General features: G+C 64.6%; 44 protein-coding genes, 3 tRNA genes and 1 pseudogene (1 of these 48 running past the window's edge). 26 read left to right on the top strand and 22 right to left on the bottom strand.

The genetic code is table 11. The features are described 5' to 3' along the window. The 15 genes and pseudogenes from dnaA to R3P93_RS10635 form a co-directional block, all read left to right on the top strand. On the top strand, positions 1-1,152 hold the 3' portion of the coding sequence (gene dnaA, locus R3P93_RS10705; RefSeq protein ID WP_068047705.1) for a chromosomal replication initiator protein DnaA. The gene continues 381 nt to the left of window position 1, outside the view; the window shows 1,152 of its 1,533 coding nt (coding positions 382-1,533); its start codon lies beyond the left edge, outside the window; the stop codon is at positions 1,150-1,152. A gap of 584 nt (positions 1,153-1,736) precedes the next feature. Next, positions 1,737-2,921, top strand: a complete 1,185-nt coding sequence (gene dnaN, locus R3P93_RS10700) for a DNA polymerase III subunit beta (RefSeq protein WP_068047709.1) — start codon at positions 1,737-1,739, stop codon at positions 2,919-2,921. A gap of 65 nt (positions 2,922-2,986) precedes the next feature. Beyond that, positions 2,987-3,913 carry a phosphogluconate dehydrogenase (NAD(+)-dependent, decarboxylating) gene (gene gnd, locus R3P93_RS10695; RefSeq protein WP_068047712.1) on the top strand — a complete coding sequence of 309 codons (927 nt, stop codon included), beginning with the start codon at positions 2,987-2,989 and terminating at the stop codon, positions 3,911-3,913. Further along, the gene (gene recF / locus R3P93_RS10690) at positions 3,914-5,164 is read left to right on the top strand and encodes a DNA replication/repair protein RecF (protein WP_317532990.1); all 1,251 of its coding nucleotides are present in this window, start codon (positions 3,914-3,916) and stop codon (positions 5,162-5,164) included. Continuing rightward, complete coding sequence (locus tag R3P93_RS10685) at positions 5,161-5,724, top strand: DUF721 family protein (protein WP_068047719.1); 564 nt, start codon at positions 5,161-5,163, stop codon at positions 5,722-5,724. The genes recF and R3P93_RS10685 overlap by 4 nt, the downstream gene beginning before the upstream one ends. A 136-nt stretch (positions 5,725-5,860) precedes the next feature. Next, positions 5,861-6,812 (top strand): annotated as a pseudogene (locus R3P93_RS10680) (metal-dependent hydrolase). Positions 6,813-6,844: 32 nt separating this feature from the next. Then, positions 6,845-7,942: a PDR/VanB family oxidoreductase gene (locus R3P93_RS10675; protein WP_394855287.1), complete on the top strand. Its 1,098-nt coding sequence runs from the start codon at positions 6,845-6,847 to the stop codon at positions 7,940-7,942. A gap of 257 nt (positions 7,943-8,199) precedes the next feature. After that, entirely contained in the window at positions 8,200-10,242 is a 2,043-nt protein-coding gene (gyrB, locus tag R3P93_RS10670; RefSeq protein ID WP_094638409.1) for a DNA topoisomerase (ATP-hydrolyzing) subunit B, read from the top strand. 68 nt (positions 10,243-10,310) lie between these two features. Next, positions 10,311-12,854 carry a DNA gyrase subunit A gene (gene gyrA, locus R3P93_RS10665; RefSeq protein WP_068047539.1) on the top strand — a complete coding sequence of 848 codons (2,544 nt, stop codon included), beginning with the start codon at positions 10,311-10,313 and terminating at the stop codon, positions 12,852-12,854. Further along, positions 12,855-14,240 carry a DUF3566 domain-containing protein gene (locus R3P93_RS10660; RefSeq protein WP_317532988.1) on the top strand — a complete coding sequence of 462 codons (1,386 nt, stop codon included), beginning with the start codon at positions 12,855-12,857 and terminating at the stop codon, positions 14,238-14,240. It begins immediately after the preceding gene. 109 nt (positions 14,241-14,349) lie between these two features. Beyond that, positions 14,350-14,423, top strand: a tRNA-Ile gene (locus R3P93_RS10655). A gap of 191 nt (positions 14,424-14,614) precedes the next feature. Continuing rightward, positions 14,615-14,687 (top strand) — tRNA-Ala (locus R3P93_RS10650). A gap of 413 nt (positions 14,688-15,100) precedes the next feature. Next, on the top strand, positions 15,101-16,051 hold the full coding sequence (locus tag R3P93_RS10645) for an acyl-ACP desaturase (protein ID WP_317532987.1): 951 nt from the start codon (positions 15,101-15,103) through the stop codon (positions 16,049-16,051). 205 nt (positions 16,052-16,256) lie between these two features. Continuing rightward, positions 16,257-17,255 carry a GGDEF domain-containing protein gene (locus R3P93_RS10640; protein ID WP_256980792.1) on the top strand — a complete coding sequence of 333 codons (999 nt, stop codon included), beginning with the start codon at positions 16,257-16,259 and terminating at the stop codon, positions 17,253-17,255. 119 nt (positions 17,256-17,374) lie between these two features. Further along, on the top strand, positions 17,375-19,006 hold the full coding sequence (locus R3P93_RS10635) for an alpha/beta hydrolase (RefSeq protein ID WP_317532986.1): 1,632 nt from the start codon (positions 17,375-17,377) through the stop codon (positions 19,004-19,006). Here the strand turns inward: R3P93_RS10635 and R3P93_RS10630 are convergent. Then, the gene (locus tag R3P93_RS10630; RefSeq protein WP_269596384.1) at positions 19,001-19,381 is read right to left on the bottom strand and encodes a hypothetical protein; all 381 of its coding nucleotides are present in this window, start codon (positions 19,379-19,381) and stop codon (positions 19,001-19,003) included. The two genes, R3P93_RS10635 and R3P93_RS10630, sit on opposite strands and share 6 nt — an antisense overlap. A gap of 94 nt (positions 19,382-19,475) precedes the next feature. On the opposite strand from R3P93_RS10630, the gene R3P93_RS10625 reads away from it, so the two are divergent. Next, complete coding sequence (locus R3P93_RS10625) at positions 19,476-20,012, top strand: peptidylprolyl isomerase (protein ID WP_149408198.1); 537 nt, start codon at positions 19,476-19,478, stop codon at positions 20,010-20,012. A gap of 24 nt (positions 20,013-20,036) precedes the next feature. Next, positions 20,037-20,966, top strand: a complete 930-nt coding sequence (locus tag R3P93_RS10620) for a rhomboid family intramembrane serine protease (RefSeq protein ID WP_269596383.1) — start codon at positions 20,037-20,039, stop codon at positions 20,964-20,966. Positions 20,967-21,042: 76 nt separating this feature from the next. Here R3P93_RS10620 and R3P93_RS10615 read toward each other — a convergent pair whose 3' ends face one another. After that, complete coding sequence (locus R3P93_RS10615; protein WP_094638415.1) at positions 21,043-21,528, bottom strand: PH domain-containing protein; 486 nt, start codon at positions 21,526-21,528, stop codon at positions 21,043-21,045. A 36-nt stretch (positions 21,529-21,564) separates the two neighbouring features. Then, positions 21,565-21,828, bottom strand: coding sequence for a cell division protein CrgA (crgA, locus tag R3P93_RS10610; RefSeq protein ID WP_032396997.1), 264 nt, complete (start codon positions 21,826-21,828; stop codon positions 21,565-21,567). Positions 21,829-22,031: 203 nt separating this feature from the next. Here crgA and R3P93_RS10605 point away from each other — a divergent pair, with 203 nt between their 5' ends. Together R3P93_RS10605 and R3P93_RS10600 are read left to right on the top strand one after the other, a co-directional pair. After that, entirely contained in the window at positions 22,032-22,778 is a 747-nt protein-coding gene (locus tag R3P93_RS10605) for a DUF881 domain-containing protein (RefSeq protein ID WP_269596382.1), read from the top strand. Between the two features lie 13 nt (positions 22,779-22,791). After that, the gene (locus R3P93_RS10600; RefSeq protein WP_269596381.1) at positions 22,792-23,433 is read left to right on the top strand and encodes an aminodeoxychorismate/anthranilate synthase component II; all 642 of its coding nucleotides are present in this window, start codon (positions 22,792-22,794) and stop codon (positions 23,431-23,433) included. A gap of 16 nt (positions 23,434-23,449) precedes the next feature. Here R3P93_RS10600 and pknB read toward each other — a convergent pair whose 3' ends face one another. The 7 genes from pknB to R3P93_RS10565 all read right to left on the bottom strand — a co-directional run bounded on the left by pknB (position 23,450) and on the right by R3P93_RS10565 (position 33,190). After that, positions 23,450-25,390, bottom strand: a complete 1,941-nt coding sequence (gene pknB / locus R3P93_RS10595; protein ID WP_317532985.1) for a Stk1 family PASTA domain-containing Ser/Thr kinase — start codon at positions 25,388-25,390, stop codon at positions 23,450-23,452. After that, positions 25,387-26,751 (bottom strand): serine/threonine-protein kinase, encoded by a 1,365-nt coding sequence (locus tag R3P93_RS10590; RefSeq protein ID WP_269596379.1) that lies wholly within the window; start codon positions 26,749-26,751, stop codon positions 25,387-25,389. Before R3P93_RS10590 ends, pknB begins: the two co-directional genes overlap by 4 nt. A 6-nt stretch (positions 26,752-26,757) precedes the next feature. Beyond that, positions 26,758-28,242 (bottom strand): peptidoglycan D,D-transpeptidase FtsI family protein, encoded by a 1,485-nt coding sequence (locus tag R3P93_RS10585; RefSeq protein ID WP_068045550.1) that lies wholly within the window; start codon positions 28,240-28,242, stop codon positions 26,758-26,760. After that, positions 28,239-29,696: an FtsW/RodA/SpoVE family cell cycle protein gene (locus tag R3P93_RS10580; RefSeq protein WP_094638419.1), complete on the bottom strand. Its 1,458-nt coding sequence runs from the start codon at positions 29,694-29,696 to the stop codon at positions 28,239-28,241. Before R3P93_RS10580 ends, R3P93_RS10585 begins: the two co-directional genes overlap by 4 nt. After that, positions 29,693-31,132, bottom strand: coding sequence for a PP2C family protein-serine/threonine phosphatase (locus tag R3P93_RS10575; protein ID WP_094638420.1), 1,440 nt, complete (start codon positions 31,130-31,132; stop codon positions 29,693-29,695). Before R3P93_RS10575 ends, R3P93_RS10580 begins: the two co-directional genes overlap by 4 nt. Beyond that, positions 31,129-31,593, bottom strand: a complete 465-nt coding sequence (locus R3P93_RS10570; RefSeq protein WP_037195344.1) for an FHA domain-containing protein FhaB/FipA — start codon at positions 31,591-31,593, stop codon at positions 31,129-31,131. Before R3P93_RS10570 ends, R3P93_RS10575 begins: the two co-directional genes overlap by 4 nt. A 169-nt stretch (positions 31,594-31,762) precedes the next feature. Next, positions 31,763-33,190, bottom strand: a complete 1,428-nt coding sequence (locus R3P93_RS10565) for a DUF3662 and FHA domain-containing protein (protein ID WP_149408189.1) — start codon at positions 33,188-33,190, stop codon at positions 31,763-31,765. A 207-nt stretch (positions 33,191-33,397) separates the two neighbouring features. Between R3P93_RS10565 and R3P93_RS10560 the strand changes: the two genes are divergently transcribed. From R3P93_RS10560 to R3P93_RS10545, 4 genes are all read left to right on the top strand, one after another. Further along, a tRNA-Leu gene (locus R3P93_RS10560) sits at positions 33,398-33,483 on the top strand. 411 nt (positions 33,484-33,894) lie between these two features. Then, the gene (gene gltB, locus R3P93_RS10555; RefSeq protein ID WP_317532984.1) at positions 33,895-38,484 is read left to right on the top strand and encodes a glutamate synthase large subunit; all 4,590 of its coding nucleotides are present in this window, start codon (positions 33,895-33,897) and stop codon (positions 38,482-38,484) included. After that, positions 38,477-39,928: a glutamate synthase subunit beta gene (locus R3P93_RS10550; RefSeq protein ID WP_149408187.1), complete on the top strand. Its 1,452-nt coding sequence runs from the start codon at positions 38,477-38,479 to the stop codon at positions 39,926-39,928. Before gltB ends, R3P93_RS10550 begins: the two co-directional genes overlap by 8 nt. 215 nt (positions 39,929-40,143) lie before the next feature. Beyond that, positions 40,144-41,049 carry a cutinase family protein gene (locus R3P93_RS10545; protein ID WP_149408186.1) on the top strand — a complete coding sequence of 302 codons (906 nt, stop codon included), beginning with the start codon at positions 40,144-40,146 and terminating at the stop codon, positions 41,047-41,049. Here R3P93_RS10545 and R3P93_RS10540 read toward each other — a convergent pair. Continuing rightward, on the bottom strand, positions 41,028-42,554 hold the full coding sequence (locus R3P93_RS10540) for an MFS transporter (protein WP_317532983.1): 1,527 nt from the start codon (positions 42,552-42,554) through the stop codon (positions 41,028-41,030). The genes R3P93_RS10545 and R3P93_RS10540 overlap by 22 nt on opposite strands. Positions 42,555-42,652: 98 nt before the next feature. Here R3P93_RS10540 and R3P93_RS10535 point away from each other — a divergent pair, with 98 nt between their 5' ends. Further along, positions 42,653-42,949 (top strand): putative quinol monooxygenase, encoded by a 297-nt coding sequence (locus R3P93_RS10535; protein ID WP_068045525.1) that lies wholly within the window; start codon positions 42,653-42,655, stop codon positions 42,947-42,949. Here the strand turns inward: R3P93_RS10535 and R3P93_RS10530 are convergent. The 3 genes from R3P93_RS10530 to R3P93_RS10520 all read right to left on the bottom strand — a co-directional run bounded on the left by R3P93_RS10530 (position 42,884) and on the right by R3P93_RS10520 (position 46,010). Further along, positions 42,884-44,392, bottom strand: a complete 1,509-nt coding sequence (locus R3P93_RS10530; RefSeq protein WP_149408184.1) for a phage infection protein — start codon at positions 44,390-44,392, stop codon at positions 42,884-42,886. The two genes, R3P93_RS10535 and R3P93_RS10530, sit on opposite strands and share 66 nt — an antisense overlap. Before the next feature lie 87 nt (positions 44,393-44,479). Beyond that, positions 44,480-45,094 carry a histidine phosphatase family protein gene (locus tag R3P93_RS10525; RefSeq protein ID WP_068045517.1) on the bottom strand — a complete coding sequence of 205 codons (615 nt, stop codon included), beginning with the start codon at positions 45,092-45,094 and terminating at the stop codon, positions 44,480-44,482. A 4-nt stretch (positions 45,095-45,098) separates the two neighbouring features. Beyond that, positions 45,099-46,010: a LysR family transcriptional regulator gene (locus tag R3P93_RS10520; RefSeq protein ID WP_256980793.1), complete on the bottom strand. Its 912-nt coding sequence runs from the start codon at positions 46,008-46,010 to the stop codon at positions 45,099-45,101. 82 nt (positions 46,011-46,092) lie between these two features. On the opposite strand from R3P93_RS10520, the gene R3P93_RS10515 reads away from it, so the two are divergent. Beyond that, a complete protein-coding gene (locus R3P93_RS10515) occupies positions 46,093-47,319 on the top strand; it encodes an MFS transporter (protein WP_317532982.1) in 1,227 nt (408 codons plus the stop codon). Here R3P93_RS10515 and R3P93_RS10510 read toward each other — a convergent pair. The 5 genes from R3P93_RS10510 to lysX all read right to left on the bottom strand — a co-directional run bounded on the left by R3P93_RS10510 (position 47,308) and on the right by lysX (position 53,808). Then, complete coding sequence (locus R3P93_RS10510) at positions 47,308-47,541, bottom strand: DUF4190 domain-containing protein (RefSeq protein ID WP_179272053.1); 234 nt, start codon at positions 47,539-47,541, stop codon at positions 47,308-47,310. The genes R3P93_RS10515 and R3P93_RS10510 overlap by 12 nt on opposite strands. A gap of 312 nt (positions 47,542-47,853) precedes the next feature. Continuing rightward, a complete protein-coding gene (locus R3P93_RS10505; protein ID WP_094638429.1) occupies positions 47,854-48,255 on the bottom strand; it encodes a PPOX class F420-dependent oxidoreductase in 402 nt (133 codons plus the stop codon). Between the two features lie 169 nt (positions 48,256-48,424). Next, entirely contained in the window at positions 48,425-49,429 is a 1,005-nt protein-coding gene (locus R3P93_RS10500) for a beta-ketoacyl-ACP synthase III (protein WP_068045498.1), read from the bottom strand. Between the two features lie 100 nt (positions 49,430-49,529). Continuing rightward, positions 49,530-50,426, bottom strand: coding sequence for an alpha/beta fold hydrolase (locus R3P93_RS10495; RefSeq protein WP_197477888.1), 897 nt, complete (start codon positions 50,424-50,426; stop codon positions 49,530-49,532). Positions 50,427-50,535: 109 nt separating this feature from the next. Continuing rightward, positions 50,536-53,808, bottom strand: a complete 3,273-nt coding sequence (gene lysX / locus R3P93_RS10490; RefSeq protein WP_317533079.1) for a bifunctional lysylphosphatidylglycerol synthetase/lysine--tRNA ligase LysX — start codon at positions 53,806-53,808, stop codon at positions 50,536-50,538. Between the two features lie 341 nt (positions 53,809-54,149). Here lysX and R3P93_RS10485 point away from each other — a divergent pair, with 341 nt between their 5' ends. Then, positions 54,150-55,133: a hypothetical protein gene (locus tag R3P93_RS10485; protein ID WP_094638553.1), complete on the top strand. Its 984-nt coding sequence runs from the start codon at positions 54,150-54,152 to the stop codon at positions 55,131-55,133. Here R3P93_RS10485 and R3P93_RS10480 read toward each other — a convergent pair. The 3 genes from R3P93_RS10480 to R3P93_RS10470 form a co-directional block, all read right to left on the bottom strand. Then, complete coding sequence (locus R3P93_RS10480) at positions 55,115-55,669, bottom strand: GNAT family N-acetyltransferase (protein ID WP_317532981.1); 555 nt, start codon at positions 55,667-55,669, stop codon at positions 55,115-55,117. The two genes, R3P93_RS10485 and R3P93_RS10480, sit on opposite strands and share 19 nt — an antisense overlap. Before the next feature lie 150 nt (positions 55,670-55,819). After that, the gene (locus R3P93_RS10475; RefSeq protein ID WP_149407607.1) at positions 55,820-56,239 is read right to left on the bottom strand and encodes a TIGR03668 family PPOX class F420-dependent oxidoreductase; all 420 of its coding nucleotides are present in this window, start codon (positions 56,237-56,239) and stop codon (positions 55,820-55,822) included. A 15-nt stretch (positions 56,240-56,254) separates the two neighbouring features. Beyond that, on the bottom strand, positions 56,255-57,634 hold the full coding sequence (locus tag R3P93_RS10470; protein ID WP_082898547.1) for a putative bifunctional diguanylate cyclase/phosphodiesterase: 1,380 nt from the start codon (positions 57,632-57,634) through the stop codon (positions 56,255-56,257). Positions 57,635-57,671 lie beyond the last annotated feature (37 nt).

The following is a 57,671-nucleotide window of genomic DNA, read 5'->3' as shown; positions in this document are numbered from 1 at the left end:
GATTCCGAGACGGCCGACTACGAAGAGGTCGACGACGAACGCGAAGCTCTCGCCAGCGTCCAGAACTCGTGGCCGACGTACTTCACGAAACCTCCCGACTCGACGCCTCCGTCCTCGGGTGCCAACAGCCTCAACTCGAAGTACACCTTCGACACCTTCGTCATCGGTGCCTCCAATCGGTTCGCCCACGCAGCTGCGGTGGCGATCGCCGAAGCACCTGCTCGCGCGTACAACCCGCTGTTCGTGTGGGGGGCGTCGGGTCTGGGCAAGACTCACCTCCTGCACGCGGCCGGGCACTACGCGCAGCGCCTGTTCCCGGGCATGCGCGTCAAGTACGTCTCCACCGAGGAATTCACCAACGACTTCATCAACAGTCTCCGTGACGACCGCAAAGTGGCGTTCAAGCGCCGCTACCGGGAGACCGACGTGCTGCTGGTCGACGACATCCAGTTCATCGAGGGCAAGGAAGGCATCCAGGAGGAGTTCTTTCACACCTTCAACACCTTGCACAACGCGAACAAACAGATCGTCGTGTCCTCCGACCGCCCACCCAAGCAGTTGGCCACCCTCGAGGAACGGCTTCGTACTCGCTTCGAGTGGGGCCTGATCACCGATGTGCAGCCACCCGAGCTCGAGACGCGGATCGCCATTCTGAGCAAGAAGGCTCGGATGGACCGGCTCGATGTGCCACACGACGTGCTCGAGCTCATCGCCAGCCGAATCGAACGCAACATTCGTGAGCTCGAAGGTGCCCTCATTCGAGTGACGGCGTTCGCATCGCTCAACGGACAAGCACTCGACCTCACTCTCGCCGAGGTGGTTCTCCGCGATCTGATCCCCGACTCGTCGAGTCTCGAGATCAATGCGGCGACGATCATGGCTGTGACAGCCGAGTACTTCAACACCTCCATCGAGGACCTGTGCGGGCCGGGCAAGGCCCGAGCACTGGCCATGGCCAGGCAGATCGCGATGTATCTCTGTCGCGAGCTCACCGATCTGTCGTTGCCCAAGATCGGGCAGACGTTCGGTCGGGATCACACGACGGTGATGTACGCGGACAAGAAGATTCGCAAGGAGATGACCGAGCGTCGCAAGGTGTACGACCAGGTTCAGGAGCTCACTGCGCGGATCAAGCAGCGCTCCAAGCGGTAACCACCGAAGACCGACGGACTCCGAGAAGACGGCACCGAATCCCATCGAGGGTTCGGTGCCGTTGCTGTTTCCGGTCGTTCGTCGGACCGATTCTCGACGCGTATTCGGTGAGTTTTCGAGCCGTCGACCATTGATTCACACCTGTGGATAACCATGTGGACAACATCGAAGTTCTGGGGATGGAATGTGGGCGCCTGTGCACCGATGTGATTCGTGCACAGGCAGCCGCGCGTCAATCACGTATTGGTCCCGAGTTCATCCCCACGACACCACGCTCGGCCACCAGCGGATCGAACGGTCCGTGCACAGATTCCACAGGACCTATTAATACTTCTGTTTTCTCCTTGAAAGAACTTCTTTGAAAACAGGTGTTGGGGAACGATCCGTTCACAGGCCCTTCGGGAACCCCCGAATCCCACCTTCGACGCGAGCCTCGCGCTTTCGTCTTCGCTTCGGAGGGCATACGGTGTGCTTGCGCTGGATGTGCCACACTCGTCGTTGCAGCGGTTCGAGCCGCAACCTTCGTGGTTGCACCGCTCCGGCCGTAACGCCGAACACCACCGAACGAGAGGAAATGCCGAGCGATGGAGCTTGGAAGTTTGAAGTTTCGCGTTGCTCGTGAAGATTTTTCCGATTCCGTCGCGTGGGTAGCCCGCAGCCTGCCGTCTCGGCCGCCCGTTCCCGTTCTCGGTGGAGTTCTTCTCGCTGCCGACGAGCAGGGTCTGACGGTTTCCGGATTCGACTACGAGGTCTCCGCTCAGGTCAAGGTGTCGGCGGAGGTTGCCACTGCAGGCCGAGTTCTGGTGTCGGGCAAGCTACTTGCCGATATCACGAAGTCGTTGCCGAACAAGCCGGTCGACGTCACGGTCGACGGAACCCGCGTTCTGGTCAACTGCGGAAGTGCCAAGTTCTCACTGCCCACGATGCCGGTCGAGGACTACCCACAGCTCCCCGAGTTGCCCAGCAACACCGGCTCGCTGGCCGGTGATGTCTTCTCCGAGGCAATCGCCCAGGTCGCCATCGCTGCGGGCAAGGACGACACGCTTCCGATGCTCACCGGTATCCGCGTGGAGATCGACGGCACCAACGTCGTTCTCGCGGCCACCGACCGTTTCCGGTTGGCGGTTCGTGAGGTGGAGTGGGCTCCCGCCGGTGCAGACACCACCACCGCGGTGCTCATCCCGGCCAAGACTTTGTCCGAATCGGCAAAGACTCTGGGCGGCAACTCCGGCTCACCGGTGGAACTGGCCCTCGGTTCCGGCTCGTCCATCGGTAGCGACGGTTTGCTGGGCATCGTCAGTGACGGGCGCCGCACCACGACCAGGTTGCTCGACGCAGAGTTCCCGAAGTTCCGTCAGTTGCTGCCCGCCGAACACACTGCGGTGGCGACCCTCGACATCGCCTCGCTGGTCGAGGCCATCAAGCGTGTCGCTCTCGTTGCCGAGCGTGGTGCGCAGGTGCGCCTGGAATTCAACTCCGACGGCGTGTTGCTGTCCGCAGGTGGCGACGACGCCGGCCGCGCCGAGGAAGCTCTGCCTGCCGACTTCCAGGGCGAGGCACTGACCATCGCCTTCAATCCGGGATACCTCATCGACGGGTTGTCCTCGCTGCACAGCGAGAAGGTCACCTTCGGATTCACGACGCCGAGCCGGCCTGCAGTGCTGCGGCCGACCTCCGACGAGGAACTGGTGCCCGACGACGCAGGCAAGTTCGCGGCGCCGAAGTCCGAATACACGTATCTGCTGATGCCCGTCAGGCTGCCGGGCTGATCCTGCCTGGTTACTGTTGAATCCGCGGGAATTTTCGCACCTGACACAGACAAGGACGCGTCATCATGCAGCTCGGCTTGGTCGGTCTCGGAAAAATGGGTTTCAACATGCGCGAGAGATTGCGCGAGCACGGTCACGAGGTGATCGGCTACGACCCCCGACCCGAGGTGACCGATACCCCGTCACTGGCCGGGCTGGCGCAATCGTTGACGGCGCCCCGGGTGGTGTGGGTGATGGTCCCGTCCGGTCAGATCACCCGCGACACCGTCAACGGCCTTGCGGATGTGCTCGAGCCCGGCGATCTGGTGATCGACGGTGGCAATTCACGCTTCACCGATGACAAGCCCAACGCAGAGTTGTTGGACGCCAAGGGAATCGGTTACATCGACGCCGGAGTATCCGGCGGGGTCTGGGGCCTGAAGAACGGCTACGGCTTGATGGTCGGCGGCCAGGACGAGCACGTCGCCAGAGCGATGCCGATCTTCGACGCGTTGCGTCCCGAGGGCGAGCGCGCGGACGGTTTCGTGCATGCCGGCCCGGTCGGTGCCGGTCACTACTCGAAAATGGTGCACAACGGTATCGAATACGGGTTGATGCAGGCCTATGCCGAGGGGTACGAGATCCTCGAAGCCGAAGAGCTCGTGCAGGATGTGCAAGGCGTGCTGCGGGCCTGGAGCAAGGGCACGGTCGTGCGGTCGTGGCTGCTCGACCTGCTGGTCGAAGCTCTCGGTCAGGATCCGGAGTTCAGTGAGATCTCCGGGTACACGGAGGACTCCGGTGAGGGTCGCTGGACCGTCGAGGAAGCCATCCGTCATGCCGTCCCTGCGCCGGTGATCTCTGCGGCATTGTTCGCCAGATTTGCTTCGCGGCAAGAGGATTCGCCTGCCATGAAGGCTGTCTCTGCCCTTCGGAACCAGTTCGGCGGGCATGCGGTCAAGAAGGCCGACGCCGACGAGACCCTGCGCGCCCCGGCGCCGAAGAACACCGAGTAAGTGTTCGTCCGGTCTCTGCAGCTACACGACTTCCGATCCTGGGACGACCTCACCGTCGACCTCGGACCGGGCTCGACCGTGTTCGTAGGGCCCAACGGACACGGCAAGACCAATCTGCTCGAGTCGCTCAACTATCTGTCGACGTTGTCCTCTCATCGTGTGTCCTCGGACGCACCCATGATCCGGGCAGGCGCCGCCAAAGCGTTCGTGGGCAGTGCCGTGGTCAATCACGGTCGCGAATTGATCATCGACGTCGAGCTGCTCGAAGGCCGGGCCAACAAGGCTCGGATGAACAGGTCGCCGCTGCGTCGCCCACGCGAGATCCTGGGCGTGTTGCAGAGTGTGTTGTTCGCTCCCGAGGATCTCTCGCTCGTCCGCGGTGATCCCGGTGAGCGCCGACGGTATCTCGACGAGCTGCTGACCACTCGAATTCCTCGAATGGCCACTGTCCGTGCCGATTACGACAAGGTACTGCGGCAACGGTCGGCTCTGCTCAAGACCGCGAGTGGATCGTTGCGCCGCGGTTCGTCGTCGGGTGACGGCGCCAGTGCACTTGCCACCCTCGACGTCTGGGACGGGCACCTCGCGGCGCACGGTGCTCGATTGCTCGCTGCCAGAATATCTTTGGTGCACGAGCTGATGCCTTTCGTACAACAGGCCTACAGCTCGATCGCGCCGGAATCGCGGTTGGCCGCAGTCGCCTATCGCTGCAGTCTGGCCGATGCGCTCCCGCCGGAATTCTCCGATGCCGATCGTGCACCGGAACCCGACGACACCGAGGTGCTGGAAGCTGCGTTCCTGCATCAGCTTTCGGTGATGAGACAGCGCGAGATCGAACGCGGGGTGTGTCTGGTGGGACCGCACCGCGACGACGTGGAATTGATGCTCGGTGATCAACCGACGAAAGGGTTTGCGAGCCATGGTGAGTCGTGGTCGTACGCACTGTCGTTGCGGCTCGGGTCGTTCGCGTTGCTGCGGGAAGACGGTACCGACCCGGTCCTGATGCTCGACGACGTGTTCGCCGAGCTCGACCGCAAGAGGCGCGCGGCGTTGGCGACCGTGGCCGCCGGCGCAGAGCAGGTGCTCATCACGGCGGCGGTACCGGAGGACGTACCTCCCGAACTCGATGCTCGGCGGTACGGGGTCGAAGCGACGCAGAGTTCGGATTCCGGTGCAGCAGGACGTATCTCGCGCATCTCGGACCTGTCGGCCGATACCGGTACCGCAGCGTCGGAAGGTGAGGTTCGATGACCGACGACGAGGCAACGCCCACAGGTAACGGTGAGGTACCGGAACTGAAAGGTGTCGATCTGGCGCGTCGAGCACTCGAGGACGCCCGGGCCGCAGCCAAGGCCAGTGGCAAATCGGTGGGGCAGGGACGGTCGTCGCCCACCGGCGGGGTACGAGCGCTGCGGGGGCGTCGTCGACGCGGTTGGTCGGGAGCCGGGCCGGACGACCGTGATCCGCAGGCGTTCGGGGCTTTGGCGAACTCGATCGCGTCCAAGCGTGGGTGGTCGGCCAAGGTGTCCGAGGGTGCTGTGTTGGGCCGGTGGCCCAGCGTGGTCGGCGAGGACATCTCGGCTCATGCGGAGCCCACCGGTCTCAAGGACGGCGTGTTGAGTATTTCGGCGGAGTCCACGGCGTGGGCGACGCAGTTGAGGCTGATGCAGTCTCAGATTCTGGCCAAGATCGCCGCCGCCGTCGGTCACGGTGTGGTGACGTCTCTGCGCATCACCGGTCCGACGACGCAGAGCTGGAGAAAAGGTGAGCGTCACGTGCGCGGGCGGGGCCCGCGCGACACGTACGGATAGTGAGACGTCCCAACGTATGCTTTTCGAAGTGCCTGGTCCAGGTGATCCTCAACAGATGTTGGGGCCAGTGTTGCTGTGACATGGTCGATGTGCGTAGCGTGATTCGCGACACTCAGCGGTCGGGGGATCGATGAAGATGTTCTACGCGGCCATCGGACGAGGAGAAGTTGTGTCTGCACCAACGAAGAAGGCATCGACAGCGGCCGTCGATGTCGACGGGACCCCCGAAGACCGAGTCGTTCTCCATGCCCGGAATGTCGAGTTCGGACTGGAAGTCCCTGCCGTTGCACTACATGGACGGCAATCCGCTCGCGACGCACCTGATCAACGTGATGCACCTGCTCCTGCCCGAGGGCGAGGAATGGTTCGTGCGCACCTTCAAGGAAGCGTTGCCGCTGATCCACGACGATCACCTGCGCGACGACGTCATCGGGTTCATCGGCCAGGAAGCCATGCACGCCCAGGCACACACCGATGTCCACGATCAGCTTCGGGCACACGGCATCGATGTCGACCCGTACGTCGATCAGATGAAGTTCCTGTTCGGCCGCGCGCTCGGCAACAGGTCCGGTCACGGTCAGAACAGTCTGGTCGAACGTCTCGCCCTCATCGCTGCCGCAGAACACCTGACCGCCTTCCTGGGCGATTGGGTACTCAATGCCTCGGAGTTGGACGAGGCCGACGTCGACCCGATCATGCTGGATCTGCTGCGGTGGCACGGAGCCGAGGAGGTCGAGCATCGATCGGTGGCCTACGAGGTGATGCGGTACTTCGACGTCCGCCCGGCCCGCCGTATTCGTACCTACGTCGTCATCGCGCCCACGTTGGTGTGGTTCTGGACCCGCGGTGTTCGTTTTCTGATGAGCCAGGATCCGACGCTGGCGCACCTGCCACCCAAGCAGCGCACACCGTCGTTCCGAGAATTTCGTCGAGTTGCCCATGCCGGCCTGTTCCCGACCCCGATGTCGATGGTGAAGGCGTCGTTGCGTTACTTCAAGCGCACCTACCACCCTTCCCAGGAAGGTTCGACGGCGCAGGCAGTGCAGTATCTGGCCACCTCACCGGCAGCTCGGTCCGCCGATCGATGACCAAACGCACGTTGCGGAGCAAGCTCGGCGCAATGGCACAGATGGTGGACTCGTTCCGGGCGGGACGCACCATTCCGAAGAATCTGTACGGCCGCGACGAGCCCGATCAGACCGTGTCACTGGTGACCGATGCGCTCGACAAATGGTTCGCTCTGCTCGACGGTGACGACTACGACGCGTCGTTCGCTGCGCCGCCCGTGGCTCGCACCCGGTTGCTGACGTTGGTCGCGCGCGAGGTGCTGTGCGTCGACGAGCAAGTGGTCCAACTGACCTTCTCGGCCGCCGACGGTGAGGTGCTGCCCGCGTGGGCACCGGGAATGCATCTGGACTTCTATCTCCCGTCCGGACGCCGTCGGCAGTACTCGTTGTGTGGGCAGCCGAATGCCGACTCGTACTCCATCGCGGTGCGCTTGGTTCCCGACGGCGGGGGTGGGTCGCGTGAGATGCACGATCTGCAGGTCGGCACCGAGCTCGCAATTCGCGGTCCGCGCAACGGTTTTCCGTTCGTGCAGTCCGAGCACGCCGTCTTCGTGGCCGGCGGAATCGGCATCACAGCCATCATCCCGATGGTGCGTCGTGCTCGGGAGACGGGGATGGATTGGCATCTCGTCTACTGCGGCCGCTCACGTGAATCGATGCCGTTCCTCGACGAGATCGCCGGCTGGGACGCCGACCGCGTGACGGTGCGGACCGACGATGTGGACGGCATGCCGTCGAGCATGGATCTGCTCGGTGCCGCGGCGCCCGGGGGGTCGGTCTACGTGTGCGGACCTCCGCCGATGATCGATCTGGTTCGGGCGTCGTTCGACTCGTTGCCGGCAACGCATCTGCACTTCGAGCGTTTCTCACCGCCGCCGGTGAAGAACGGTGCCGAGTTCGAGGTGCAGCTCGTCGATTCCGGACAGATCATCGCAGTGGCTCCGGACGAGACTGCGTTGCATGCCATTCGGCGTTTGAGGCCCGATGTGGCGTACTCCTGCCAGCAGGGGTTCTGCGGGACGTGTCGCGTTCGAGTACTCAGCGGAACACCGCAGCATCGGGAGAACCGACTCACCGCCGAGGAGCAGGAACACGAGATGTTGATCTGTGTGTCCCGTTCCGAGGGTGAACGGATCGTGCTCGATCTCTAGCCGAGCCGCCGCATTTACCCTTCATCTTTGTCGCCCGGCACCCTGAAAATGCGCCTGTGAAGCAATCAGAGGCCTTTTAGGGGTGTCATCGTGCCCATGCTGTCGCAGGCAACCAGTACTATGGACCGGTACGACATCAAGCCCGGAACAACGCATGGACCCGGGCGCGGCCGGAATCGACTGCGCTCGCCCCTGCGGTAGCACCCTGTCGGGGTGTGAGCGGGGTAGTGGACGCGTAGAAGGAGAACCAGCTAACCGTGGCTGCCCAGAAGTCAGGTAACAACGAGAACAGCAAGGATTACGGCGCTTCGTCCATCACGGTCCTCGAGGGCCTGGAGGCGGTTCGTAAAAGGCCCGGTATGTACATCGGTTCCACCGGTGAACGAGGCCTGCATCACCTGATCTGGGAGGTCGTCGACAACTCCGTCGACGAGGCCATGGCCGGTTATGCCTCCACCGTCGGCGTCACCATTCACGTGGACGGCAGTGTCGAGGTCACCGACGACGGTCGAGGAATTCCCGTCGCCATGCACTCGTCCGGCGTCCCCACTGTCGAGGTCGTCATGACCCAGCTGCATGCCGGCGGCAAGTTCGACTCCGATTCGTACGCGGTGTCCGGCGGACTGCACGGTGTCGGTATCTCGGTGGTCAATGCCCTCTCGACCAAGGTCGAACTGCAGATCGCGCGTGACGGTCACCGCTACACCCAGACCTACGACTACGCCAAGCCCGGACCGCTCGAAACCGTCGGGAACACCGACGAGACCGGCACCACCGTCCGCTTCTGGGCCGACGGCAAGATCTTCGAGACTCTCGACTACAGCTTCGAGACCGTGCACCGCCGCCTGCAGGAGATGGCGTTCCTGAACAAGGGGCTGACCATCAACTTCACCGACGAGCGAGTGGCCGCGACCGACGCCACCGAGGAGGAATTGGGCGAGACCGCCGAGGCTCCCAAGACCGCCGAGGAAGAGCAGGCCGATGCGGCCAACGCGAAGCCGGCCAAGGTCCGCAAGCGGACGTACCACTACCCCGACGGCTTGGTCGACTTCGTCAAGCACATCAACCGCACCAAGACCGCGATCCACAACTCGGTCGTGGGCTTCACCGGCAAGGGTGAAGGCCACGAGGTCGAGATCGCGATGCAGTGGAACGCCGGTTACTCCGAGTCGGTGCACACCTTCGCCAACACCATCAACACGCACGAGGGCGGTACCCACGAAGAGGGCTTCCGCACCGCGTTGACCTCGACGGTGAACAAGTACGCCCTCGAGAAGAAGCTGGTCAAGGAAAAAGACATCAAGCTGACCGGCGACGACATTCGTGAGGGCCTCGCCGCGGTCATTTCGGTCCGAGTCGGTGAGCCGCAGTTCGAGGGTCAGACCAAGACCAAGCTCGGCAACACCGAGATCCGATCGTTCGTCCTCAAGGCCTGCAACGAGCACCTCTCGCACTGGTTCGAGTCGAACCCGGCCGACGCCAAGACGATCATCAACAAGGCAGTCTCCTCCGCGCAGGCCCGCATGGCTGCGCGTAAGGCGCGAGAGATGGTGCGCCGCAAGAGCGCAACCGATATCGGTGGTCTCCCCGGCAAGCTCGCCGACTGCCGATCCAACGACCCGAGCAAGTCCGAGATCTACATCGTGGAGGGCGACTCCGCAGGCGGCTCGGCCAAATCCGGACGCGACTCGATGTTCCAGGCGATCCTGCCGCTGCGCGGAAAGATCATCAACGTCGAGAAGGCTCGCATCGACCGCGTCCTCAAGAACAACGAGGTCCAGGCGATCATCACCGCCTTCGGAACCGGCATCCACGACGAATTCGACATCACCAAGCTGCGTTATCACAAGATCGTGCTGATGGCCGACGCCGACGTCGACGGTCAGCACATCTCGACGCTTCTGATGACTCTGCTGTTCCGGTTCATGCGTCCCTTGATCGAGAACGGTCACGTCTACCTCGCCATGCCGCCGCTGTACAAGCTCAAGTGGAGCCGCGGTGAACCGGACTTCGCCTACTCCGATCGTGAACGCGACGGACTGCTCGAGGCCGGCATCGCCAACAAGCGCAAGATCAACGTCGAGGACGGTGTCCAGCGCTACAAGGGCCTCGGCGAGATGAACGCCAAGGAGCTGTGGGAAACCACGATGGACCCGGCTGTGCGAGTGCTGCGCCTGGTCACCCTCGACGACGCGGCCGCGGCCGACGAACTGTTCAGCGTCCTGATGGGCGAGGACGTCTCCGCACGCCGAAGCTTCATTGCCCGCAACGCGAAAGATGTTCGCTTTCTTGACGTTTAGTCACTTCCCTTCACGCACCGATGAGGTTTCTCGGTGCGTGGAGGTGACCGTTTCTCGAGGAGATTTGCATGTCTGACATCACCGAACCGCCGGTAGGACCCCCGCCGGGTTCGACCACCAACGCCGAGGGTGGAGACCGGATCGATCCGGTCGACATCCAGCAGGAAATGCAGCGTAGTTACATCGATTACGCCATGAGCGTCATCGTCGGTCGTGCCCTGCCCGAGGTGCGTGACGGACTCAAGCCGGTGCACCGTCGCGTCCTGTACGCGATGTACGACTCGGGCTTCCGCCCCGACCGCAGCTACGTCAAATCCGCACGCCCCGTTGCCGAAACGATGGGTAACTACCATCCCCACGGCGACACCTCGATCTACGACGCACTGGTGCGTCTGGCTCAGCCGTGGTCGATGCGGTACCCACTCGTCGACGGCCAGGGCAACTTCGGTTCGCGTGGCAACGACGGTGCCGCAGCCATGCGATACACCGAAGCCCGGTTGACCCCGCTGGCGATGGAGATGCTGCGCGACATCGACGAGGAAACCGTCGACTTCATCCCCAACTACGACGGCAAAACCCAAGAGCCGACGGTACTTCCGTCGCGCGTGCCGAACCTGTTGATGAACGGCTCCAACGGCATTGCCGTCGGTATGGCCACCAACATCCCGCCGCACAATCTTCGCGAACTGGGCGATGCGGTGTTCTGGGCCCTGGACAACTTCGAGGCCGACGAGGAAGCAACCCTCGCCGCGTGCATGGAACGCGTCAAGGGCCCAGACTTCCCCACCCACGGACTCATCGTCGGCGGCCAGGGTATCCAGGACGCGTACTCGACCGGTCGCGGCTCCATCCGGATGCGCGGCGTCGTCGAGATCGAAGAGGACTCCAACGGTCGCACCACGATCGTCATCACCGAGCTGCCGTACCAGGTCAACCCGGACAACCTGATCACCTCGATCGCCGAGCAGGTACGCGACGGCAAGATGTCCGGTATCTCCAAGATCGACGACGAGTCGTCCGACCGAGTCGGTATGCGCATCGTCGTCACGATCAAGCGCGACGCGGTCGCGAAGGTCGTGCTCAACAACCTCTACAAGCACTCGCAGCTGCAGACGAGCTTCGGCGCGAACATGCTCTCCATCGTCGACGGCGTACCGCGCACCCTTCGCCTCGATCAGATGATTCGCTTCTACGTCACCCACCAACTCGACGTGATCGTTCGGCGTACTCGGTACCGGCTGCGCAGAGCGGAGGAGCGGGCTCACATTCTGCGTGGCCTGGTCAAGGCTCTCGACGCACTCGACGAGGTCATCGCGCTCATCCGTGCGTCGCAGACGGTGGATCTCGCCAAGCAGGGCTTGATCGACCTGCTCGACATCGACGAGATTCAGGCCCAGGCGATCCTCGACATGCAGCTGCGGCGCCTCGCAGCTCTCGAGCGTCAGAAGATCATCGACGAGTTGGCAGAACTCGAACGCACCATCGCAGACCTGCAGGACATTCTGGCCAAGCCGGAGCGACAGCGACAGATCGTGCGGGACGAGCTCGCCGAGATCGTCGAGAAGTTCGGCGACGACCGTCGCACGCGCATCATCGCCGCCGACGGGGACGTCAACGACGAGGATCTGATCGCGCGGGAGAACGTGGTCGTCACGATCACCGAGACCGGATACGCCAAGCGCACAAGAACCGACCTCTACCGCTCGCAGAAGCGCGGCGGCAAGGGAGTGATGGGAGCGGGCCTCAAGCAGGACGACATCGTCAGCAAGTTCTTCGTCTGCTCGACGCACGACTGGATCCTGTTCTTCACCACCAAAGGTCGCGTCTACCGGGCCAAGGCCTACGAGCTGCCCGAGGCGAACCGAACCGCTCGCGGTCAGCACGTTGCGAACTTGCTCGCCTTCCAGCCGGACGAACGCATCGCCCAGGTCATCCAGATCAAGACCTACGAGGATGCCCCCTACCTGGTGCTCGCCACCAAGGGTGGTCTCGTCAAGAAGTCGCGTCTGACGGATTTCGATTCCAACCGCAGCGGCGGCATCGTCGCGGTCAATCTGCGCGGCGACGACGAGTTGGTCGGCGCGGTTCTCGCATCCTCGGACGACGATCTGCTGCTGGTCTCGGCGCAGGGTCAGTCCATCCGGTTCTCGGCCACCGACGAGGTACTGCGCCCGATGGGTCGCGCCACCTCGGGTGTGCAGGGCATGAGATTCAACGGCGAGGACGCGTTGCTCTCGCTCAACGTCGTCAGCGAGAACAAGTTCTTGCTGGTCGCGACGTCGGGTGGCTATTCCAAGCGCACCGCGATGGAGGATTACCCGCAGCAGGGCCGCGGCGGAAAGGGAGTGCTGACAATCCAGTACGACCCGAAGCGTGGCACGCTGGTGGGAGCTCTCATCGTCGACGACGAGGACGAGCTGTACGCCATCACGTCCAGTGGTGGTGTGATCCGGACCGCTGCCAAGCAGGTTCGGAAGGCCGGCCGACAAACCAAGGGCGTGCGGTTGATGAATCTCGGTGAAGGCGACACCCTGCTCGCGATCGCGCGCAACGCCGACGAGATCGAACCGGATTCTCTGGGCACCGAAGACGATGCAGCGAAGGAGTCGTAAGTGAGCACTCCCAACCGGCCTGGTAGCAGGCCCGGCCCCAGCGGTGGACCGGACAGCCGGGAAGCCGAGCAGCCCGCGCGTCCCGCGCCGCCCGAGGGAGCTCGCCCGGGCAGCCGCCCGCAGCCGGCCAATCGTCCCGCGCCTGCCGCGGGCCGTGGCCCGGCACCGCAAGGTGGTGCTCGCCCTCCGATCCGACCGGCACCGGGAAATCCGAACGGTCCGGCACGCCCGGCTCAGGGACCCCCGCCCCCGCAGCGACCGCCTGCACCTCAGGGACCGCCGGGGGCTTCCCCGCAACGTCCGCCTGCACCCCAGCAGGGACAGGCTCCTGCCGGTCAGTCCCAGCCGCCGCAGGCTCCCGGCCGTCAGCCAGGTCCGGGTCAGCAGGCTCCCGGACGGCCCGTCGGTCCGCCGCCGAACGGCCAACCGCCGCAGCGGCAGGCACCGGCCGGTCAAGCTCCTCGGCAGGCAGCCCCGCAGCCCTCGGGACAGCAGCCCTCGCCCAACGAGACCGTCCGCACACCGCAGGTATCCGCCGACTCGGCTGCCACCGGTGACGGATCTCGTGCATCCGAGCCCGCTCGGGGTCAGGATCAGGCAGGTCCCGCAGCAACTCAGGCGATGCCGGCTCAACAGAACGACGATCCGCAGGCCGGCGCCGGAACGCCGCCCTGGCAGCGCGGAGCCGCCCAGCGGCCCGCATCGCAGGGGACGGACCGGCAGCAGCCGCAGAATCAGCCGCAGACCAACCTGTCCGGACGCGGAGCGGCACTGCCACCGAACGGTGAGTTCGATCGGACCGCTCGTACGGCCGCCGAGCCCACTCAGCGTGAGTCGACGGAGGACAAGACCGAACGGCGAGAAGCTGCCCGGTCGAAGGCTGCGGTCATCGACGGACCGACACGGCACATCGAACGCAAGGATCTGGCGAAGGACATGCCGGACCTGTCTGCCGTCCGGCACCCGGAGCCGTCCCAGTCCGAGCGCGCAGCACCGGCAGCCATCACGGCCGTGGCCAGTGCGGACGGCGACCCCCTGCGGGCGACCATTCAGATCCGCAAGATCGATCCCTGGTCGACGCTCAAGATCGCCCTCGTGATCGCTGTGTCACTGTTCTTCGTATGGATGGTGTCCGTCGGTTTGCTGTACGCCGTGCTCGACGGCATGGGCGTCTGGGAACGTCTCAACAGTGCGTTCACCGAGATCGTCAACGAATCCGGCGGCGGAGGACTCGTCAGCGCCGGGCAGGTGTTCGGCTACGCAGCGGTGATCGGTGTGATCAATGTCGTACTCTTCACCGCTCTCACCACCATCGGCGCCTTCATCTACAACCTGTCGTCGGACCTGGTCGGTGGCGTCGAAGTGACACTGGCAGACCGCGACTGACCTGCACCATCGAGAGCCGTATCGGGCCGTTTTGGAAGACAGCGGCCCGATACGGTAATCTCATCCCTCGGTTCGAGGAGAGCTTTTCTTCGGCCCGAAGTAGTGATGAGGGCCTATAGCTCAGGCGGTTAGAGCGCTTCCCTGATAAGGAAGAGGTCGGAGGTTCAAGTCCTCCTAGGCCCACACCGAACGAACGAAAAGAGGCAGGACATGAAAATCCTTCTTCTTGTCGCATCGGCGGTGATCGCAGTGCTGACAGTATCGAAGGTGCGCTCGCAGCGCAGCTCGGACGGCGTCTGGCACAGCATCCCCAACCGCGTGACAATCGCTCGGAGTGGACGTGTAGAGTTCGTCCACGATTACCGGCAACACCCGGGGCCTTAGCTCAGTTGGTAGAGCGCTGCCTTTGCAAGGCAGATGTCAGGAGTTCGAATCTCCTAGGCTCCACAAAGAAAAGGACGTCCACTTCGGTGGGCGTCCTTTTTCGTCTGTCCAGCCGACCCCCCATGTCCACTCGATGTGACATTGACCCCCGAAAAGTCCACTGAATGTGACATTGAGTGCCATCGGGTGCGCCGCGAGAACCCCCGGCCACTCAGCTTGACCGGTTGTGATTGGACCCAAGGCGATCTGTGTTTCGGCGCCCACATGTCCAGACAGTCGTCGGTTCGGTGTCGTATCGATGGTTCGGTCCTTAGCGTGGTCGCTGTGCAAGGACGTCGGTTCTCGGATCGACGTGAATGGTCGCGACGGCGCACCGCAGGGGGGTGTGCCGTCGTTCGATCTCGGCGGGCGGTGTTCGCCACTGTCTCGAATCGATCGGCGATTCGGGCATCTCGAATCTCGAAGGAGTCCCGCAGATGACGCGCGTTCTCGATCATGAAGAGCTGTTGAGGGAACTCGACGGCACGTTGGAAGCCAATTTGAATCGTCATCTGTCGATGGCGAAGGAATGGCATCCGCATGATTACGTTCCGTGGGATCTGGGTCGCAATTTCGCGGCGATGGGTGGGCAGGACTGGTCCCTCGAGCAGTCGTCGTTGTCGGAACTGGCGAGCACGGCGATGATCACCAATTTGCTCACCGAGGACAATCTGCCGTCGTATCACCGGGGGCTGGCAGACAATTTTTCGTTGGACGGTGCCTGGGGGACATGGGTGGGGCGCTGGACTGCGGAGGAGAACCGTCACGGCATCGTCATGCGCGATTATCTGGTGGTGACGCGTGCGGTGGATCCCGTCGAGTTGGAGCGCGCTCGAATGCACCACATGACGGTTGGTGTCGATGCGCCGATGGACGGTGCCAATTTCCTGCATTCGGTGGCGTATGTGACGTTCCAGGAGTTGGCGACACGGGTGTCGCATCGAAACACGGGACTGGCGTGCGGGGATCCGGTGGCGGATCGAATGTTGGCTCGTGTCGCTGCCGACGAGAACCTGCACATGATCTTCTATCGGAACCTCGGTGAGGCGTCGCTGGATCTGGTGCCCGATCAGATGGTTCGCGCCATCACCGATGTCGCGACCGACTTTCAGATGCCCGGCCTGAACATGCCCAATTTCCGCAAGAACGCGATGACCTTGGCCAAGCACGGGATCTACGATCTACGGCAGCATCTGGACGAGGTGTTGATGCCGGTCCTGCGCAAGTGGAAGATATTCGAGCGCAACGATTTCACGGGTGAGGGCGAGCGGGATCGCGATCGACTGGCAGCGTTCGTCGAGGACTTGGCCGAGAAGGCAACCAAGTTCGAGGAGTCCCGTGATCGACTACTTGCCAGGGAGGCAGCGCGCGCCGAGAAGGCGTCCTGACCTGCTGCGCTTTCGCTGGCCAGAGTCGTGATCGGGTCTCGGAGGTGTTAGAGTCCGGGCATCGTTGGGTCATGTGAGGCGATGGCCGTAGTGCGTGGGGAGGGCCGATGATGCCTGGGGGGTATCGGGTGAGTGGTGGTGTTCTCTTCGGTGAACGCTGCCTCCGATCGGCCAAATCATGGTCCTGCACGGTGGGAATCGACCGGTGAGCAGGCCTAGGTTCGACGAGTCCGGCCGCATGCTTGCCGTATTCGCTGCGGTCACGACGGTTCTCTACGCTGCCAGCGCGATTGCGTCGTGGTCGAATCTGACCGGTGCCCAGCAGGTTCTGGCCGCGTTGGCTCTGTTGCTGGGCCCGACGGCGATCGTGGTGTTGGCAAGGGCGGGTGTGCCGAGCCCCAAACAGGCGGTGGGGTTCGCGACCGCGTTGTCGGTGATGGCACTCGCCTGTGCGTTGGGCAGCAGCGACACCATGCCCGCGTTCTTGATCTGCGTCCAGGCGGCCATGTTCCTCGGTATGCACATAGGCGCGTTCTGGTCCGAACGCAGCGCAGGCATTTGGGTTGCCGTGCTTGCTGTTTCGGCGGTCATCGGAGCGGCGATCGCGCCGTACGGAACTCCGTTCATCAGTTACATCCTGGTGGCGCTCGGCATCGTCGGTGCGACGGAGGTCTTCGGTGTCTTCGCGCGTCGGATGCGCTATTCCGCGACGCACGATGCTTTGACCGGTCTGCTCAACAGGTTCGGGTTCGAATCCAAGATCGAGAAGATGTTGCCGGCGTGCGCGACTCGCGGATTGTCGGTCAGCCTCGCAGTGCTCGATCTCGACAATTTCAAGGAGATCAACGACGAGTACGGCCACATTGCCGGTGACGTCCTGCTCACTCGCGTCTCGAAGGCCTGGAAGGGGCAGCTGACCAAACGGGATGTTCTGGGTCGGCTCGGTGGAGACGAGTTCGTGTTGTTCATGCCGGGGGTTCTCGAGAAGGAGGCCTGGCAGATCATCGAGCGTCTGCGTCGGGCTCACCGCGCGGAGTGGAGCGTCGGATTGGCCTGCATGCCCGCGGGTCGCCGCTGGGGTGAGATCTATCGGGCAGCCGACGCCGATCTGTACCGGGCAAAGCGAAGCAGGCCGCCGAGGACCAGTCGGCCGTCCGATCCCGACGCCGGTTACAGCGGCCCCATTCGCAGAATTGCGCAGTAATCGTCACTCGACGCATCGTTGATCCCCAGATTTGATCCACAGGCTGGGGATAGATTTCCCGACGCGGTGCTTTTCTCGCGTTGACTCGTCGGAAACGACGACGCTGCGGGGGATACGCGATGGTCACTCTGAACGAATTCAGATCCTGGGACAGCCGCGTGCTGGTAGCGGCGTCCGACAGCCTGATGCACCGGTGGCGGGAGGTCGCCGCCGTGCACGACTCGGTCACCGACGACATCGTGGGAGACGGGTGTGCCGGTCCCGCGGCCGAGGCTGCGCGGGAGGCGATGAGACGTATCCGGTCGGATCTGGCAGACGCCGCAGCCGAGTTGCTTCGGATCGCGACATGCACCGCGGATGCCTCGATCGACATGGCCAGCTTGGTCGCTGCGCTTCGCTCGGTGGAGCGGACGGCGGCGGAGGAGCGATTCGCGGTCGCATCCGACGGCTCGGTGTTCGACCTTGCAGCGTCGTATTCGGTTGCGCTGGTGGACTTGTGGTCGACGATGCGCGAGCGACGGCGGTGCCGTGAGGAGCTCGCCGAACGAATCGCACAGCTGATTCGTACGGCCACGGATTTCGACGACATCCTTGCCCGACGCCTCGTCGGGGGAACCTCCGCAGCCTCCGTTGCGACGGCAGTTGCGGCTTGGGTGCCGCGCGACGGCACACCGGCGGCCAACGCTGCTTTCTGGAGCGCACTCTCGACTGCAGCCCGTACCAGGTTGTTGGTCGAACAGCCGGCGCTGATCGGCAATCTCGACGGCCTGCCGGGTCGGGTGCGTGACAGCGCAAATCGGCGGGTGTTGGCCGCAGAGCGTGTCCGCCTTCGCGCCGTCGAGGTAGAACTGCAGAAAGAGTTGTCCGACAACGTGTTCGGCGGCATTTTCAGCGACGCCGATGCCGGGCTCGAACAAACGCGCACTCGGTTGGCAGCACTCGATGCGATCGACGCGACGCTGGCGCTGGGGGCTCGGCAGCTCCTGGTCCTCGACAATTCCTCGTACGAGGAGACGATGGCGGCCGTCGCGGTGGGAGATGTCGACACGGCGACCCATGTCGCCGTGTTCGTGCCCGGTCTCGGCTCGACCGTGCACGGAAACCTTCCCCGCTACGACGGCGACATGGAGAACATCAAAAACACTGTGCAGCAGCTTGTTTCGAGAGATCCGGCGCAGTCTGCGGCTGCGGTGACCTGGCTGGACTACCAGGCACCTCAGCTCGGTTGGAGCTTGCTCGATCCGGACCGGACCGTGGCCTCGGGTGCGGCCGCGCAGGCAGGAGCGGATCGGTTGATCCCGTTCCTGAACGGTCTCGACGCTGCACGGGCGAGCGATCCGCATCTGTCGGTGTTGGCCCACTCGTACGGATCGCTCACCGCGGCAACTGCTCTTCGAGACGACACCGGGGTCGACGATTTCGTGGCTCTCGGTTCACCGGGACTCGGCACACACAGCCTCGCAGAGCTCCAGATTCCCGTCGGACATGTCTTCGCGGCGGAGGCCACGGGCGACATCGTCGCCGACATGGGTGCATTCGGCCGCGATCCAGGGGCGCTGGACGGAATCACTCTGCTGTCCACGGAGCAATCCGACAGTGCCGGCCGCTCGATCGGGCACAGCGACTATCTCAGCGAGGGCTCCGCCAGCGGCCACAACACGGCACTGGTCGTCGCCGACCGCAGCGCGGAGGCCGTGATCAGAACCAGGCCGGGTCTGATCGACCTACTGCAGAAGGTGCTGTACCTATGACGACGTGTCGTCGTAGTCGGCCAGGCTCGGCGGAACATCGGCGGGCGGCGGCACCTCGTTGCGACGGCGACCGAGGAAGAACACGACACCTCCCACGACGGCAGCAACGGCGCCGAACACCAGAACTCGTCGGGTCCGACGTGATCCCGAGTCGACCGTGACGAGCTCTCGGGTGCGATTCGCTTCGGCGATACGCTCCGCGGTCACTGCCCGCCGCTGCGCAGCCTGCTTGCGGGCCAGTCCGTAACCCTGTTTGGCCAGAAGCAGGCCGACTCCGGCCGGGCCCTTGCTCGCGGCGGATGCGGCGCCGAGCAGGGCGGACGCTGCGGTACCTGTGGTCGACCGAACCCGGTCGGGCTTCGTTGTGCTCGTCATACCCTCACTGTTCCACAACACGGCCCCGCTGAACCCTCCCGATACACCCGACTCGATGCCCGTTGTGAACTGCCCGATCACCCGAGATGGCACGATGGAGGGCGTGACTTCACCAAACAAGACCCAAACGGCCACGCTGCACACCAACCGCGGCGATATCGTCATCGAACTGTTCGGCAATCACGCCCCCAAGACCGTCGCGAACTTCGTCGGTCTCGCGGACGGATCCAAGGAGTACACGACTCAGAACGCGTCGGGTGCCAAGAGCGGACCGTTCTACGACGGCGCGGTCTTCCACCGCGTCATCGACGGCTTCATGATCCAGGGCGGCGACCCCACCGGCACCGGTGCAGGCGGACCGGGCTACAAGTTCGAGGACGAGTTCCACCCGGAGCTCTCCTTCGATCGCCCGTACCTGCTGGCCATGGCAAATGCCGGCCCCGGCACCAACGGCTCGCAGTTCTTCATCACCACCGGCAAGACCCCGCACCTCAACCGCAAGCACTCCATCTTCGGTGAGGTCACCGACGAGGCGTCGAAGAAGGTCGTCGACGCGATCTCGAGCACGCCGGTCGGCCGCGGAGATCGCCCGGTGGACGAGGTCGTCATCAACAACGTCACCATCGCTTGATCTGACCGAAGGACTTTCGACAAGATGACGAACCCCGGCTGGGGTGGCGCGTACGGCGACCAGCCCAACCCACCCCAGTCGGTGTGCGTCCGACATCCCGATCGCCCCACCGGCCTGGCCTGCTCGCGCTGCGGCAGGCCGGCGTGCCCGCAGTGTCTGCAGGCCGCCGCGGTCGGACAGCACTGTGTCGACTGCGTGCGAGAAGGCAACAAGAACGTCCGCACTGCGCAGACCGTCGCCGGTGCACCCATGGCACGGTCCGCCAAGACTCCGCTGACCTACGCCCTGATCGCCGTCAACGTGATCGTCTATGCCATCACGGTGGCGCAGTCCGGCGATCCGATGAACAACACTTCCGGATCCGAACTCGCCCGCGGTTGGGCTCTCAACAGCCTGCTCGTCGCCGACGGCGACGTGTTCCGCCTGATCGGCAGCGGCTTCGTTCACTACGGGCCGATACACCTGCTCGTGAACATGTTCGCGCTGTACATCATCGGCCGTGACGTGGAACTCGTGCTCGGTCGAACCCGCTACCTGGTCGTCTACTTCCTCTCCCTCCTCGGAGGAAGCGCGTCGGTGATGCTGCTGGAGAATCCCCTGACGCTCACCGTCGGCGCGTCCGGTGCAGTCTTCGGTCTACTGGGCGCACAGGCCGTGATCCTGCTACGGCTCAAGCGAAGCCCGGCACCCATCCTCGTCATCATCGCGGTGAACATCTTCATCAGCATCTCGATCCCCAGCATCTCGCTGTGGGGACATATGGGCGGTCTCGTCGCCGGAGCCGCCGCCACCGCCGGTCTGGTGTTCTTGTCCAACCGAACCCGAGACACGGGACAACAACGAACCAGGGCCGGCCTGTCCATGGCATGGCTCTCGGTCATCGCCGTCGCTCTGGTGTCCCTGGGCATCATCGCGATCCGTGTTCTCGACCTGCGCGCCCAGATGGGCCTCTAGCAAGTCCACTCGATGTGACATTGACCCCCGAAAAGTCCACTGAATGTCACATTGAGTGACCACGGGGGCCGGACGATCAGGTGTTGCGAGGCACCAAGCCGTGGGTTTCGAGTGCGTCGTATACGTCTCGAGGGTCGGTTCCGAGGTCCCATCTGCCGAAGATGATCAGTCGATCGTCGTCTTCGCCGGGTGGGCGGATGTCCAGTTCGAGCATCGGAACGCGTCGCCCCAGGCGTGGGTATTTCACGATTTTGACGCGCACGATGTCGTTGCGGGTGTAGGTGCGTAGGCCGCCGAGGCGTTTCATCACCAGTGTTCCGTCGTGGGTGATGGCCAGTCGGGGGCGTTGTGCGGCGGCGAGTGCGGCGATGATCCACATTCCGACGGCGGCGAGTCCGACGAGGAATGTTCCGGCTGCGTCGGTGGAGGAGAGTGCGGCTCCGATTCCGAGGGCGATTCCGCCTGCGACCAGGGCTGCGACGGCGATGAGGGGCGTCGCCCATCGCTGTTCGTACACACCCTGTGGATCGTTTTCAGAGTTATCCACAGGGTTTATCCACATTGGGGATGAATGACATCGATGTAACTCGGCAGGTTCTCAGCGCCACCGCATGGTCATGACGAGTCCGACGACCATGAACCCGAAGCCGATCAGGAAGTTGTAGGCGCCGAGGTTTCCGATGAAGGCGATGTCCTCGGAAGCCAGGTAGTAGACGATCAGCCACAGCAGCCCGACCAGCATGAATCCCAGCATCAGCACCACGTACCAGACCGGTGACGGTCCGGCGTTGACCTTGACCGGCGTACGGTTCGCCGGGTTGATCGTGTAGTCGTTCTTCTTCCGTACCTTCGACTTCGGCATTGCTTCCTCTTCGCGTTCGTGACGGCCCGCGGCACTGCGGCCGTACCTGTGGACAACTGACGATCGGAACCTGTGGATCGACGGGTGCCGCGCATCCCCAGGCTATTGTCGCCTGGAGGACCGTGACGGTCACCGACCCGGTTGCTGTACACGCTAACGCAGGTGAGCCCAGCACCGACCCACCGGACAAATTGCGAGCACCCGTGACACGACGATCGACTGCCCCCGCCGACACTCGTTGGTGGGTGCTCGCCGTCGCGGTGTGCGCTGTCGTCGGTCTGCTGCTCGGTACCACCAGACACGTTTCCGATGGCACCGAACTCCGTGGAGGGGACACCACCCGACTCGCCGACCTCGTCGATGCAGCTCAGAGCAGCAGCGTGGAGGCCGAGCGCAGCAGGGACACGCTCGAGCAGCAGGTCGAGTCCATTCAGCAGCGCACTGCGACCGGGGACACCGAGGTCGCCGACGCCCTGGCCCGCATCGATTCCCTGGCCGACGCTGCGGGACGCGAGGCCGCGTCCGGCGGCGGTGTGACCGTCACGATGGCGGACGCTCCCCGCGGTGCGGACGGTTCGTACGCCTCGGACGCGTCACCGGACGATCTGGTGGTCCATCAGGTCGATGTGCAGAGCGTGCTCAACGCGTTGTGGGCCGGTGGAGCGTCGGCGATCGCGATGCAGGATCAACGGCTGGTGGCCTCGTCGGCTCCGCGCTGCATCGGGAACACCCTTCTTCTCGGCGGGCGTACATACAGTCCGCCGTACGTGATGACGGCGATCGGGGATTCGGATCGGCTGCGCGCGGCGTTGAAGAACGAGCCGGGTGTGCGGTTGTACGAGCAGTACGCGCTGAGATACGGCCTCCGCTACGACGTCTCGGTGTCCGAGGACCTGTCGGTGCCCGCGTACTCCGAATCGGTGCGCATGCGGTATGCACAGCCTCGCTGAGTACGCTGTCCACATGCGTATTCTCGTCGTCGACAACTACGACAGCTTCGTCTTCAACCTCGTCCAGTACCTGGGTCAGTTGAATGCCGATGTCGAGGTCTGGCGCAACGACGACGAGCGCCTCACCGACCGCGATGCCGTCGCTGCCCGGTTCGACGGCGTTCTGCTCAGCCCGGGACCGGGCACGCCGCAGCGCGCAGGTGCCACGATGGATCTGGTCTCGGCCAGCGCTCGCACGAAGACGCCCCTGCTCGGGGTCTGTCTGGGCCATCAGGCGATCGGTGCAGCCTTCGGTGCAACCGTCGAGAAGGCCCCGGAGCTGCTGCACGGCAAGACGAGTCTGGTGCACCATTCGGGCGTCGGAGTTCTGGAGGGCATGAACGAGCCCTTCACCGCCACTCGCTACCACTCGCTGACCGTCCGGGAGGACACCATCCCGGCCGAACTCGAGATCATCGGGCGCACCGAATCGGGTCTGGTCATGGCGATGAGGCACACCGAGCTTCCGATTCACGGCGTCCAGTTCCACCCGGAGTCCATCCTCACCGAGGGCGGACACCGCATGCTGGCGAACTGGCTGACCGTCTGCGGAATGCCCACCGACCCCGGTCTCGTCGCCAAGCTCGAAGCTCAGGTCGCCGAGGCGTTCGCCTGAGCTCGACCCGAGGTGTCTAGCCGGTCGGAATACCCAGCGCCCCGATGCTCACGGTGATGGTGTCGGACTTGCTGATCTCCGAGCCTGCCGGCTGAGTCTGGTTCACGATGCGGCCGACCATCAGTGGGTCGAGCGTCGATTGCCTCGACGTCGACAGGTCCGACGCGGTTCCGGTCCATCCTGCCGATTCCAGTGCTGTCAGAGCCTGAGCTTCGGTGAGTCCGGCCAGGTCCGGCATCGGGATCTTGTCTCCGTTCGACACGCGCAATGTCACGACCGTGTTCTCGGCGACGTTGGCACCACCGGCGGGGTCCGTCGAGACGACCTGTCCCACCGGCTGACTGGAGTCGATGTTCTCTATCTGGACGCGGAGACCGGCACCCGCCACGTTCGGCTGCGCAACGTCGACGAGCTGGCCGACGACGTTGGGCATCCGTACCTGCGCCGGGCCGGAACCGAGCGTGATGCGAACCTGCGAGTCGGCGTTCATGCTCACGCCCGAGGACGGGTTCTGTTCGACGACCCTGTCGAGGTTCTCCGGCGTGGACGGTGCCCGGGCGACGGTGGGATCGAGTTGAAGGCCCACCTCGTTCAAGGCGTCCGACGCCTCCTGTTGCGTTCTTCCGGTCAGTCGCGGCACCTGCACCTGCTGGGGGCCCGAGGAGACGTCGAGTTGGATGTCCCCGGGTGATTCGGTCTGTGATCCCGCGGCGGGGTTGGTGCCGATCGCGGACCCTTCGGGAACCGACGCATCCGGTCTCTCCTGCACGGTGACGCGCAGGCCGACATTCTCGAGTTCCCGCTGGGCCTCGTCTGCGACGAGGCCGGCGACGGACGGCACGGTGACGGACGTGGGCTCAGCTCCGGGACCGAGGGACCACAGGAATGCTCCGACGATCGCGACGACGATGATCGACGCCGCGGAGATCAGCGCGATCTTCAGGCCCCGACGGCTCCTGGGTTCGTTGTCGGGTTCGGTGTGCTTCGACGGGCGGGGTGTGCCGGCGGCTGCAGCTGCCGGCTTGTCCTTGCCGGAGAAGTCCGCCTGCCGTGAATCGACCGATCCGAGAATCGTGGTGCGGTCCTCGTCGTTCATGACCATCGGGGCGCTCGGACGTTGACCGCCGAGCACCCGGACCAGGTCGGTGCGCATCTCGGCGGCACTCTGGTAGCGGTTGGCGGGATTCTTGGCCATCGCCTTGAGGATGATCGAGTCGAGTTCACGCGGCACCGTGTCGTTGACCAGCGACGGCAGCTGAGGATCCTCGCGCACGTGCTGATAGGCGACCGCGACCGGGGAATCACCTTTGAACGGGGGCTCGCCGGTGAGGATCTCGAACAGCACACAGCCGAGCGAGTAGACGTCCGATCGAGCGTCGACCTGTTCGCCGCGAGCCTGCTCGGGCGACAGGTACTGCGCGGTTCCGATGACGGCGGCCGTCTGAGTCATCGGCGACGAGGAATCGGCGATGGCGCGCGCGATACCGAAGTCCATCACCTTCACCGCGCCCGCGTTGTTGATCATGATGTTCGCGGGCTTGACGTCGCGGTGCACGATGCCGTTGCGGTGGCTGAAATCGAGTGCAGCACAGACGTCGGCGATGACCTCCATGGCTCGACGCGGCGCCATGGGTCCTTCGGCGCGCACGATGTCGCGGAGGGTGTCGCCGTCGACGTATTCCATGACGATGAACGGGAGCGGACCGGCTTCGGTCTCGGCTTCACCGGTGTCGTACACGGCGACGATGGCCGGGTGGTTCAGTGCGGCCGCGTTCTGGGCTTCGCGTCGGAACCGCAGATAGAACGTGGGGTCGCGAGCAAGATCGGCGCGCAGAACCTTGATGGCGACGTCGCGGTCCAGCCGAGTGTCACGTGCCAGATGAACCTCGGACATGCCGCCGAATCCGAGTATCTCGCCCAGCTCGTAGCGAGAGGAGAGCGTACGGGGAGTCGTCATCGTTGTCCTTGTGGATCTTGCTGGAATGGAATCTCGATCAGCGGACGTCGCGTCGTCGTCTCGGTGGGCTCCGCCGAGGTGGTCGTGGTTTCCTCGGTGGTCGTCGGCTCCTCCGTGGTGGTCGTCGTCGTGGTCGTCGTGGTTTCTTCGGTGGTGGTGGTCTCTTCGGTGGTCGTGGGTTCGGTCGTCGTGGTCGTGGTGGTGGTCGGCTGCGTGGTGGTCGTGGTCGGCGGCACGAACGGCGTCGGCGTGTCGTCCCTGCCCCCGGTCAACAGCACGTAACCGCCGATGAGGATGGCCAGCAGCAGCAGTCCGGCACCGCCCCAGGCGAGGGCCTTCTGCGCCGACGACATTCCGGTGGACTCGGGTACGGCGGCCGCAGCCGTTCCGGTGGCCGGTCCGCGGTACTCGCGCTGCGACGTCGGCATCATCTGGGTGCTCGACGGCGGCTGCGGGCTGGGCACGACGCCCGGCATCATGACCCTGCCGGTGCCCGAACCGCGGGAGTTTCCGGGCGCAGGCGGGCGTCGGCCGGCCCGGACTGCGGCGACGGCGTCGGCGAATTCGCCACCGTTGGCGTAGCGTGCGGCCGGGTCCTTCACCATCGTGATCTCGATGAGTTCGCGGACGGCGGGAGGCAGGTCGAGTGGCATGGGGGCCGGCGTTTCGCGCACGTGCTTCATGGCCACGGTCAGCGCGCCGTCGCCCACGAAGGGCCGCGTGCCCGCGAGTACTTCGTATCCGACGACTCCGAGCGAGTAGACGTCGGAAGCCGAGGTTGCCTCCTCGCCGAGTGCCTGCTCGGGGGCGATGTACTGCGCTGTGCCCATGACCATTCCGGTCTTGGTCACCGGGGACGCGTCGACGGCTTTGGCGATGCCGAAGTCGGTGATCTTGACCTGGCCGGTGGGGGTGATCAGGATGTTGCCCGGCTTGACGTCGCGGTGGACGACGCCTGCGGTGTGTGCGATCTGCAGCGAACGGCCGGTCTGCTCGAGCATGTCGAGGGCATGGCCGAGCGGCAAGCGGGACATGCGACCCAGCACGGCGTTGAGCGGCTCACCGTTGACCAGTTCCATCACCAGGTAGGCCAGTGATTCGCCCGCGCCGTCGCGGGTCTCGCCGTAGTCGTAGACGCCGGCGATTCCTGGATAGTTCAGCTGCGCGGTGGTGCGTGCCTCGAACCTGAAGCGCTGCAGGAACTCCGGGTCCTCGGAGAATTCGGCCTTGAGTACCTTGACCGCGACACGGCGATCGAGGCGGTTGTCCATCGCTTCCCACACCTGCCCCATACCGCCGGTGGCGATGAGGCGCAGAAGTCGATAGCGCTGCGCGATGACAGCTCCGTTGCTCAGTGGCACTTCACGTCACCTCCCCTGCAATGCGGCTGCGATGACGGCGCGCCCGATGGGTGCGGCCACGGATCCACCGGTCGCGGCGAGGGCTCGATCGCCGCCGTCCTCGACGATGACGGCAATGGCGACCTTGGGATCCTCGGCGGGTGCGAAGCCGATGTACCAGGCATGCGGCGGGGTGTTACGCGGGTCCGAACCATGTTCTGCGGTACCGGTTTTCGATGCGATCTGGACCCCGGGGATCTTGCCCTCCCCGCTGGTGTTGTTCTCGGAGCCGATCATCAGGTCGGTCAGAGTCGCCGCGGTGGCCGAGCTGATCGCCTCGCCCATGGCCTTCGGCTGGTAGCTCGACAGGTCGGACAGGTCGGGAGATTGCAGCTGCTGCACCAGGTTCGGGGCCATCCGCACGCCGCCGTTGGCGACGGTGGCGGCGATGACGGCGTCCTGCAGCGGGGTCAACGCCACGTCGCGCTGGCCGATGCTGGATTGGCCGAGGGCGGCGTCGTCGTCGATGGGTCCGATGGTGCTGTCGGCGACGGTGAGCGGAATGGTCGTGTCCTCACCGATGCCGAAGGCCGCGGAGGTCTCGCGCATCCTGTCCACCCCGGTGTCGACGCCGAGCTCGACGAAGGCGGTGTTGCACGAGCGTGCGAACGCTTCACGCAGCGTTGCCGTTTGGCCACCGCCGCACGTCGAACCGTTGTAGTTCTCCAGCGTCGTCGAGGTTCCCGGCAACGTGATGTTCGACGCGGCCGTGAGTTGATCGTCCGGTGTGGCGCCCGCTTCGAGTGCGGCTGCGGTGGTGATCACCTTGAACGTCGATCCGGGTGGGTAGGTCTGCGAGATCGCCCGGTTGACCATCGGCTTCTCGGGATCGTTGCTCAGGTTCTCCCATGCCGCGGTGGTGGTGCTGCCGTCGTGGCTGGCCAGCAGGTTCGGGTCGTAGCTGGGGGTGCTGGCCATGGCGAGGATGTTGCCGGTGGCCGGGTCGAGGGCCACTACCGAGCCGGTGTATCCCTTGGCGGTCAGCTGGTCGTACGCGACCTGCTGAACGACGGGGTCGATGGTGGTCACGACGTTGCCGCCGCGGGGGTCTCGGCCGGAGATGAGGTCGAACAGTCGTCCACCGAAGAGCCGGTCGTCGGAGCCGTTGAGTACGGGGTCCTCGGCGCGTTCGAGGCCGCTGCTCGAGTACAGCATCGAGTAGTAGCCGGTGATCGGCGCGTTGGCCTGCGGGCTGGCCGGGGAGATCGAATTCTGGGGGTAGGTGCGCAGGTACTTGTAGCGGTCGTCGGTGGGGACCGAGGACGCGAGCACCTGGCCGCCTGCCGAGATCTGACCGCGCTGGCGGGAGTACTCGTCGAGCAGTACCCGTGAGTTCCTCGGGTCGGTGCGCAGATCGTCGGCCTTGATGACCTGGAGGTAAGTGGCATTGGCGAGCAGTGCCACGACCATGACCATCACGGCGATGGACACGCGGCGCAGGGGAGTGTTCATGCGCGCTTCACCATCTCGGTGGGTGCCTCCGCGATGGGCGCTGCGGGGGCGGGCTTCTTCTTGGGCTTCGCCGGCTCACGGGCTGCGTCGGAGATCTTGATCAGCAGCGCGAGGAGCAGGTAGTTGGCGAGAAGCGACGATCCTCCGTAGGACAGATAGGGCGTGGTGAGGCCGGTGAGTGGGATGAGTTTGGTGACGCCGCCGACGACGACGAACAGCTGGATGGCAATGGTGAACGACAATCCCGCAGCGAGCAGTTTGCCGAAGCTGTCGCGAACGGCCAGCGCGGTACGCATACCGCGAATGATGAACAGCAAGTACAGGATCAGGACCGCGGTCAGGCCGATGAGGCCGAGCTCTTCGCCGACCGTCGCAATGATGAAGTCCGTCTTGGCGAACGGCACCTGGGAGGGCCGACCACTACCGAGCCCGGTACCCGCCAACCCGCCCGTGGCGAAGCTGAACATCGACTGGACGATCTGGTAGCCGGTGTCGTTGTAGTCGTCGAACGGTCGCAGCCAGGTGTCGGTGCGGATCTTGACGTGGCCGAACACCTGATATGCGAAGAGGAATCCGACGAGCAGCAGTCCGAAACCGATGATCAACCAGCCGACGCGTTCGGTGGCGATGTAGATCATCACCAGGACGGTTCCGAAGATCAGCAGCGACGTACCGAGGTCCTTCTCGAACACCAGCACGCCGACGGAGACGATCCACACCACCAGGATCGGCCCCAGATCGCGTGCCCGCGGGAAGTCCATTCCGAGGAAGTGCTTGCCGGCGACGGTGAACAGTTCCCGCTTGGCGACCAGCAACGATGCGAAGAAGATGAGCAGCAGAATCTTCGCGAACTCCCCGGGCTGAATACTGAAGCCGGGCAGCCGAATCCAGATCTTCGATCCGTTGACCTCGGAGAAGGCCGACGGCAGCATTGCCGGGATGGCCAGGAGCACCAGTCCGGCGAGACCGACGGTGTAGCCGTAGCGAGCCAGGGTGCGGTAATCACGCAGCAGCACGAGCAGAGCGACGAAACCGGCGATGGCCAGCGTCGTCCAGAGCACCTGCTGGTTGGCGTCGGGCGACGGAATGGGGTTTCCGAGATACTGAGCCTGCTGCTCGTCGGCCAGGTCGAGACGGTGAATGAGCACCAGACCGAGCCCGTTGAGCAGCGCCACGATCGGCAGCAGCAGCGGATCCGCGTAGGGCGCAAAGCGTCGCACGGCCAGGTGCGCCACCGTCATCAACGCGAGATAGGCCACCGCGTACTTCGCCAGATCCCAGGTGATGGTCTGTTCCTGACTGGCTTCGACCAGTACCAACGAGATCGTGGTGATCAGGACCGCGGCACCGAGAAGAAGCAGCTCGACGCCGCGCCGGTTCGATTGAATCGGTGCAGGCGCGAATCCTTCGGGTGGACTCGGAAAGGACCCTCCGGCGGACGGATTCGAACTCATCGAGTACCGGTCCTGCAGTTCTGACCGGGAATCTGCGGGACCGTCGGTGTCGGTACCGCAGTGGTGGTCGGTGCCGCCTCGGGAACGGGCTCCGCAGCCGGGGGCAACGGAACTCCGGGCGGCGGGATGATCGTCGTCGGAGTCGGTTCGACAGTCGTGGTGACGACCGGCTCGGTCTCGCACACCTGGAGCAGGTCACCGGAGGCCAACCGCTCGACCTGACCGCGCGCGTCGTCGAGAGATCCGGACGGCAAGCCGGCCGTGACCTGCTCGCGCGCGGCAGGCAGAAGGTCGTCGATCTCGAACGGAACGCAATCGGCCGGAGCGGCATCCGGAGCGGTCAGCGTGACGGCTCCGTCGTCGTCGAGGCAGCCGATCAGTTCCACGCTCTGCAGCGAGTAGCCCAGTACCGAGCCGGGAAGGCCCCTCAGCACGGTCACCTTGCTGTTGTCGGCACCGACGTAGTAGTTGCCTCTGATGATCGAATTGGCAACGAGCGCACCGATTGCCGCGAGTACCACCAGGGTCAGGGCGATCAACGTCCAGCGCAGTTTGTGCGACTTCTTCTCGGGCGTGACGACCGGGCTGGTGACGCGCTTGGGCGTCGTACGCGGTGGCCGCATCGCGGCGGCGCGTCCGGCTGCGGTGTTGGGCGGAGGGGCGTCTTCCTCGTCCTCGGTGCTGGCGGCACCGCCGAGGATGGGGTGGCTCTGTCCGTAGTCGAGGTCGATCACGTCGGCGACGACGACCGTCACGTTGTCGGGTCCGCCGCTGCGCAGCGCGAGTTCGATCAGGCGATCGGCGCACGGGCCCGTCTCGCCCTCGTTCATGGTGTTCTCGATGGTTTCGTCGCTGACGACGTCCGAGAGGCCGTCGGAGCACAGCAGGTAGCGGTCGCCTGCACGTACTTCCCGAACGGTGAGCGTCGGCTCGATCTCGTTGCCGGTGAGGGCACGCATGATCAAGGAACGTTGCGGGTGCGTGTGCGCCTGTTCGGCGGTGATGCGGCCCTCGTCGACGAGTGACTGGACGAAGGTGTCGTCGCGAGTGATCTGGGTGAGCGAGCCGTCGCGCAGCATGTACGCACGTGAGTCGCCGATGTGTACCAGTCCGATTCGCTTGCCCGCGAACAGGATTGCGGTCAGCGTGGTTCCCATGCCGTCGAGCTCGGGTTCGTCCTCGACCTGATCTGCGATGGACGCGTTGCCTTCGCGGGTTGCTGCCTCCAGTTTGCCCAGCAGATCCTCGCCGGGCTCGTCGTCGTCGAGATGAGCCAATGCGGCGATCATCAACTGCGAGGCCACTTCACCGGCCGCGTGACCGCCCATACCGTCGGCCAGCGCCAGTAGGCGAGCCCCGGCGTACACGGAGTCCTCGTTGTTGGATCGAACCAGACCGCGATCACTGCGGGCGGCGTAGCGAAGGACGAGGGTCACGGGCGCAACTCGATCACGGTCTTGCCGACGCGGACAGGGGTTCCCAGGGGCACGCGAACGGCGGTGGTCACCTTCGCGCGGTCGAGGTAGGTGCCGTTGGTCGAACCGAGGTCCTCGACGTACCAGTCACCGCCGCGGGGCGAGATGCGCGCATGCCGCGTCGACGAGTAGTCGTCTGTCAGAACGAGAGTGGAGTCGTCCGCGCGTCCGATGAGGACGGGCTGCGTTCCGAGCGAGATACGCGTTCCGGCGAGACCGCCCTGGGTCACCACGAGGTACTTGGCCACCTTCTGCTTGTTGAACGACGGAAGAACTTTCGAGCCGCCGGAGTAGCGAGCAGGCACTCGCATGCCTGCGGCCGCGTAGATGTCGCTGCGCAAGGTGCGAAGGACGGCCCAGACGAAGAACCACAACAACAGCAGGAAGCCCGCCCTTGTCAGTTGCAGAATCAATCCCTGCACGACGATTCACCTCCTCCTTCGCAATCGACCTGCATCCCGCCCACGCGAAAAGCCGCGGCGCGGCAGACATGGTTGCCTCGCAGCATCATAGGGTCAAGCAGCTCGTGTGGACGACATACGGGTCGGCGAGAGTGCGAGTCGAACCGCCACCCGAGCCCACGAAAGATCGTCAGACGATCCGGACCAGAATTTCGGAGTGGCCGGCCCGAATGACGTCGCCGTCGGCCAGTTGCCAGTCCTGCACCGGAGCGCCGTTGACGGTGGTGCCGTTGGTGGAACCCAGATCGGAGAGCATGGCCACGCGGCCGTCCCACCGGATCTCGATGTGTCGACGCGAAACGCCGGTGTCGGGGAGTCGGAACTGTGCGTCCTGACCACGGCCGATGATGTTCTGACCGTCACGAAGCTGGAAGTAGCGGCCGCTGCCGTCTTCGAGCTGCAGCGTCGCGGCCAGCGCCTGACTGCGAGCTGCGTACGAGGCGGGCTGGTCGTAGCCGTACCCGTCACCGCGATCGCCCGCGCCCTGCTGCGGGTAGCCGCGACCGTAGGCGGCCGGGGCAGGCGGGTAGTCGTAGCCGGGCTGCTGGTAGCCGGGCTGCTGATATCCGGCGGCCTGGGGCTCGGCGTAGCGACCGGACGGGTCGTTGTACGCCTGCTCCTGATAGGGGGCCTCGGAGTACGCAGCACTGTCGGCACCGCTGTACTGGTAGCCCTGAGCGTCGTAACCCTGCGCGTTGTAGCCGTGGGCGTCGTAACCCTGCGCGTTGTAACCCTGGGCGTCGTACCCCTGATCCTGGCCGCTGGGGTTGCCGTAGGCGTGCGGGTCGTAGCCCTGTTCCTGGCCGGCTGCGCTGTAGGCCTGACCCTGCTCGGGGTACGGCTGCTCGTCGTAGCCCTGGCCGTTGTACGGCTGCTGGTCGTAGCGCGGATCGTGCTCGGCAGGCGCGTAGGCCTGGGCGTCGTAGCCGTTCTGCTCACGTGCTGGGTAGCGCGGATCCTGGCCACCGGCGTAACCGTTGCGCGCGCGCGGATCGGGACGATGACCGTCCGCGGGGTCGCGCTGCGGGTCGTAGCCTGGGTTCTGCGTCATGTGGCCGGCTCCTGGTGTCGACATCGGTGGGGCAGACGGTCGCTGCGTAGCTGAAGGGACGGGACTCGGTGCTGCTTGTGCCGACGCGCCCTGCTGCGGGGACTCGTTCCGTGCAGCAGTCGCCGATCGTCCCACATCGGGATCGACCGAGCCACTGGCACGGAACTGTCCGGTGTGAAGGGTGGGCGACGGCTCGAAGCGAACCACCACGTCGCCGTAGGTCTGCCAGCCTTGATCGCGGATGTAATCGTCGAGGTGACGCGAGAACGCCTTGACCGTCAGTTCGCGGTCACCGGCGAGTTCGGCGTGGTCCGAGCTGTTGATGGTGATCACGTAGCTGTTGGGTGCCAGGAGGTGCCCGCCGTCCAGGGGCCGAACCAGGTCCGACGCTTCCTGCTGGAGCGCTGCCTCCACCTCCGCCGGTACGACGCCCCCGCCGAACACGCGGGCGAAGACGTCTCCGACAGCGCCCTGGAGCTTGCGTTCGAAACGCTGAACGATGCCCATCGTGACCCCTCCTCTCACTGTGTTCTTCCACCGTGTGGTGCCTGCTGGTGTGCAGGTCGCGACAGCCGCGTGTCATCACGAGGTCGCGCTCCAAGCATGATATACGGTGCCGCCGACGGGGACTGCCCGCCGCCGTCGGCTCACGGCACCTCGACGCGGCGATTTTCGAGCGCGGCATGGTGCGTGTTAGTGTTCTCGCCGTCACCCGGGCGGGTGGCGGAATGGCAGACGCGCTGGCTTCAGGTGCCAGTGTCCTTCGGGACGTGGGGGTTCAAGTCCCCCTCCGCCCACCACACTGGCCGCAGCTGATTCGATCGCTGCGGCCAGTAGTTTTTCCGGCCCTTTTTCCTCGAATCGTCTTACAGGCGTGTGATTCTCGGCCGATGTCGGCGCGGGTGTCCGAGACCCGGTCCCGAGGACGTCTCGTATCCGGAAATTCGCAGGTGAAAGCCCGTAATAGGTTTACCTTATTTGCGGTGGCACCCAGGTACTGACTTATCGTTCGTAGTTGGATCGGCCTCACCACGGCCGGATCCGCCACGACCCATTTTCTACCACGCGCCCACCTGCTCGTGCAGAGGAAAGCGTCGACGATCGACAGGTGCAGCTTCAACGGCGAGGACGCACCGCAGGCCGTTCGTGCAGCCGGTTACACCACACCGTCGCCGACGAGTATCAAGGCTGGACTTATCCGAAGGCTAGGTATGAAGCACACTCCGGGCCCGCAAGGCCTCTACGATCCCGCCAACGAACACGACTCCTGTGGTGTCGCGTTCGTGGTGGACATGCACGGTCGACGCAGTCGCGACATCGTCGAGAAGGCGATCACCGCGCTGGTCAACCTCGAGCACCGCGGTGCTGCCGGCTCCGAACCGAACACCGGTGACGGTGCAGGCATTCTGATCCAGGTTCCGGACGCGTTCTTCCGCGCCGTCGTAGATTTCGAGCTTCCCGCGCCCGGCGCGTACGCAACCGGTGTCGCATTTCTTCCGCAGGGCCGCAGCGACGCAGCACGCGCCTGCGAGGGTGTCGAGCGCATCGTCGAGAACGAGGGCCTGACGGTTCTCGGTTGGCGTGAGGTTCCCACCGACGATTCCTCCCTCGGCGCTCTGGCGCGCGACGCGATGCCGACCTTCCGGCAGTTGTTCCTCGCGGCTCCGGACGCGTCGATCACCGACCTCGAACTCGAGCGTCGTGCGTTCGTCATCCGCAAGCGGGTCGAGCACGAGCTGGGCGAAGAGGGCGCGGGCAAGGACGGTCCCGGCCGCGAGACCGTGTACTTCCCGTCACTGTCCTCGCAGACCTTCGTCTACAAGGGCATGCTGACCACGCCTCAGCTCAAGGGCTTCTACCTCGACCTGCAGGACGAGCGTGTCGAAAGTGCACTGGGACTTGTGCATTCGCGCTTCTCGACCAACACGTTCCCGTCGTGGCCGCTGGCGCATCCGTTCCGACGCGTCGCCCACAACGGCGAGATCAACACCGCCACCGGCAACGAGAACTGGATGCGTGCCCGCGAGGCGCTCGTCACCTCCGATGTGTTCGGCGGCTCCGAGGCGCTCGAGAAGATCTTCCCCGTGGTCACCCACGGAGCAAGTGACACAGCACGTTTCGACGAGGTGCTCGAGCTGCTGCACCTCGGTGGACGCAGCTTGCCGCACGCCGTGCTCATGATGATTCCCGAGGCGTGGGAGCGGCACGAGTCGATGGACCCCGCACGTCGGGCGTTCTACAAGTACCACTCCTCGCTGATGGAGCCCTGGGACGGACCGGCGTCGGTGTGCTTCACCGACGGCACCGTCATCGGCGCGGTCCTGGACCGCAACGGCCTGCGTCCGAGCCGGCTGTGGGTCACCGACGACGGTCTGGTCGTCATGGCCTCCGAGGTCGGCGTTCTCGACATCGATCCGTCGAAGGTCGTCCGCAAGGTTCGCCTGCAGCCCGGCCGCATGTTCCTGGTGGACACCGCGCAGGGCCGCATCGTCTCCGACGACGAGATCAAGGACGAGCTCGCGGCCGAGCATCCGTACCAGCAGTGGCTCGACGAGGGCTTGACCTCGATCGACGATCTGCCCGAGCGTCCGCACGTGCACATGCCGCACGACCGCGTGCTCATCCGTCAGCAGATCTTCGGATACACCACCGAGGAACTGAACGTGCTGGTCTCGCCCATGGCGAAGTCCGGTGCCGAGGCCATCGGTTCCATGGGTACCGATACCCCGATCGCCGTGCTGTCGGCTCGCCCGCGGATGCTGTTCGACTACTTCTCGCAGCTGTTCGCGCAGGTCACCAACCCGCCGCTCGATGCCATCCGCGAGGAGATCGTCACCAGCCTCGGCGGCACCATCGGACCCGAGGGCGATCTGCTCAACCCGGGTGCCGACGGCTGCAAGCAGATCGTGCTTCCGCAGCCGATCCTGCACAACGACGACCTCGCCAAGCTCGTCCACATCAACGACGAAGGCACGCAGGAAGAGCTGCGCTCGGTGGTCGTGCGCGGCCTGTACCCGGTGTCCGAGGGTGGTGAGGGTCTCCGAAAGTCGTTGGAGGCCATTCGCGCTCAGGTGTCCGCTGCCATCTCCGGTGGCGCGCGGATCATCGTGCTCTCGGACCGTGAGTCCAGCGAGAAGCTCGCTCCGATTCCGTCGCTGCTGCTCACCTCCGCGGTGCACCATCACCTCGTCCGGGAGAAGACCCGCACCAAGGTCGGTCTGATCATCGAGGCCGGTGATGCCCGCGAGGTGCACCACATGGCTCTGCTCATCGGTTTCGGTGCGGCAGCGGTCAACCCGTACATGGCGTTCGAGTCGATCGAGGACATGATCGAGCGCGGCTCCCTCACCGACATCTCCTTCGACAAGGCCGTGTCCAACTACATCAAGGCCGCGGGCAAGGGTGTGCTGAAGGTGATGTCCAAGATGGGCATCTCGACCCTCGCGTCGTACACCGGAGCTCAGCTGTTCCAGGTCATCGGCCTCTCGCAGGAACTGGTCGACGAGTACTTCACCGGCCTCAACAGCCACCTGGGCGGAATCGATCTCGACCAGGTCGCCGACGACGTCGCAGCGCGGCACGCGGTCGCGTACCTCGACAACCGTCAGGAGCGCGCGCACCGCGAGCTCGAAACCGGTGGCGAATACCAGTGGCGTCGGGAAGGGGAGTACCACCTCTTCAACCCGGACACGGTGTTCAAGCTGCAGCACTCCACCCGCACCGGTCAGTACGACATCTTCAAGGAATACACGAAGATGGTCGACGACCAGTCCGAGCGCCTCGCGTCGCTGCGCGGTCTGTTCCGCTTCAAGACCGAAGAGCGGCAAGCCATTTCGATCGACGAGGTCGAGCCCGCCAGCGAGATCGTCAAGCGTTTCTCCACTGGTGCCATGAGCTACGGCTCCATCTCGGCCGAGGCGCACGAGACCCTCGCCATCGCCATGAACCGTCTCGGCGGCCGCTCGAACTCCGGTGAGGGCGGCGAGGACGTCTCGCGGTTCGAGCCGGACGAGAACGGCGACTGGCGACGCAGTGCCATCAAGCAGGTCGCGTCGGGACGCTTCGGCGTCACCTCGCACTACCTGACCAACTGCACCGACATCCAGATCAAGATGGCGCAGGGAGCCAAGCCCGGTGAGGGTGGCCAGCTTCCGGCGCACAAGGTGTACCCGTGGGTCGCCGAGGTTCGGCATTCGACGCCCGGCGTCGGCCTGATCTCGCCGCCGCCGCACCACGACATCTACTCGATCGAGGATCTCGCGCAGCTGATCCACGACCTGAAGAACGCCAACCCGCAGGCCCGCATCCACGTGAAGCTGGTCTCCGAGGTCGGCGTCGGAACGGTCGCCGCGGGTGTGTCCAAGGCGCACGCCGACGTGGTGCTCATCTCGGGCCATGACGGCGGCACCGGCGCGACGCCGCTGACCTCGGTCAAGCACGCGGGTGGACCGTGGGAGCTCGGGTTGGCCGAAACGCAGCAGACGTTGCTGCTCAACGGTCTTCGCGATCGCATCGTCGTCCAGGTGGACGGCCAGCTCAAGACCGGACGTGACGTCATGGTCGCGGCTCTGCTCGGCGGCGAGGAGTTCGGTTTCGCCACCGCTCCGCTCGTCGTCTCGGGCTGCATCATGATGCGCGTCTGCCACCTCGACACCTGCCCCGTCGGTGTCGCTACGCAGAACCCGTTGCTGCGCAAGCGTTTCGCGGGCAAGCCGGAGTTCGTCGAGAACTTCTTCATGTTCATCGCCGAAGAGGTTCGCGAGCTCATGGCCGAGCTCGGCTTCCGCACGCTCGACGAGGCCGTCGGCCAGGTGGGTCTGCTGGACACCACTGCGGCCAAGGAGCACTGGAAGGCGTCGAAGCTGGATCTGTCGCCGATCCTCGAAGAGGTCGAGTCGGCGTTCATGAACCAGAACCTCTACAACACCGGCGTTCAGGATCACGGTCTGGACAAGGCGCTCGACCAGCAGCTCATCGCGGCCAGCCGCAATGCGTTGGACAAGGGCGAGAAGGTCGCGTTCGAGTCCAAGATCACCAACGTCAACCGCACCGTCGGCACGATGCTCGGGCACGAGGTCACCAAGGCGTACGGCGGCGTCGGACTGCCGGACGACACCATCGAGATCACGTTCACCGGCTCGGCGGGCAACAGCTTCGGCGCGTTCGTCCCGTCCGGCATGACGCTCCGGCTCAACGGAGACGCCAACGACTTCGTCGGCAAGGGACTGTCCGGTGGACACCTCGTGCTGCGGCCGTCGTTGAACGCGCCGAAGGGATTCGTCGCCGAGGACAACATCATCGGCGGCAACGTGTTCCTGTTCGGCGCCACCAGCGGTGAGGCTCTCATCCGCGGTGTCGTCGGCGAGCGTTTCGCCGTTCGTAACTCCGGTGCCGTTGCCGTCGTCGAAGGCGTCGGCGATCACGGCTGCGAGTACATGACCGGCGGCAAGGTCGTCATTCTGGGCACGACGGGCCGGAACTTCGGTGCCGGTATGTCCGGCGGCGTCGCGTTCGTCTTCGATCCGAACAAGACGTTCGAGGCCAACCTCAACACCGAGCTGGTCGACATCGAGGAGCTCGAGGGTGACGAGTTCACCTGGCTCCGCGACATCGTCACTCGCCATCAGGAGCAGACCGGCTCCGAGGTGGCCGAGCGGATCCTCGCGGATTGGTCACAGCAGGTGAACCATTTCGTGAAGGTCATGCCTCGCGACTACAAGAAGGTACTGCTGGCCATCTCCGAAGCCGAGAAGAACGGCGCGGACGTGGACGAAGCGATCATGGAGGCAGCTCGTGGGTGACCCACAGGGATTTCTGAAGAACACGGTTCGCGAAGTACCGAAGCGGCGGCCCGTCGACCTGCGTCTGATGGACTGGAAAGAGGTCTACGAAGACTTCTCGAAGGACACTCTGCGCACCCAGGCGAGTCGATGCATGGACTGCGGTATTCCGTTCTGCCACAACGGCTGCCCACTGGGGAACCTGATTCCCGAGTGGAACGACCTGGTGTTCAAGGACCGCTGGCGCGACAGCATCGATCGGTTGCACGCCACCAACAACTTCCCGGAATTCACCGGACGGTTGTGCCCCGCCCCGTGCGAGGCGTCGTGCGTCCTGGGCATCAACCAGGATCCGGTCACCATCAAGCAGGTCGAGGTCGAGATCATCGACAAGGCCTTCGAGGAGGGCTGGGTCACGCCGGTCTACCCGACGCATCTGACCGGTAAGACCGTCGCCGTCGTCGGCTCCGGCCCCGCGGGACTCGCTGCAGCGCAGCAGCTCACCCGCGCGGGCCACACCGTCACGGTGTTCGAGCGTGCCGATCGCATCGGCGGACTGCTGCGGTACGGCATCCCCGAGTTCAAGATGGAGAAGCGCCACATCGATCGTCGGCTCGCGCAGATGGAGGCCGAGGGCACCGTCTTCCGCACCGGTGTCGATGTGGGCGTGGACATCTCGGCCGACGAACTGCGCGAGCAGTTCGACGCCGTCGTCCTGTCGGGCGGTGCCACCGCGTGGCGCGACCTGCCCATCGAGGGCCGCGAGCTCGACGGCATCTACCAGGCCATGGAGTTCCTGCCGCACGCCAATCGCGTTCAGCAGGGCGATTTCGAGCAGCCGCCCGTCAGTGCCGAGGGCAAGAAGGTCGTCATCATCGGCGGCGGTGACACCGGTGCCGACTGCCTCGGTACCTCGCACCGTCAGGGTGCCGAGAGCGTGCACCAGTTCGAGATCATGGCCCGTCCGCCCGAGGAGCGTGCGACGTCCACCCCGTGGCCGACGTACCCGCTGATGTACCGGGTTGCCTCGGCACACGAGGAGGGTGGCGAACGCGTCTTCTCCGTCAACACCGAGCGTTTCGTCGGCGAAGACGGCAAGGTCACCGCACTCGAAGCCTGCGAGGTCGAGTTCAAGGCCGGCAAGTTCGAGAAGGTCGAGGGCAGCGAATTCACCCTCGAAGCCGACCTGGTGCTGCTGGCGATGGGATTCGTCGGACCCGACAAGGGCGGTCTGCTGACCGACCTGGGCGTCGACTTCAACCAGCGCGGCAACGTCGAGCGCACCAACGAGTGGGTCACCAACGTCCCCGGCGTCTTCGTTGCCGGAGACATGGGCCGCGGCCAGTCGCTGATCGTGTGGGCCATAGCCGAGGGCCGCTCCTGCGCTGCCGCCGTCGACACCTTCCTGCAGGGGGCAACGGCACTGCCGTCGCCGATCGTGCCCACCCAGGCGCCGCAGCGGTAGGTCGCGGTAGCTTTCCCGCAGACCCCCGTCGGGATCAATGTGGCTTTGTTGCAGTCGGACCGACTGAAACTCACATTGATCCCGGGGGGTGGGCGGCCGAACCGTGTGACGGACGGTTACGTCCGTTAACCATGTAGGCATCTGATGGTCACAGGCCCCTGGCATTGTCGGGATCGAACAACGAAGCGTTCGATGACCAGTGAGGCCCCCTCCCCATGAGTGTCAAGAAGATCTGCGCCGGTATCGGCGTCGCTGCAGCTGTTGCGTCCGGTCTGGTTGTCGGAGCGGCATCGCCTGCCGCCGCAGACCCAGCCGATTGCCCGACGATGTACGTCGTGGCCATCCCGGGCACGTGGGAGACCAGTTCGGGTGCCGCCCCGAAGCCGGGCATGCTCACCGACGTCACCGATCGTCTCGGTAGCGGCATCCGTACCGACTACGTCTCGTATCCCGCCACCGCGTTCCCGTGGGAGGGCGAGGTGTACGGGCAGTCCCGTGCCGAGGCCGTCGCCAATGCGGGCGGGATGCTGAAGGCCATGGCCGATCGTTGTGGCGCAACGAAACTCGGCATCATCGGCTACAGCCAGGGAGCCGACGCGGCAGGTGATCTCGCCGCAGCCATCGGCACCGGAGTGGGCGTGGTGCCCGCGGACAAGGTGGTGGCGGTGGGCTTGATCTCCGACCCGAAGCGCTCCGATACCGATGCTCTGGTGGGGCCGGCCGTGGTCGGAACCGGTGTCGGCGGACCTCGGGTGGGCGGATTCGGCTACGTCAGCCCCGTGGTGCGCACCTTCTGTGCCGTCGGCGATCTGTACTGCTCGACGCCCAAGGACGATTACGTCGCGCGGTTGGCCGGCTTCTTGGCCGTCTCGTCCAATCCTGCGCCGAACGTCGCCGATCAGTACTCGCAGGAAGCGCAGTCGCTGATCGCCGATCTCGCAGCAGCCGGTGGTCTGCCGGTGTTGCAGGGCCAGCTGTCCGATCAGGCGAACGCTCAGCGCCAGCGTGAGATCGAGGCGTTCTACCGCTCCGGCATCCACCAGGAGTACCAGAGCTACGACGTCGGAAACGGCCAGTCCGCGACGCGGTGGCTGGCACGCTATCTCGCCGACGCGGTCTGACGGCGTAGCAGCACGAAGACGGTGACGGCACTGACGGCCATCAGGGCGGCGCTCGCGCCCGACGCAAGGTTGAAACCGTCGATGAAGGACAAGTTCGCGACAGCAGTCAGTTGCGAGGAGAACGGCTCCGGCAGGTAGTCCGCCACGGCGATGGCACCGCCGATGGTTTCCCGTGCGGGATCGGCGATCTCGGCAGGGGTCCCAGCGGGGATGGCGTCGTCCATGCGGTGTCGGTAGACGGTGCTGCCGATCGTGCCGAGGATCGCGATGCCGACAGCGCCGCCCAGTTCGGCTCCGGTTTCGGACAATGCCGATGCGGCACCGGCCTTTTCGGGAGCCGCTGCGGTGAGCACGATGTCGGAGTTGAGCGTCGAGGCCGCGCCGATTCCGAAGGTCAGCACGGCCATGCCGGTGAGCAGTAGCGGCAGTCCTGAGTCGGCGCTGACGAATGCCATTGCCGTGCAACCGATGGCGATGAACAGCAGGCCGCCCGCAATGATGGTGCCGGTCCGGATCACCTTGCTCAGCGTCGGTGCGAGCACGGCACCGGCCGCGGCGGCGACAGCCGGAACGAGGAGCCACAGACCTGCTTCGAGCGGCCCCAGCCCGACGACCAGCTGAAGGTACTGCGAGGCGAAGAGACTGAATCCGGTCATGGCGAAGATGACCAGGAATTGCACCACGACCGCTGCGCTGAAGGCACGTTCGGCAAACAGCGTGACGTCGATCAGTGGATTGGCGGCCTTGCGTTGCCGGATGACGAACATCGCACCGAGCGTGAGTCCGGCGAGGGCTGTGGTGACCGTTGCTACGTCGATCCCTTCCTGCGCGCCGTGCTTGATGGTGAAGACGATCGAGAGCATCGAGGAGATCGCGAGGACCACGCTGATCGGGTCGAATTTGCCGGGGTCGGTGTCCTTGAACTCGGGGACCAGGAGTGGGGCAGCAACGAAGAGCACCACCATGATGGGGATGTTGATCAGGAACACCGAACCCCACCAGAAGTGCTCGAGCAGAACACCCCCGATGACAGGCCCCACCGCGGCACCGCCCGCGAAACCGGCGGTCCACAGTCCGATGGCTTCCTTGCGTTGAGTGGGATCGTGAAACATGTTGCGTATCAACGACAATGTGCTCGGAGCAATGGTGGCACCGCCGATTCCCAGCAGAGCGCGCGCAGCAAGAAGCATTTCGGGGGAGGTGGAGAACGTCGCGGCCAACGAGGCGATGCCGAAGACGACGGCACCGATCATCAACAGGGTGCGTCGGCCGATCCGATCGCCCAGAGAGCCCATGGTGATGAGCAGCCCGGCGAGCAGAAAGCCGTAGATGTCGAGAATCCACAGCGTCTGGTTGCCGGTGGGTTCTAGATCGGCCGTCATGAACGGCAGGGCCAGATACAGCACCGACATGTCCATCGACACGACGAGAATCGGCACCACCAGCACCGCGAGGCCGAGCCAATCCTTCCCGGTGGCGCGCTGGTCGGTTGCCGTCTGGCTCACTGTGACTTCCCTTCCCGAATGGACACCTCAGCTTAGGTGGGTCGGGAGTACGTTCGGTGACGAAGAGCTCTCTCGCCGAACGAAGGAAACATCACCTCATGACCAACGATCTGAAGGTCGTCGCCACGATCATCGCCAAGCCGGATGCCATCGACGCCGTGCGTGACGGCCTCGCGGCCCTCGTCGCCGAATCACGGAAGGAAGACGGGAACGTCTCGTACGAGCTGTTCGAGTCGGCGATCGAGCCGGGCACGTTCATCACCATCGAGGTGTGGAAGTCGCAGGAGGACCTCGACGGTCACATGCAGACCCCGCATCTGCAGCAGGCGTTAAGCGAGTTCGGTGCCCATCTCGCGGCTCCGCCCGCCATCCATCCGCTCCGACCCGTCGGCTGAGTCTCCCCGCGCGCTCGCGTACACCAGCGCCGAGACGGCCAGCAAGGCCGCCGTGGCACCGATCGCGAGCCATCCGGTCCCGCTCATCTCGCCCGACGCGATGATGCGGGCACCGGCCGCGGTGTAACTCATCGGCATGAACGCGGCGAGGTCGCCCCAAATGGGCGCAGTCGACGCATATGCGAAGCCGCAGACGACGACCTGCACCACCAGGGCGACGACGTTGACGATCTGGCCGACCACGGCACCGAGCACCCGTTGAATCGCTCCCGCTGCGGCGAGGTAGGCCGCGGCCGAGAAGATCAGGAACGCGCCTGCACCCAGCACCGGTCCGAGGGCTGCATCGGTGGCGAAAGCGAAGGCGACGGCGGCGCTGATGCCGACGGCAGCCACGGCTGCGACCACCGACAGCAATCGTGGGTTGCTGTCCCTGCCGAGAACTCGAACGAGACTGACGCAGCCCAGGGCTCCGAGAGCCACCAGCGCGGCGATCAGATACGGGGTGGCACCGGCACCGCCGGACGTTGTCGTGGCCACGAGATTCTGCTCCGCGGCCGCGTCGTCGGTGGCGGCAGCGGTTCCCGGCGGGAGTGCCGCGGAGGCGTCGCGCACGTTGGTGGCAATGCCGTTGACGATGCCCTCGACCGGCTCGACCGACGTCACGAGCTGATCGGTACCTGCCTTGAGCTGCTGGCCACCGTCGTCGAGCTGGCCGAGTCCGTCCCGCAACTGCACCGTGGCGTCGCCGAGCTGAGCGGTGGCCCCGAGGAACTGACTGTTCGGGTCGTTGAGCTCGGAGGACAGCTGCTGAGCACCACCTTTGAGGGTCTGCAGCTGGGCGAGAGTGTCGGGGCCGAAGGCCTGCGTGTTCAAGGTGTCGATGACGCCCCGGATCTCGCCGGAGATGGCGTCGGATCCCGGGTGCGGGAAGCGATCGACCTGGTCCGCGGTGGCGGCGAGTTTCGCGGTGAAATCGGCCTGCAGCGCCCCGAATCCGGCGAGTTGGTCGACGACCTGGTCGACGCCGCCGCTGATCTGAGACGCGCCGTCACCGAGCTGACCGATGCCGTCGCGATACTGCCCGAACCCGTCGGCGAGCTGAATCGTTCCGTCGTGAGCCTGGGTGATGCCGTCGGCGAGCTGCCCGACGCCGTCGTTGAGCTGCGTTCCGCCCTCGGTCAGCTGACCGATACCGCTGGAGAGAAAAGTGATGGGCAGAGATGCGCTGTTGAGGCTGGTCCGGGCCGCGGCCAGAGGATCCGCCGTCTGCTGGTCCGGTGCCGGTGCCTGCTCCGTGTCGGCGACGGCGGTGGTGGTGGTCGCCGTGGATTCGCCACCGAGGTCGTAGCCGGTGCCGAGTGCAAAAGCACCTACCGCCACCAGAGGAAACGCCAGCGCAGTGAGAGCAACGGCAGGACGTCGGAAGATACGCAATTCACCCATGATGAGTTCGAGGCTAACTGCCAGGTTCGGCCTCGCCGACCACTCGATGGCCGTCGACGCCCCATTTCATGTCCTCTACCTGGGAGTTTAAGAGCTCTCTGTGGATTGTCGGTTCCGGGGCAACAGGTCCCACACATGCTCGGTCTCGTTCACCGAGGAGACCGACCTGGCGCCACTGCGGGAGAACAGCACACGTGTCACCGAGCAGTAGTCGATCGGGAAGCCGAGCACCTTCGGGGTCTGCAGAATGTCCTGCAGCAGGATGTTGATCACGCCGCCGTGGGCGAAGAGCGCGACAGTGTCGGTGTGTGCGCTGGCCGACACGATGTCGGCGACGCCGGCCAGAACTCGCTGCCGAAACGCCTGCTCGTCGACCTGCTCGGGAAGGTGCCCGGCCTTGATGCGATCGAATGCCTCACGGAACTCGGTTTTGGCGGACTCGATCGGAACGTAGCCGCCGAAGTCGCGATCGTATTCGGCCACACGCTCGTCGGACTCGACGGTCAGACCGAGCCGATCGGCAAGAGGCTGCGCCGTCTGAACAGCGCGGAGTTGCGAACTCGACACGACTCGGGAGACCGGGAACCTGGCCACGGCACCCGGAACCCGCAGAGATTGTTCGACGCCGAGCTCGGCGAGAGCGGGATCGGCCGAGGTCTCCGACCGTTGCGGGAGAGCGTGCCGCACCAGAACCAGTTGCATCGACTCACCTAATCACGAGTGTTCGACCACTGCGCAGCACCATCGATCGAAAGGCCGCCACCTGACGCGGCGAATCGGCCTGCGGATCCCACACCATGCCGATCCGTCTACGGGCCGCGGGTTGGGTGAGCCCGATGTCGACGGTTCCTCCTTCACCGCTGTGCGAGCGGATTCGCGGCAGTATGGCGATGCCGAGACCGGCCCCGACGAGGCCGCGCACCGTGTGGGTGTCCTGCCCCTCGAATGCGATGCGCGGGCTGAAACCGGCGTCCGCCCACAGCTCGTCGCAGATCGACCGCATGCCGAAACCGTGGCCCATCGCGATGTAGTTCTCGTCGGCGGTGTCGGCGAGATCGACCGATCTGCGTGAGGCGAGGCGGTGATCGGCCGGAACCACCAGCATCAGCCTCTCGTCGTAGAGCTGGAACGAATTGTTCTCGGTGTGCTCGGCGCTGAGGGAGACGAATGCCAGGTCCGAGACCCCGTCTTCGAGACGGTCGAGGCAGCGTGCGCGCGCACCCTGGTCCAGATCGAACGTGACGGCCGGGTGGTCGACGCGGAACTGCCGGATCAGCGCCGGTACGACGTCCTCGCCCAGGGTGTTCTGAAACGCCACTGCGATGCGGCCGCGGGCCCTGGCGTCGTGCTCGGTCATGGCGTCGATACCGGCGTCGATGTCGCTCAGCGCGCGCTGAAGATAGGGAATCAACACTCGGCCGGTGCTGGTGAGCACGATGCCGCGGCCGCGTCGTTCCACGATGTCGACGCCGAGGATCGCCGAAGCACGGGCTACCTGACGGCTGACGGTGGGTTGTGGGACGCCCAGGACGTGGGCGGCGTCGGTGATGTGCTCGGTATCGGCCACCGCGACGAGTGTCGGCAGTAGCGGCAGCAGTTCGATCGTTTCGCGACGCATCGTCGAATCATATCGCTGATGAATCGGTTTGCTGCCTCTCATGCATTGGACGAATAACGTGAGCACTTCTAACGTGATCTTCATGACTGCGACGCAACCCGAGGTCCTCGAATGGGAGGGACACCCCAGGGGATCGCGCGAATACCGCCGTCTCGTGCTGGCGCTGCTGTTCGCCGGAGTAGCGACGTTCGCTCAGCTGTATTCGGTGCAGGGGATCCTGCCGCTCATCGCCGCCAATCTCGACATCACGCCGTCGCTGTCCTCGCTCGCCGTCGGACTTGCGACCGTGGGCGTTGCGGTGTCGGTCATTCCCTGGTCGGTGGCGGCCGACCGCATCGGTCGAGTCCGGGCCATGACTGCGTCGATCCTCACCGCCACGACGTTGGGACTGCTGGTTCCGCTCTCGCCCTCGCTCGAAGTGCTGCTGGTCGTTCGATTCTTCGAAGGTGCTGCACTGGGCGGTCTCCCGGCCATCGCGATCGCGTATCTCAGCGAAGAGGTGCACCGAAACCACACCGCGCTGGCGGCGGCGACGTACGTTTCGGGGACGACGCTGGGTGGGCTGCTCGGCCGCATAGTCGCGGGGCCCGTTGCGGAATACACCAACTGGCGTATCGGCACGTTGACGGTCTCGGTGATCGCGGCACTGGCCGCGGCCCTGTTCGTGTGGCTGGCCCCTCGGCCACGAACGGCATTGGTGCACAGCCAGATTCGTGACCTACCCGGTCGGTTGTGGGTCAACCTGCGCGAACCGGGGATGGCGGCACTCTACGGCCAGGGATTCCTGCTGATGGGCGGCTTCGTCGCGATCTACAACTACCTCGGATTCCGTTTGGAGGCCGTGCCTTTCGGACTCCCACAGTCCCTGATCAGCTTGATCTTCGTGGCCTACCTCAGCGGTACCGTGTCCTCGCGGGTAGCGGGCAATCTCGCGACGAAGCACGGGAGATCGGTGGTGCTCGCCGGATCGACCGCAACGATGATCGCCGGAGTGGCCCTGACGATGGCGTCGAACCTCGTCGTCATTCTGACCGGCCTGGTGATCCTGACCATGGGATTCTTTGCGGCCCACGCCATTGCGTCGGGATGGACCGGACAGCGCGCTGTGTACGGTCGCGCGCAGGCGACCTCGCTGTACAACCTCTTCTACTACGGCGGATCGTCCGTGGTCGGATGGATAGGCGGTGTCGTGTTCCAGTCCCTGGGTTGGAACGCGTTGGCGCTGTTCGTTATCGCGCTGGCACTCATCGCAGGCGTGTGGGCTGCATGCTTGAACGGTCGACTGGGGCGACCTGTTTCAGAAGGTTGATGCGCTTCCGGCAGCGATGGCAAAGATGATGATCGCTCCCACGATGACGACGAAGAGTGCGATCGACACGTAGCCGACGATGAGACCCGCTGTCGCGAACCCCGACCCACTCTCGCCGGTGCGCTTGATCTGACCACGCGAGATGTGGCCGCACACCACAGCGCAGATCGATGCGATCAGCGGCAGAAACGTCAGACCCAGAATCGCCAACACGAGCGACACGATCGCCAACGTGTTCGTGGGCGCGGGGACCTGATACCCGCCGGCATACGGCGCATTCCCGTACTGCGGGTTTTGGTACTGCGGGTTTTGGTACTGGGGGTTTTGGTAAGGGGGGTTCTGGTACTGCGGGTCTTGGTATGTGGGGTTCTGGGGTTGCGCGTTCGGATCCCGGTACGGAGGGTACTGCTGCGAACCCCCATACGACTCGTCCTTCCTGGACGCGTCGAACGAGTCGCTGCCTTCACCCTGCGGATAGCCCATGGCGGGAGTGTGGCACCTCGAGACAGCCGTCGCAACAGTTCTCTCGCGACGCTACGTACCGAGTTTGCCCCAGCCCACGTACGCGTCGACAGTGACGTAACCGGTCACGCGCGGCTGATCCCGAACCGGATACGGATTGCCGGTGTAATGCGTCGAGATGCGATCGATATCCACCAGATCGGGATCGTCCTGCAACTCGATCGAGCCGTGCACCGTCACGTGCGTGTACCAACTGGCCTCGTCCAACACCGAGATCGAGACCTTCGGATTCGCCCTGATGTGCTCGAGACGCTTCCGAGACGCATCGAAATTGAGCACGACCTTCCCGTCTTCCCACAAATACCACGTGGGTGCGGTGATCGGCGTCCCATCGGCACGAACCACCGCCATGACCGCAGGATTGGCCTTCTTCAACAATTCAACAGCGGCATCGGGCAACGGAGGCTTGGGCATACGACAACTCTACGACTCAACCCCCGCTGCGGTCCTGCTTCCGCCCACACCGCCCCCGAAGTCCACTCGATGTGACATTGACTGCCGAAAAGGCCACTGAATGTCACATCGAGTGCACTGGGGGCTGCGGCTGCACTCGGGAATTGGTGCAGCGCGGGTGGATGTGCGACTACAGGTTGGGGAGTTTGACTACCTGTCCGGCGTAGGAGAGTCCGGCACCGAAGGCGAGTAGCAGTGCTGTATCTCCTGCTTTTGCTTTGCCGGTGCGCAGGAGTTCTTCCATGGCCAGGGGGATCGAGGCTGCCGAGGTGTTGCCGGTTTCGGCGATGTCGTTGGCGACCGGGGTGCCGTCGGCGAGGTTCAGGCTTTTGGCCAGCAGTTCGGTGATGCGGCTGTTGGCCTGGTGGGGGATGAAGGCGTGCAGTTCGTCGGTTTTGATGCCGGCGACGTCGAGGACTCGCTGCGCGGCCTTGCCCATTTCGAATGCGGCCCAGCGGAAGACGGAAATGCCGTTCATCCGAATCCAGGGCCGCTCGAGGCCCTCTTCGGTGATGTAGTCGTACCAGTCGGTTGTCTGGACGATGGCGTCGGATTGCGAGCCGTCGGAGCCCCAGACGGCGGGCCCGATCTCGGTTTCGTCGCTCTGTCCGACGACCACGGCACCGGCGCCGTCGGCGAAGATGAAGCGGGTGGTGCGGTCGTACGGGTCGGTGGTGACGCTGAGCTGTTCAGCACCGATGACGAGCACGTACTTGGAGGTTCCGGCCTTGACCAGGTCCGATGCGACGGCGAGGGAGTAGCAGAAGCCTGCGCAGCCGGCGCAGATGTCGAATGCGGCCGGCCCCTTGGTGCCGAGTCCGTGCGCTACTTTCGCCGCTGCTTGGGGTGTCAGTTCGAGATGCGTCGAGGTGGCGACGATGACGGTGTCGACCTGGTCGGCCGTGATTCCGCTGGCCTCGAGGGCCTTGCGGCCTGCCGCGATGGACATCTCGACGACGTTTTCCTTGGGTTCGGCGAAGCGCCGGTTCTTGATTCCCGAACGCGTCTGGATCCACTCGTCGCTCGAGTCGATGAATTCGCAGATCTCGTCGTTGGTCACGACTCGCTCGGGGCGGTGAACGCCGAGTCCGAGTAGTTTCGACTGTCGTCCCTGCGTCGTGCTGATCGCACCCATCTTCAATTTCCTCTCGTGCTACCGCGCCATCGCCGAGCTTCGGCTCGGGTCTTGGGCTGCGGGCTCGGTGACACACGTTACGTGCGTCGCCGCGAGGGGTTCACACCAGTTCGGTGATGAGGGCCGCGACCTCGGCGGGCTTGTCGATCATGGCGTGGTGGTGGGCGGGCATGACGACGGTGAAGTCGGCACGCAGATACGCGGCGAGCTTGCGTTGAGTTCTGATCCATCTCTTGCCCCACGGAGAGGGTCGTCCGGTGTGTGCGGCCGCAACGATGACGGGCACGACGAGTCGGAACTGCTTGCGAATGCGGTTCAGCTCGACGGCGAGATCCGGGTAGACGACGTCTTCGGTCAGCGCGGCGGCGAGGTAGGTGGGTCGGCGATAGATGTCGTCGACCCAGTCGAATGTCTCCTGCGGCGTGCCGTCGGGCGGCGTCGCCTGATTGAGGACGCGGCGCACGCGCGGTCCGAACAGCTTCTGCACGCCGGTTTTGCTGAGCACGGTTGCGATCAGGTGTGCGGTCTGGATGCGCACGGTCGGCGGGATGAAGCGGCGGGGGTCGGATTCTGCGCTGGAATCGAGCAACAGAATCCCGCGGATGCGCGACGGGTACAACCGGGCGACGGCTTCTGCGTAGAAGCCGGCAATCGAATGACCTGCGACGACGGCCGGCTCGGTGAGTCCGAGTGCGTCGAGGACGCCGACGATCCTGTCCGCCTCCCCGCGGACGGTGGGGGTGGCTCCGGCCGGAAGTGGATCGCTGAGTCCGAACCCGGGGCGGTCGAGAACGACCACGTGATGGTGTGCGCTCAGGATGTCGACGGTGTCGTTCCAGTCGAACCAATTGCTGCCGAGGCCTCCGCAGAGGACGACCGTGGGGCCCGTTCCGCGGACGAACAGATGTAGACGTTGTCCGTCCACCTCGACGTACTGACCGGGAGGATGTTTCACGGGAAACAACGCGCTGCGTTCGACTCGATCCCCGCTGTCCATGTCTGGTTCTCCACGATGCTTTGCCGACCTGTCGTCTGTTTCACGCTCCAGTTTCCATCATCTTGCCGGTTTTGCACACCTGCCCTCGCGGACCGGTCGCGCAGGAAGGTCATTGACGTGGCTTGGCCAGCGGAAATGCGAGCGTCTCGCGAATGCTGCCACCGGTGATGAGCATGACGACCCGGTCGACGCCCATGCCCAGACCACCGGTCGGCGGCATTCCGTGCTCTAGTGCCTGCAGGAAGTCCTCGTCCAAGCTCATGGCCTCCTCGTCGCCGCCGGCCGCCAGCAGCGACTGTTCGGTCAGGCGCTGCCGTTGATCGACCGGATCGGTCAGTTCGCTGTACGCGGTCCCCAACTCGACACCCCACGCCACGAGATCCCACTTCTCCGCCACTCCAGGGATACTTCGATGCGGCCTCGTCAACGGCGACATCGACGTCGGGAAGTCCTTGTAGAAGGTGGGGAATTCGGTGTAGTCCTCGACGAGATGCTCGTACATTCCCTGTGCGACGGCTCCTGCATCCCAGGTCTTCTCGTACGGAATGTCGTTCTCGTCGCACAGACGCTGCAGTTCGTCGAGGGGAGTCGACGGTTCGACGGCAACGCCCAACTTCTCGGCGACGGCACCGTGCAGCGTCTTGACGGGCCACTCACCGGAGATGTCGATCTCGATCATCTCCCCGTTCGGACCGTCCGGGCGCAGGATGATCTCGCGTCCGTGCGCCGCGACGGCAGCCCGCTGAATCAGCTCGCGGCACAGCACCATTGCGCGTTCGTAGTCGCTGTGGGCCTCGTACGCTTCGAGGATCGTGAACTCGGGATTGTGTTTGAAGTCCGCTCCTTCGTTGCGGAACACCCGCCCTATCTCGAACACCTTCTCCATGCCTCCGACGCACAGGCGCTTGAGATACAGCTCCGGGGCGATGCGCAGGTAGAGATCGAGGTTGTAGGCATTGATGTGGGTGACGAACGGCGCAGCGTTCGCGCCACCGTGCACCTGCTGCAGAATCGGGGTCTCGACTTCCATGTACCCGCGCTCTCCGAGCGAATCACGCAGAGATTTCACCACATTCGAGCGCGCGATCAGCAGAGCACGAGCATCCCGATTGATCGCCAGGTCCACATACCGTTGCCGCACCCGCGCTTCCGGGTCGGTGAGACCGCGATATTTGTCCGGCAGCGGATGCAGGCACTTGGCGTTCATTCGCCAGTCGGTCGCGAGCAGCGAGAGCTCGCCACGCCTGCTGTACCCGATGGCGCCGCTGACCTCGATGAGGTCACCCAGGTCGAAGTCGGCATCGAATTCTTCGATTCTGTCGCCGACGCGTTCGCGGTCGAACAGCACCTGGATGTCGGCCGACCAGTCTCGGATGACGGCGAAGGACACGCTGCCGTAGTCACGGATACGCAGAATGCGTCCGGCGATTCGCACCGTTGTACCCTGCGGCGACGCCACTGCCGCCTCGACCGTGTGGGTCGGGGGATAGGCGACGGGATAGCCCTCGGTGCCCTCGCGTTCGAGGCGATCGAGCTTCGACATGCGCACGCGCACCTGGTCGGGACGCTTACGCCCCGGTGTCGGCTCGTCCGCGACGCTGTCCGGGCCACTGCCGTCGGGATGAATGTCGTCGGCGTCGGCCAGAGCGGCGGGGACCGCAACGTGGGAACCGGTGTGCTTCGACGCACGTCGGAAGGTCGGCAGGGTCAGGAAGCCTTCGGCGATGGCCGACGCGACGCCGACCTTGGGCAACACTCGATTGTCGGCGAAGCACAGGTAGCGCGGCTCCCATTCCGGCAGATACTTCACGTTCGAGCGATACAGCGCCTCGAGCTGCCACCACCGGGAGAAGAACACCAGCACGCTGCGCCAGATGCGCAGCACCGGTCCGGCACCGATCCGGCTGCCCTCCTCGAACGCCGCGCGGAACACCGCGAAGTTCAGCGAGATCTTGCCGACACCGAAATGATCTGCGCTGGTGGCGAGCTCGGTCACCATCAACTCGATCACCCCGTTGGGCGACGCCGGATCCCGCCGCATCAGATCCAGCGACGCACCGGTACGTCCCCACGGCACCAGCGAGAGAACGCCGATCACCTTCTCACCCTGAACCGCCTGCACCAGAAGACAATCGTCGTCGAGAGGGTCACCCAGCCGGCCCAACGCCATAGAAAAACCGCGCTCGGTCTCGGTATCGCGCCACGCATCCGCGCAGGCAATGATCTCCGACATCTCCTCCGACGAAATATCCCGATGACGACGCACGGTGACCACGACACCCGCTTTGCGAGCCCGGTTGACCGCCTGACGCACGGGGCGCATCTCGCGTCCATTGAGGTTGAAATCTTTGGTTTTGAGGATTGCTTCGTCGCCGAGTTCGAGGACGCTCAGGCCGGCCCGCTTGTATGCGGTGGCCCCGATCTCGCTGGCCCCCATGACAGCTGGCGTCCAGCCGTACTTCTCGGCCAGGTCCAGCCATTCCGAGATGGCATGCGGCCAGGCCTCGGGGTTACCGATCGGGTCACCACTGGCAAGACACACCCCGACCTCGACGCGATACGTCACTGCAGCCTTGCCGCTGGTGGCGAAGATGACGCCCTTGTCGCGGCGGGTGGCGAAGTAGCCGAGGGAATCGTTGGCGCCCCACATGTCGAGCAGACCTCGCAGGGCGGACTCGTCGCGACCGGTGAGCGCATTGCTCGACCGCTGCGACCTGAACAACGTGACGATCGCCCCCAGCAACGCCAACGCTCCGAACAACCCCAACGCCGTGTTCACGATTCCGTTCGGCCTGCCGTCGAACTGCTCGTTGTCCACCGTCGCCAACGCCGTCACACGATTGAACGCCCACAGGAACGTCTGACTCTCCGGCAACGACCCGGGGAACAACGCAACCAGCGCCCAGCCGATGAGCGTCCCGACGGCCGCTCCGAGGACGAGCACCCCGAGCGCCTTCCACAACGCACCGCGACGCACCCGCGTGTAGAACTCCTTGCGCGCAGCGATCAACACCCCCGTCACGACGACATGGACAGCCAGCGCAACCCACGAGTTGACGTTCCCGTCCTGGATGCCCTCGACGACATTGGTGATCGCCAACAACACCAGATAGACCGTCAGCAACCACCACGCAATGCGCTTACGACTCGCCAACGCTGCAGCCAACAACCCGACGACCAGTGCCCACGACAAACTCGTATCGGGCGCATCGAAGTAGTAGTTGTCCACGTACTCGCGAGGAACATGAACCAGATAACGAAGAGTGGGCGACAGACTCCACAGAAACAACAACACCGCGAACACGCCGAGCACCAGCCCGGCGATATGCGGAACCTCACTCAACCGACCGCGCGCGGGTGGCACGAACGACCGCGGAACCATGGACCCGGACCGCTCCGAGGAAATCGCTGTCGCCGTCATATCTCACTCCCGAAGTCAGAATGCACTTGTGCAACGTAGACGGTATCCCCGCCAACGCGAGTCAGGTGTCCATTGCCCGCACCCCCGCTCACTCAATGTGACCTTCAGTGGCCTTTTCGCCAGTCAATGGCACATCGAGTGGACCCCGGGTCGAGTGCGGGCAGCGGCTTGCCGAGTGCATTCGATCTCGGTGGGGCGCTCCTGGGCGGAGTTTGTCCACAGGGCACCAGTTATCCACAGGGCAATGTGTTCCCCATCGTCGGGTCGGATTCGGGGTGCCTGGATTGTGCATCATCAAGGGCATGAAGCGGGGTGGAGCACGAATCGATGCGAAGGTGATTGCGGCTGCGTCCGATCGCGGTTTCATGAGGACAGCGCATCTCCTCGAGCTCGGGGTGGCGTCGAAGACAATTGTTCGACGCACCCAGCCGGACGGCAGCTGGTCACGGGCACTACCTGGGTTGGTGTTCTTGAAGAATCGCTCGCTGACGCCGATGGAGCGCGCCACCGCGGTGGCAATCTACTGCGGCAAAGATGCTGTCATCAGCGGTCGGGCAGGGTTGGCGTTGCATGGATTGGGCACGTCGGGCTCGTTGGAAGAGACTTTCGCCCTGATTCCCGAGCCGCAACATCGGAAGTCCGTGAGCTTCGCTGTGGTGGAGCGAACGTGGCGAATGCCGACGGCGGAGTTGAAGTCGGGACTCCGCGTTGCGCCGATCGTTCGGTGCTTGTGCGATGCGGTTCGGCGAATGAAGAATGCCGACCAGTGCATGGCGCTGATTGCCAACGTCGTGCAGCGAGGCGCGGCCACCGTGGATGCGATCATGAAGGAGCTAGACGCCGGTAGTACACGAGGAACGGCGATGCCACGACGGGTGTTGCGGGAGTTGGCAGCCGGCGCGCATTCCGTTGCCGAAGCCCAGGCCCAGAAGCTGTACGCGCGCAGTGGACTTCCGCCGATGCAGCACAACGTGGTCGTCCACGACGAGCGGGGAAAGTTTCTGTTGATCGCCGATAATTGGCTCGACGACGTGGCATTGGATTGGGAGATCGATTCGCTGGAGCACCACCTCTCGCCTGCGGCACACAAGGCGACGGTGGCGCGTCGTGAACGAGCGCAGAATGCCGGCCTCATCGTGGTGACACATCTGCCGAGTGATATTCGGGATGATCCGGAACGCGTATTGGCCGACCTTCGGGCGCGCTACGAGCAGGCCAAGGCTCGACCGCGACCGAACGTCACGGTCCGACCGCGAGCGGATCAGGCTTACCGCCGGTCGGGCTGATACACCCAGACCATGTGCTCGCCGGTCTCGGACGCAGCGGTGATCGGTTGATCCTCGATTCTGTCCAGAACGAAGCCAAGCCGTCTGGGTACGGCCTGACTTCTGAGATTCGCTGCATCACAATGAATTTCAACTCGGATGATTCCGTCCAGCCTCAAAGCCTCCCGCATGAGCGCCGCGACGGCCTCGCTGATCACCCCACGTCCCTCGGCCCGGGAGTCGAGCCAGTAGCCCAATTCGATTCCGTGCGGGCCGATTCGGCGATGCATCCCGATCTTGCCCAAAAATGCGCCGCCTTCGAGGTCGAAGATTCCGTAGTCGAACATCTTCCCGGCATCCCACTGCTCGACGGCGTCGGCGATACGAGCGAGTTGCGCCGACGTTCGTGCAGCTTCTTCGGTCGCCCACCCCATCCAGGGCGAAAGGTGAACGAGATTGCGGCCGATCACGTCGGCAACAGCACCGGCATCGTCGGACTCCTCGCGACGAATGACGAGGCGATCGGTCACAATCCGTTCGGAAGGCGCGTCGTGCATGGTCAGCAGTGTGTCAACAATGCATCCAACTGGCCATCGAATTTCATCGCACTGTCACCCGCCCGCAGTCCACTCGATGTGCCATTGACGGGCGAAAAGGCCACCGAATGTCACATTGAGTGGTCAAAGGGGGCAGGGGCAGGGGCGGGGTCAGGAAGCCGACCAGGATCGCCAGGACAGTTTGTCGATGATGATGACTGGACCCTCGGGTCTGTTGTTTTTGTATTGACTGTATTTCGCGACCAGGGCGTCGGTGGCCGATGTGCCTTCGGCGCTGGAGGTTTCGGCGACGTGGGCGCTTCCGTCGGCGCGGATCCACCAGAGTTGGGACCAGTCGTCGGTGTAGTGGTCGACGATGAGGCTGACGGCGGGGTCGGCGCGGATGTTGTCGAGGCGCTGGAGTTTTCGGGTTGTTTTGGGTTTCCAGTCGATGGCGGTGTAGATGCGGTCGCCGGTGGGGGCGACGGCGAAGACGATCGGTACCAGGTGTGGTGTGCCGTCGGGGTTGATGGTGGAGAGTTGGGCTCGGGGTGCGTCGGTGAAGCGTTGGACTTCGTTGTCGATCTTCACGTTCGGTTCCTCGGGTTATGCGGATTCGCTGTGGGTGCTGTGTCGGGTGATGAATTGTTCGAGTGCCGCAACGGGCATGGGGCGTCCGAGTAGGTGTCCTTGGCCGAAGGTTACGCCCATGTCGGTGCAGACCTGGAGTTGTTCCGGTGTCTCGATTCCCTCGATGACGGTGTCTTTGCCGAGGGTGGTGGTGACGTCGACGAGGGCTGTGCAGAGTGTGGTCATGGCGCGGCGTCGGTGCAGGTTGTCGCTGTCGAGGTGTTGGGTCAGCGATTTGTCGATCTTGAGGGTGTCGACGGGGAGGGTGGCGAGTCGTTCGAGGGAGGAGAAGCCGGAGCCGAAGTCGTCGATGGCGATGAGGACGCCGTGGCGTTGGACGTCGCGCAGTTGGTAGTGGACGGCGTCGAGGTCGTGCAGTGTCTGTGATTCGGAGAGTTCGAGGGCGAGCCGGCCGGGTTGGATGCCGTAGGTGTCGACGATGTCGATGACGTCGGTGGCGAGGCTTCCGGTGGCGAAGTGGGCTGGGCTGATGTTGACGCCCACTTGGAGGTGGATGTTGCGGGTCTGCCAGTCGGCGATGGTGTGCGCGACCTCGGCGAGAATCCACATGCTCAGTGGGACGATGAGGTCGGCGTCCTCGGCGAGGGGGATGAAGGTGTCGGGCATCAGTAGGCCGAGTTCGGGGTGGTTCCATCGGATGAGTGCTTCGGCCCCGACGACCGTTCCTGTCGTGAGCTCGACGATGGGTTGGTAGACCATCGTCAGTTCGCGCTCGACCATGGCGATGCCGCGCAGTCGTTCGATGAGTTCGAGTCGGGTGCGGTTGGTGTGATGCAGCTCGTCGGTGAAGACGTGGTGTTCGTTGCGTCCGACGGCCTTGGCGGCATGCATTGCTGCGGCGGCGTTGTGAACCAGTTGGGTGGCGCTGATGTCGGTGTCGGTGCTGGAGGCGACTCCGACGCTGGCTGTGAGGGTGAGTTGGCGGTCGCCGAGCTCGAAGGCGGGCTCGAAGATGCTCGCGAAACCGGCGGCCAGGGCGCGCGCGGCTATGGAGTGGGAGCCTCGGGCGATGACGACGAATTCGTCGCCGGTGAGTCGGCCGATGGTGTCGCCGGGGCGGGTGGACGCAAGGAGGCGATCGGCGATCATGCACAGCAGGTCGTCGCCCTGCGCGGGGCCGAGGGCGTCGTTGAATTCTCGGAATCCGTCGATGTCGACCAGCAGGACACTGAACTGGCGACCCGGGGTGCGTCCGTCGAGCTCGGCGGTGATGAGGGCAAGAATCTCGTCGCGGTTAGGGAGTCCGGTCAACGCGTCGCGCTGGGCCGCAGTTCCGGATGCGGTTCCGGACACAGCGGCGACATGACGGGGCGGCGCGTCGTGCTCTCGGCTCATTGTTCCCCCTCATGGCCGGATAGCCACGAGCGATACT

Origin of the sequence: Rhodococcus cerastii (assembly GCF_033042195.1) — a bacterium.
Lineage (GTDB): Bacteria > Actinomycetota > Actinomycetes > Mycobacteriales > Mycobacteriaceae > Rhodococcoides.
The sequence above is the reverse complement of the archived record's forward strand: the minus strand, read 5'-3'. Positions and strand labels throughout refer to the sequence as shown.

Bases quoted from the DNA above. Each gene is read 5' to 3' on its own strand.
- R3P93_RS10485 (WP_094638553.1), top strand. From the start codon at position 54,150: ATGAAGCGGGGTGGAGCACGAATCGATGCGAAGGTGATTGCGGCTGCG.
- dnaN (WP_068047709.1), top strand. From the start codon at position 1,737: ATGGAGCTTGGAAGTTTGAAGTTTCGCGTTGCTCGTGAAGATTTTTCC.
- R3P93_RS10495 (WP_197477888.1), bottom strand. From the start codon at position 50,426: ATGGACAGCGGGGATCGAGTCGAACGCAGCGCGTTGTTTCCCGTGAAA.
- gyrA (WP_068047539.1), top strand. From the start codon at position 10,311: ATGTCTGACATCACCGAACCGCCGGTAGGACCCCCGCCGGGTTCGACC.
- R3P93_RS10470 (WP_082898547.1), bottom strand. From the start codon at position 57,634: ATGAGCCGAGAGCACGACGCGCCGCCCCGTCATGTCGCCGCTGTGTCC.
- R3P93_RS10635 (WP_317532986.1), top strand. From the start codon at position 17,375: ATGGTCACTCTGAACGAATTCAGATCCTGGGACAGCCGCGTGCTGGTA.
- R3P93_RS10565 (WP_149408189.1), bottom strand. From the start codon at position 33,190: ATGGGCATCGTTCAGCGTTTCGAACGCAAGCTCCAGGGCGCTGTCGGA.
- R3P93_RS10520 (WP_256980793.1), bottom strand. From the start codon at position 46,010: ATGCGTCGCGAAACGATCGAACTGCTGCCGCTACTGCCGACACTCGTC.
- pknB (WP_317532985.1), bottom strand. From the start codon at position 25,390: ATGACGACTCCCCGTACGCTCTCCTCTCGCTACGAGCTGGGCGAGATA.
- R3P93_RS10600 (WP_269596381.1), top strand. From the start codon at position 22,792: ATGCGTATTCTCGTCGTCGACAACTACGACAGCTTCGTCTTCAACCTC.
- R3P93_RS10675 (WP_394855287.1), top strand. From the start codon at position 6,845: ATGGCACAGATGGTGGACTCGTTCCGGGCGGGACGCACCATTCCGAAG.
- R3P93_RS10645 (WP_317532987.1), top strand. From the start codon at position 15,101: ATGACGCGCGTTCTCGATCATGAAGAGCTGTTGAGGGAACTCGACGGC.
- R3P93_RS10580 (WP_094638419.1), bottom strand. From the start codon at position 29,696: ATGAGTTCGAATCCGTCCGCCGGAGGGTCCTTTCCGAGTCCACCCGAA.
- gnd (WP_068047712.1), top strand. From the start codon at position 2,987: ATGCAGCTCGGCTTGGTCGGTCTCGGAAAAATGGGTTTCAACATGCGC.
- R3P93_RS10530 (WP_149408184.1), bottom strand. From the start codon at position 44,392: ATGGGTGAATTGCGTATCTTCCGACGTCCTGCCGTTGCTCTCACTGCG.
- R3P93_RS10625 (WP_149408198.1), top strand. From the start codon at position 19,476: ATGGAGGGCGTGACTTCACCAAACAAGACCCAAACGGCCACGCTGCAC.
- R3P93_RS10505 (WP_094638429.1), bottom strand. From the start codon at position 48,255: ATGCCCAAGCCTCCGTTGCCCGATGCCGCTGTTGAATTGTTGAAGAAG.
- R3P93_RS10535 (WP_068045525.1), top strand. From the start codon at position 42,653: ATGACCAACGATCTGAAGGTCGTCGCCACGATCATCGCCAAGCCGGAT.
- R3P93_RS10630 (WP_269596384.1), bottom strand. From the start codon at position 19,381: ATGACGAGCACAACGAAGCCCGACCGGGTTCGGTCGACCACAGGTACC.
- R3P93_RS10480 (WP_317532981.1), bottom strand. From the start codon at position 55,669: ATGCACGACGCGCCTTCCGAACGGATTGTGACCGATCGCCTCGTCATT.
- R3P93_RS10685 (WP_068047719.1), top strand. From the start codon at position 5,161: ATGACCGACGACGAGGCAACGCCCACAGGTAACGGTGAGGTACCGGAA.
- R3P93_RS10620 (WP_269596383.1), top strand. From the start codon at position 20,037: ATGACGAACCCCGGCTGGGGTGGCGCGTACGGCGACCAGCCCAACCCA.
- R3P93_RS10515 (WP_317532982.1), top strand. From the start codon at position 46,093: ATGACTGCGACGCAACCCGAGGTCCTCGAATGGGAGGGACACCCCAGG.
- R3P93_RS10585 (WP_068045550.1), bottom strand. From the start codon at position 28,242: ATGAACACTCCCCTGCGCCGCGTGTCCATCGCCGTGATGGTCATGGTC.
- R3P93_RS10500 (WP_068045498.1), bottom strand. From the start codon at position 49,429: ATGGGTGCGATCAGCACGACGCAGGGACGACAGTCGAAACTACTCGGA.
- R3P93_RS10545 (WP_149408186.1), top strand. From the start codon at position 40,144: ATGAGTGTCAAGAAGATCTGCGCCGGTATCGGCGTCGCTGCAGCTGTT.
- lysX (WP_317533079.1), bottom strand. From the start codon at position 53,808: ATGGTTCCGCGGTCGTTCGTGCCACCCGCGCGCGGTCGGTTGAGTGAG.
- R3P93_RS10525 (WP_068045517.1), bottom strand. From the start codon at position 45,094: ATGCAACTGGTTCTGGTGCGGCACGCTCTCCCGCAACGGTCGGAGACC.
- gltB (WP_317532984.1), top strand. From the start codon at position 33,895: ATGAAGCACACTCCGGGCCCGCAAGGCCTCTACGATCCCGCCAACGAA.
- R3P93_RS10615 (WP_094638415.1), bottom strand. From the start codon at position 21,528: ATGTGGATAAACCCTGTGGATAACTCTGAAAACGATCCACAGGGTGTG.
- crgA (WP_032396997.1), bottom strand. From the start codon at position 21,828: ATGCCGAAGTCGAAGGTACGGAAGAAGAACGACTACACGATCAACCCG.